The sequence below is a fragment of the Pseudomonas sp. MWU13-2105 genome (assembly GCF_023242315.1).
Taxonomy (GTDB): Bacteria; Pseudomonadota; Gammaproteobacteria; order Pseudomonadales; family Pseudomonadaceae; genus Aquipseudomonas.
Map to the genome: position 1 here is coordinate 173,015 of NZ_JALLIY010000009.1, position 55,924 is coordinate 228,938.

At 63.2% G+C, this 55,924-nt stretch carries 57 protein-coding genes and 1 tRNA gene (2 of these 58 cut by a window edge); 32 read left to right on the top strand and 26 right to left on the bottom strand.

The annotated features are described in order from the left end of the window. Window positions 1-480, top strand: partial view of an aldehyde dehydrogenase family protein gene (locus M5B96_RS15135; protein ID WP_248797474.1) — the 3' end only. 912 nt of this gene lie to the left of the window's left edge; 480 of the gene's 1,392 nt are visible here — the last part of the coding sequence; the start codon falls outside the window, past its left edge; the stop codon is at window positions 478-480. A gap of 105 nt (window positions 481-585) precedes the next feature. Here the strand turns inward: M5B96_RS15135 and M5B96_RS15140 are convergent. The 7 genes from M5B96_RS15140 to M5B96_RS15170 all read right to left on the bottom strand — a co-directional run bounded on the left by M5B96_RS15140 (window position 586) and on the right by M5B96_RS15170 (window position 4,454). Then, window positions 586-661: transfer RNA gene (locus M5B96_RS15140), tRNA-Asn, on the bottom strand. A 63-nt stretch (window positions 662-724) separates the two neighbouring features. Continuing rightward, window positions 725-1,471, bottom strand: a complete 747-nt coding sequence (locus M5B96_RS15145) for a DNA-binding domain-containing protein (protein ID WP_248797476.1) — start codon at window positions 1,469-1,471, stop codon at window positions 725-727. Further along, window positions 1,468-2,313, bottom strand: a complete 846-nt coding sequence (locus tag M5B96_RS15150) for a DUF692 domain-containing protein (RefSeq protein WP_248797477.1) — start codon at window positions 2,311-2,313, stop codon at window positions 1,468-1,470. Before M5B96_RS15150 ends, M5B96_RS15145 begins: the two co-directional genes overlap by 4 nt. A 287-nt stretch (window positions 2,314-2,600) precedes the next feature. After that, window positions 2,601-2,867, bottom strand: a complete 267-nt coding sequence (locus tag M5B96_RS15155) for a hypothetical protein (RefSeq protein WP_248797478.1) — start codon at window positions 2,865-2,867, stop codon at window positions 2,601-2,603. Window positions 2,868-2,926: 59 nt separating this feature from the next. After that, the gene (locus tag M5B96_RS15160; RefSeq protein ID WP_248797479.1) at window positions 2,927-3,691 is read right to left on the bottom strand and encodes an alpha/beta fold hydrolase; all 765 of its coding nucleotides are present in this window, start codon (window positions 3,689-3,691) and stop codon (window positions 2,927-2,929) included. 56 nt (window positions 3,692-3,747) lie between these two features. Next, a complete protein-coding gene (locus M5B96_RS15165) occupies window positions 3,748-4,185 on the bottom strand; it encodes a DoxX family protein (RefSeq protein WP_248797480.1) in 438 nt (145 codons plus the stop codon). Beyond that, window positions 4,182-4,454: a DUF2282 domain-containing protein gene (locus tag M5B96_RS15170; RefSeq protein ID WP_248797482.1), complete on the bottom strand. Its 273-nt coding sequence runs from the start codon at window positions 4,452-4,454 to the stop codon at window positions 4,182-4,184. Before M5B96_RS15170 ends, M5B96_RS15165 begins: the two co-directional genes overlap by 4 nt. Window positions 4,455-4,766: 312 nt before the next feature. On the opposite strand from M5B96_RS15170, the gene M5B96_RS15175 reads away from it, so the two are divergent. Genes M5B96_RS15175 through M5B96_RS15190 form a run of 4 tightly spaced genes read left to right on the top strand, consistent with a single transcriptional unit; the run spans window position 4,767 to window position 7,799 of the window. Continuing rightward, a complete protein-coding gene (locus tag M5B96_RS15175; RefSeq protein ID WP_248797631.1) occupies window positions 4,767-5,990 on the top strand; it encodes a SpoIIE family protein phosphatase in 1,224 nt (407 codons plus the stop codon). Then, window positions 5,983-6,552 carry a SiaB family protein kinase gene (locus M5B96_RS15180; protein ID WP_248797483.1) on the top strand — a complete coding sequence of 190 codons (570 nt, stop codon included), beginning with the start codon at window positions 5,983-5,985 and terminating at the stop codon, window positions 6,550-6,552. The genes M5B96_RS15175 and M5B96_RS15180 overlap by 8 nt, the downstream gene beginning before the upstream one ends. A 19-nt stretch (window positions 6,553-6,571) precedes the next feature. Then, window positions 6,572-6,961 carry a DUF1987 domain-containing protein gene (locus M5B96_RS15185; protein WP_248797485.1) on the top strand — a complete coding sequence of 130 codons (390 nt, stop codon included), beginning with the start codon at window positions 6,572-6,574 and terminating at the stop codon, window positions 6,959-6,961. A 22-nt stretch (window positions 6,962-6,983) separates the two neighbouring features. After that, the gene (locus M5B96_RS15190) at window positions 6,984-7,799 is read left to right on the top strand and encodes a GGDEF domain-containing protein (protein WP_248797486.1); all 816 of its coding nucleotides are present in this window, start codon (window positions 6,984-6,986) and stop codon (window positions 7,797-7,799) included. On the opposite strand, the gene M5B96_RS15195 is transcribed toward M5B96_RS15190, so the two are convergent. Next, window positions 7,800-9,128, bottom strand: coding sequence for an OprD family porin (locus tag M5B96_RS15195; RefSeq protein ID WP_248797487.1), 1,329 nt, complete (start codon window positions 9,126-9,128; stop codon window positions 7,800-7,802). 474 nt (window positions 9,129-9,602) lie between these two features. Further along, window positions 9,603-10,799, bottom strand: coding sequence for an amino acid aminotransferase (locus tag M5B96_RS15200; protein WP_248797489.1), 1,197 nt, complete (start codon window positions 10,797-10,799; stop codon window positions 9,603-9,605). A gap of 324 nt (window positions 10,800-11,123) precedes the next feature. Here M5B96_RS15200 and uvrB point away from each other — a divergent pair, with 324 nt between their 5' ends. Then, a complete protein-coding gene (gene uvrB, locus M5B96_RS15205; protein ID WP_248797491.1) occupies window positions 11,124-13,139 on the top strand; it encodes an excinuclease ABC subunit UvrB in 2,016 nt (671 codons plus the stop codon). A gap of 72 nt (window positions 13,140-13,211) precedes the next feature. On the opposite strand, the gene M5B96_RS15210 is transcribed toward uvrB, so the two are convergent. Further along, window positions 13,212-14,021: a sulfite exporter TauE/SafE family protein gene (locus M5B96_RS15210; protein ID WP_248797493.1), complete on the bottom strand. Its 810-nt coding sequence runs from the start codon at window positions 14,019-14,021 to the stop codon at window positions 13,212-13,214. Window positions 14,022-14,131: 110 nt separating this feature from the next. On the opposite strand from M5B96_RS15210, the gene M5B96_RS15215 reads away from it, so the two are divergent. Genes M5B96_RS15215 through M5B96_RS15225 form a run of 3 tightly spaced genes read left to right on the top strand, consistent with a single transcriptional unit; the run spans window position 14,132 to window position 17,147 of the window. Further along, complete coding sequence (locus tag M5B96_RS15215) at window positions 14,132-14,908, top strand: AraC family transcriptional regulator (RefSeq protein ID WP_248797494.1); 777 nt, start codon at window positions 14,132-14,134, stop codon at window positions 14,906-14,908. 26 nt (window positions 14,909-14,934) lie between these two features. Beyond that, window positions 14,935-16,179: a cytosine deaminase gene (codA, locus tag M5B96_RS15220; RefSeq protein WP_248797496.1), complete on the top strand. Its 1,245-nt coding sequence runs from the start codon at window positions 14,935-14,937 to the stop codon at window positions 16,177-16,179. Then, window positions 16,176-17,147 (top strand): hypothetical protein, encoded by a 972-nt coding sequence (locus M5B96_RS15225; RefSeq protein ID WP_248797497.1) that lies wholly within the window; start codon window positions 16,176-16,178, stop codon window positions 17,145-17,147. Before codA ends, M5B96_RS15225 begins: the two co-directional genes overlap by 4 nt. 6 nt (window positions 17,148-17,153) lie before the next feature. On the opposite strand, the gene M5B96_RS15230 is transcribed toward M5B96_RS15225, so the two are convergent. The 4 genes from M5B96_RS15230 to M5B96_RS15245 form a co-directional block, all read right to left on the bottom strand. Beyond that, on the bottom strand, window positions 17,154-17,744 hold the full coding sequence (locus M5B96_RS15230) for a hypothetical protein (RefSeq protein WP_248797499.1): 591 nt from the start codon (window positions 17,742-17,744) through the stop codon (window positions 17,154-17,156). Between the two features lie 186 nt (window positions 17,745-17,930). Then, window positions 17,931-18,923, bottom strand: a complete 993-nt coding sequence (locus tag M5B96_RS15235) for a diaminopimelate epimerase (RefSeq protein WP_248797501.1) — start codon at window positions 18,921-18,923, stop codon at window positions 17,931-17,933. A 94-nt stretch (window positions 18,924-19,017) separates the two neighbouring features. Then, window positions 19,018-20,370 carry a glucarate dehydratase gene (gene gudD, locus M5B96_RS15240; protein WP_248797503.1) on the bottom strand — a complete coding sequence of 451 codons (1,353 nt, stop codon included), beginning with the start codon at window positions 20,368-20,370 and terminating at the stop codon, window positions 19,018-19,020. A gap of 28 nt (window positions 20,371-20,398) precedes the next feature. Then, window positions 20,399-21,754: an MFS transporter gene (locus M5B96_RS15245; protein ID WP_248797505.1), complete on the bottom strand. Its 1,356-nt coding sequence runs from the start codon at window positions 21,752-21,754 to the stop codon at window positions 20,399-20,401. A gap of 329 nt (window positions 21,755-22,083) precedes the next feature. On the opposite strand from M5B96_RS15245, the gene M5B96_RS15250 reads away from it, so the two are divergent. After that, complete coding sequence (locus tag M5B96_RS15250) at window positions 22,084-22,800, top strand: FadR/GntR family transcriptional regulator (RefSeq protein WP_248797507.1); 717 nt, start codon at window positions 22,084-22,086, stop codon at window positions 22,798-22,800. A 160-nt stretch (window positions 22,801-22,960) separates the two neighbouring features. Here M5B96_RS15250 and M5B96_RS15255 read toward each other — a convergent pair whose 3' ends face one another. Beyond that, on the bottom strand, window positions 22,961-23,413 hold the full coding sequence (locus M5B96_RS15255) for a winged helix-turn-helix transcriptional regulator (protein ID WP_248797508.1): 453 nt from the start codon (window positions 23,411-23,413) through the stop codon (window positions 22,961-22,963). Between the two features lie 99 nt (window positions 23,414-23,512). On the opposite strand from M5B96_RS15255, the gene M5B96_RS15260 reads away from it, so the two are divergent. Then, entirely contained in the window at window positions 23,513-24,727 is a 1,215-nt protein-coding gene (locus tag M5B96_RS15260; RefSeq protein WP_248797509.1) for an MFS transporter, read from the top strand. 54 nt (window positions 24,728-24,781) lie between these two features. On the opposite strand, the gene M5B96_RS15265 is transcribed toward M5B96_RS15260, so the two are convergent. After that, a complete protein-coding gene (locus M5B96_RS15265) occupies window positions 24,782-25,321 on the bottom strand; it encodes a cytochrome b (protein WP_248797511.1) in 540 nt (179 codons plus the stop codon). Beyond that, window positions 25,318-26,397, bottom strand: coding sequence for a catalase family peroxidase (locus tag M5B96_RS15270; RefSeq protein ID WP_248797513.1), 1,080 nt, complete (start codon window positions 26,395-26,397; stop codon window positions 25,318-25,320). The genes M5B96_RS15265 and M5B96_RS15270 overlap by 4 nt, the downstream gene beginning before the upstream one ends. Window positions 26,398-26,576: 179 nt before the next feature. Here M5B96_RS15270 and M5B96_RS15275 point away from each other — a divergent pair, with 179 nt between their 5' ends. Further along, window positions 26,577-27,083 (top strand): sigma-70 family RNA polymerase sigma factor, encoded by a 507-nt coding sequence (locus M5B96_RS15275; RefSeq protein WP_248797514.1) that lies wholly within the window; start codon window positions 26,577-26,579, stop codon window positions 27,081-27,083. Continuing rightward, on the top strand, window positions 27,080-27,829 hold the full coding sequence (locus M5B96_RS15280; RefSeq protein WP_248797515.1) for an anti-sigma factor family protein: 750 nt from the start codon (window positions 27,080-27,082) through the stop codon (window positions 27,827-27,829). Before M5B96_RS15275 ends, M5B96_RS15280 begins: the two co-directional genes overlap by 4 nt. Window positions 27,830-27,915: 86 nt before the next feature. Here M5B96_RS15280 and M5B96_RS15285 read toward each other — a convergent pair whose 3' ends face one another. Then, window positions 27,916-28,749, bottom strand: a complete 834-nt coding sequence (locus M5B96_RS15285; protein WP_248797516.1) for an IclR family transcriptional regulator — start codon at window positions 28,747-28,749, stop codon at window positions 27,916-27,918. A 245-nt stretch (window positions 28,750-28,994) separates the two neighbouring features. On the opposite strand from M5B96_RS15285, the gene M5B96_RS15290 reads away from it, so the two are divergent. From M5B96_RS15290 to M5B96_RS15330, 9 genes are all read left to right on the top strand, one after another. Beyond that, window positions 28,995-30,023, top strand: a complete 1,029-nt coding sequence (locus M5B96_RS15290; protein ID WP_248797517.1) for an ABC transporter ATP-binding protein — start codon at window positions 28,995-28,997, stop codon at window positions 30,021-30,023. After that, entirely contained in the window at window positions 30,020-30,895 is an 876-nt protein-coding gene (locus M5B96_RS15295; RefSeq protein ID WP_248797518.1) for an ABC transporter permease, read from the top strand. The genes M5B96_RS15290 and M5B96_RS15295 overlap by 4 nt, the downstream gene beginning before the upstream one ends. Next, the gene (locus M5B96_RS15300) at window positions 30,896-31,690 is read left to right on the top strand and encodes an ABC transporter permease (protein WP_248797520.1); all 795 of its coding nucleotides are present in this window, start codon (window positions 30,896-30,898) and stop codon (window positions 31,688-31,690) included. 7 nt (window positions 31,691-31,697) lie between these two features. Further along, window positions 31,698-31,988, top strand: coding sequence for a (2Fe-2S)-binding protein (locus M5B96_RS15305; protein WP_248797521.1), 291 nt, complete (start codon window positions 31,698-31,700; stop codon window positions 31,986-31,988). Window positions 31,989-32,123: 135 nt separating this feature from the next. Further along, on the top strand, window positions 32,124-33,479 hold the full coding sequence (locus M5B96_RS15310) for an NAD(P)/FAD-dependent oxidoreductase (protein ID WP_248797523.1): 1,356 nt from the start codon (window positions 32,124-32,126) through the stop codon (window positions 33,477-33,479). Next, entirely contained in the window at window positions 33,476-34,591 is a 1,116-nt protein-coding gene (locus tag M5B96_RS15315; RefSeq protein ID WP_248797524.1) for an NAD(P)/FAD-dependent oxidoreductase, read from the top strand. Before M5B96_RS15310 ends, M5B96_RS15315 begins: the two co-directional genes overlap by 4 nt. Window positions 34,592-34,624: 33 nt before the next feature. Beyond that, window positions 34,625-35,677 (top strand): ABC transporter substrate-binding protein, encoded by a 1,053-nt coding sequence (locus M5B96_RS15320; protein WP_248797526.1) that lies wholly within the window; start codon window positions 34,625-34,627, stop codon window positions 35,675-35,677. A 235-nt stretch (window positions 35,678-35,912) separates the two neighbouring features. After that, complete coding sequence (zapE, locus tag M5B96_RS15325) at window positions 35,913-37,058, top strand: cell division protein ZapE (protein ID WP_248797527.1); 1,146 nt, start codon at window positions 35,913-35,915, stop codon at window positions 37,056-37,058. Between the two features lie 99 nt (window positions 37,059-37,157). Beyond that, on the top strand, window positions 37,158-38,468 hold the full coding sequence (locus M5B96_RS15330) for a leucine-rich repeat-containing protein kinase family protein (RefSeq protein WP_248797529.1): 1,311 nt from the start codon (window positions 37,158-37,160) through the stop codon (window positions 38,466-38,468). A gap of 144 nt (window positions 38,469-38,612) precedes the next feature. Here the strand turns inward: M5B96_RS15330 and M5B96_RS15335 are convergent, their stop codons facing one another. Then, the gene (locus M5B96_RS15335) at window positions 38,613-39,317 is read right to left on the bottom strand and encodes a YebC/PmpR family DNA-binding transcriptional regulator (RefSeq protein WP_248797530.1); all 705 of its coding nucleotides are present in this window, start codon (window positions 39,315-39,317) and stop codon (window positions 38,613-38,615) included. Between the two features lie 215 nt (window positions 39,318-39,532). Here M5B96_RS15335 and M5B96_RS15340 point away from each other — a divergent pair, with 215 nt between their 5' ends. Further along, window positions 39,533-41,368, top strand: a complete 1,836-nt coding sequence (locus M5B96_RS15340; protein ID WP_248797531.1) for a type VI secretion system Vgr family protein — start codon at window positions 39,533-39,535, stop codon at window positions 41,366-41,368. Here the strand turns inward: M5B96_RS15340 and M5B96_RS15345 are convergent. Continuing rightward, the gene (locus M5B96_RS15345; RefSeq protein ID WP_248797632.1) at window positions 41,314-42,198 is read right to left on the bottom strand and encodes a LysR substrate-binding domain-containing protein; all 885 of its coding nucleotides are present in this window, start codon (window positions 42,196-42,198) and stop codon (window positions 41,314-41,316) included. The genes M5B96_RS15340 and M5B96_RS15345 overlap by 55 nt on opposite strands. A 113-nt stretch (window positions 42,199-42,311) precedes the next feature. Here M5B96_RS15345 and M5B96_RS15350 point away from each other — a divergent pair, with 113 nt between their 5' ends. Next, complete coding sequence (locus M5B96_RS15350) at window positions 42,312-43,421, top strand: 2-aminoethylphosphonate--pyruvate transaminase (protein WP_248797532.1); 1,110 nt, start codon at window positions 42,312-42,314, stop codon at window positions 43,419-43,421. Window positions 43,422-43,552: 131 nt separating this feature from the next. Further along, entirely contained in the window at window positions 43,553-44,380 is an 828-nt protein-coding gene (gene phnX / locus M5B96_RS15355; RefSeq protein WP_248797533.1) for a phosphonoacetaldehyde hydrolase, read from the top strand. A gap of 110 nt (window positions 44,381-44,490) precedes the next feature. Here the strand turns inward: phnX and M5B96_RS15360 are convergent, their stop codons facing one another. Then, on the bottom strand, window positions 44,491-45,594 hold the full coding sequence (locus M5B96_RS15360) for a DUF2855 family protein (RefSeq protein WP_248797534.1): 1,104 nt from the start codon (window positions 45,592-45,594) through the stop codon (window positions 44,491-44,493). Window positions 45,595-45,647: 53 nt separating this feature from the next. Between M5B96_RS15360 and M5B96_RS15365 the strand changes: the two genes are divergently transcribed. Next, entirely contained in the window at window positions 45,648-46,310 is a 663-nt protein-coding gene (locus M5B96_RS15365) for a TetR/AcrR family transcriptional regulator (protein WP_248797535.1), read from the top strand. Here the strand turns inward: M5B96_RS15365 and M5B96_RS15370 are convergent. After that, window positions 46,307-46,867, bottom strand: a complete 561-nt coding sequence (locus M5B96_RS15370) for an NADPH-dependent FMN reductase (RefSeq protein WP_248797537.1) — start codon at window positions 46,865-46,867, stop codon at window positions 46,307-46,309. The genes M5B96_RS15365 and M5B96_RS15370 overlap by 4 nt on opposite strands. A 218-nt stretch (window positions 46,868-47,085) precedes the next feature. Here M5B96_RS15370 and M5B96_RS15375 point away from each other — a divergent pair, with 218 nt between their 5' ends. Further along, the gene (locus tag M5B96_RS15375; protein ID WP_248797538.1) at window positions 47,086-47,325 is read left to right on the top strand and encodes a hypothetical protein; all 240 of its coding nucleotides are present in this window, start codon (window positions 47,086-47,088) and stop codon (window positions 47,323-47,325) included. A 100-nt stretch (window positions 47,326-47,425) separates the two neighbouring features. Further along, a complete protein-coding gene (locus M5B96_RS15380) occupies window positions 47,426-48,316 on the top strand; it encodes a LysR family transcriptional regulator (protein WP_248797540.1) in 891 nt (296 codons plus the stop codon). Window positions 48,317-48,329: 13 nt separating this feature from the next. Here M5B96_RS15380 and M5B96_RS15385 read toward each other — a convergent pair whose 3' ends face one another. The 4 genes from M5B96_RS15385 to M5B96_RS15400 form a co-directional block, all read right to left on the bottom strand. After that, complete coding sequence (locus M5B96_RS15385) at window positions 48,330-48,902, bottom strand: GNAT family N-acetyltransferase (protein ID WP_100942751.1); 573 nt, start codon at window positions 48,900-48,902, stop codon at window positions 48,330-48,332. Window positions 48,903-49,068: 166 nt separating this feature from the next. Then, window positions 49,069-49,824, bottom strand: a complete 756-nt coding sequence (gene dnaQ, locus M5B96_RS15390; RefSeq protein WP_248797542.1) for a DNA polymerase III subunit epsilon — start codon at window positions 49,822-49,824, stop codon at window positions 49,069-49,071. After that, the gene (rnhA, locus tag M5B96_RS15395) at window positions 49,817-50,269 is read right to left on the bottom strand and encodes a ribonuclease HI (RefSeq protein WP_248797543.1); all 453 of its coding nucleotides are present in this window, start codon (window positions 50,267-50,269) and stop codon (window positions 49,817-49,819) included. The genes dnaQ and rnhA overlap by 8 nt, the downstream gene beginning before the upstream one ends. A gap of 93 nt (window positions 50,270-50,362) precedes the next feature. Then, complete coding sequence (locus M5B96_RS15400; protein ID WP_248797544.1) at window positions 50,363-51,121, bottom strand: class I SAM-dependent methyltransferase; 759 nt, start codon at window positions 51,119-51,121, stop codon at window positions 50,363-50,365. A gap of 74 nt (window positions 51,122-51,195) precedes the next feature. Here M5B96_RS15400 and gloB point away from each other — a divergent pair, with 74 nt between their 5' ends. The 4 genes from gloB to M5B96_RS15420 all read left to right on the top strand — a co-directional run. After that, a complete protein-coding gene (gloB, locus tag M5B96_RS15405) occupies window positions 51,196-51,975 on the top strand; it encodes a hydroxyacylglutathione hydrolase (protein ID WP_248797545.1) in 780 nt (259 codons plus the stop codon). A gap of 98 nt (window positions 51,976-52,073) precedes the next feature. Next, window positions 52,074-53,480 carry a transglycosylase SLT domain-containing protein gene (locus tag M5B96_RS15410; RefSeq protein WP_248797547.1) on the top strand — a complete coding sequence of 469 codons (1,407 nt, stop codon included), beginning with the start codon at window positions 52,074-52,076 and terminating at the stop codon, window positions 53,478-53,480. A 210-nt stretch (window positions 53,481-53,690) separates the two neighbouring features. Then, window positions 53,691-55,523 carry an extracellular solute-binding protein gene (locus tag M5B96_RS15415; RefSeq protein WP_248797548.1) on the top strand — a complete coding sequence of 611 codons (1,833 nt, stop codon included), beginning with the start codon at window positions 53,691-53,693 and terminating at the stop codon, window positions 55,521-55,523. Then, window positions 55,520-55,924 carry the start of an extracellular solute-binding protein gene (locus M5B96_RS15420; protein WP_248797550.1) on the top strand. 1,437 nt of this gene lie beyond the right edge of the window, so 405 of the gene's 1,842 nt are visible here — the first part of the coding sequence; the start codon lies at window positions 55,520-55,522; its stop codon lies beyond the right edge, outside the window. Before M5B96_RS15415 ends, M5B96_RS15420 begins: the two co-directional genes overlap by 4 nt.

The window sequence follows — 55,924 nt, forward strand, 5'->3', positions numbered from 1 at the left end:
GACACCTATATCGGCCCCATGGCCCGCTTCGATCTGCGTGACGAACTGGACCAACAGGTCCGGGACACCCTGGCGCAGGGCGCGACCTTGCTGCTCGGCGGTAAAAAAACCGAAGGGCCTGGCAACTTCTACGAACCCACCGTATTGGCGAATGTCACTGACCAGATGACCTCGTTCAAACAGGAACTGTTCGGCCCGGTTGCGTCGATCATCACCGCACGCGATGCCGCCCATGCGCTGGCACTGGCCAATGACAGCGAGTTCGGACTCACGGCAACCGTGTACACCGCGGATCTGGAGCTGGCCGACAAGTTCGCCGACGAGCTGGAAACCGGCGGCGTGTTCATCAACGGCTATAGTGCCAGCGACCCACGGGTCAGCTTCGGCGGCGTGAAAAAAAGCGGTTTTGGTCGCGAACTGTCGCACTTCGGGATACGCGAATTCTGCAATGCGCAGACGGTGTGGCTGGATCGCCGCTAAGACCAGCGCGTGGACCGGGAGCCTAGTGCTCCCGGTTCCGCTGCTGGCAGCGCCGAAAAATGCGCAAAAAAAAAGCCTGCATCGCTGCAGGCTTTTTCTTCTATCTGGCTCCACAACCTGGACTCGAACCAGGGACCCAGTGATTAACAGTCACTTGCTCTACCAACTGAGCTATTGCGGAATGACGTGTATGTTACTGATATAAAAAGAGAAGTCAAGCAGTTGTCGAATGGTGTCGACGAAATCAGTCGACGCCGACAATCATCTCGGCGGCCAGCCAACTGGCAAGCAGCGCCCCGGCCTTGGCAATACCGGCGGTTTCGCCAAGGCGTTCGACGAGCCATTCGCAGAGTCCGGCAAACCGGCCGTCTTCCCGCAGGTGCAGCAGCGCCTGGTGTTCCAGTGCATCCACTGGTCGCAGCCGCACAATCAACTGCCGGCGCCAGACCAGCAGGCCCGCGGCCTCGGCCAAGCGCTCAGGCGCGGGTGGCGACAGCCCGTCGCTAAGGGCCGACCAGATCGGCTCGGCGTTGCTGGTCAGGACGTGGCTCCTGAGGGACGGCGTAAATCTCAGGCACGCCGTTTCCCAATCGACCTTCTCCAGCGCCGCCATGGGCAGCGGCCCGGCATCGGCGGCCACGAACGAGTCGTCGAGTGCCCACTCGATCCAGGCCAGTTCGTGCACTTCGGGGTTGTCGGGAAACAACGTCGCCAGGGTGGCGCCGAACCCTTGCGGATAGGCGTCCAGGGTCCAGGCCCGGGGCGGATACTGATCGATATGACTGACCGCGGCGGTGAAAAAGGTCTCTTCGCCGATCCATGCGCGGACCAGGGGAAAGGCCTCTTCAAGGCATCCCAGCAACTGCTCGCGATAGTTGTTCTGGTAGACGGACAACCCGGATCTCGCCGCCGCGCCCAGATTGGTCGCGGCCTCCTGCGAGGCGTTGACCAGCCAGTCGCGCAGCTGCCGCTGCCATTGCGCCAGGTTCATGCGCCACTCCGTGAGCAGGCTCGTCCATCGAGGGCGCCAAGGGTCCGGGCAATCGCCAGCTCCTTGAGCAGATCGGCCAACGGCGGGATCCGGTCGTCGCGCTCGATCATCGTCGCCAGCGGGCCGAAGCGGGCCATCGCCAAGGTGTATAACGCCCAGACCTCGGCACAGACCGGGCTGTCATGGGTATCGATCAGCAGTTCCTTGCCCTGGCTGTGGCCGGCCAGGTGGATCTGGCGCACCCGGTCAGCCGGCAGACCATCGAGAAACGCCAGGGCATCGAAGCGGTGATTGCTCGCACTGACAAAGAGGTTGTTGACGTCGAGCAGCAGCTCACAGCCGGTGCGCCTGGACATGGCCGTGATAAATTCCCACTCGCTCATCGAGGCCCCATCGAAGGCCAGGTAGCTGGAGGGATTTTCAAAGAGCATCGTGCGGCCCAGGACATCCTGGGCGCGGGAAATATTCTCACAGACCAGATCCAGTGCCTCGTCGGTGTAGGGTACGGGTAGCAGGTCATGGGAATTGAAGTGATCGATGCGCGACCAGCTCAGGTGGTCGGACACGAACAGCGGTTCGATCTCATCGACCAGTGCCTTCAAGCGCTTCAGGTAAGCGCAGTCGAGCCCGTCCGCCGAACCGATGGACATCGATACACCGTGCAAAGCGACTGGATAACGCTCGCGGATCTGGCGCAGGATATGCCGCGGCTGACCACCGTCGACCATGAAGTTCTCCGAGATCACCTCGACGAAATCAACCGGGACCCGGGTCTCCAGGAAGTCCCGGTAGTGCTCCTTGCGCAGGCCCAGGCCGTAGCCCGAGAAGGGAGAAGTGGACATCGCATGTACTCGGTTTGAGAGAGGAATACCGTCTTGAAGACACCGTCTGAGCTGTAGAAGCCTGGCTTGCCTGCCAGTTGAGGAGATCTGAAACCGGGTGCGTCCCTGTGGCGAGCGGGCTTGCCCGCGCTCGGCTGCGTAGCAGTCGTGATACCTGTGACTGCGTTCTGCCTGACACAATGAAGTCGCTGATTTCAGGGCCGCTTCGCGGCCCAGCGCGGGCAAGCCCGCTCGCCACAAAACCGTGCCTGGCTTCAGATCTCCTTAATTACCAGCAAGCCCTGGCCTTACTTCGCCTCGGTCAGGGTGCCGCCGGCCTTGAGGCACTCGCTCGGGGTCTTGACGATAACGCCCTGCCCCTTGCAACTGTTCAGCCCCTTGCAGTCGCTCTTGGCAGTGGCGCAGAGGCTTTCGCCCTTGCAACTGTTGACGCCGTAGCAACGGCCCGGCTGCTCTTTCTCGGCGGCGCTGGCCGATACGGCAAAGGACGCGGACGCCAGTGCGATCAACGCGGCGGCGGTGGCGAGGCTCAAACGGGATGCGGTGGTAGCCATGATGTTTCTCCAGGTTTCAGTCAGGGGGACAGCAGTGATGATTCAGAGGTCGGAGGGCGTCACTTGACGTTCAGCGCGGCCTGTTGGATGACTTTCGCCACCGCTTCGGGCTGCGAGATGTACAGCGTGTGGCTGCCCTTGATCTCGGTGACCGCGGAACCGGCGCGCTTGTACATCCAGCGCTGCAGATCCGGGTTGAGGGCCTTGTCCTCGCTGGCGACGATCCCGTAGCTCGGTTTCTGGTGCCAGGCGGCGGCCCAGGTCCGTGCGCCGAAGGTCGAAGTGGTCGCGGGGACTTGCGAGGCCGCGAGGAAGTCGGTGCGATTAATGGTCTGGTCGGCGGCGAAGTCTTCAGCGAACTTGGCGCGGTCGACGAACAGGTAGCCGTCACGGGTGGCGTGGATGTCGTTGCTCGGCGCCGGCATGGAGCCCAGCAACTGGGTCAGGCTCTCGCCCACCTCCGGTTGCAGCGCGGCGACATACACCAGCGCCTTGACCTTGTCGCGCTCACCGGCCATACCGATGACCGCACCACCGGAGCTGTGGCCGACCAACACCACCGGACCGACCTGCTGGTCGAGGACCAGACGGGTGGCGGCGATATCCGCATCCATGCTGGTCGCCGGCAGGTGCACGACGGTGACCTTGTAGCCCTTGTGGATCAGGATGTCGTGAACGACCCGCCAGCCCGATCCGTCGACGAAAGAACCGTGGACAATAACGATGTTTTTCGCCCCCGCGGGCGGCGTCGCATCGGCGGCGCCGGCCCACATCGGTGTCGCCAGGGCCAGTGCGGCCAGGGCCAGGGTTGGAAGCTTGCGCATGATGTTTCCCCACAGGCCGCCAGGGCCTGATGTGATGGTGGATGATGGGTGGTGCGTTACCGATATTGGCGCTGCAGCAGCGCATCGACGGACCAGCGACCGCCGCCATAAGCGATCAGCGGCAACAGCAGGCCAGCCCAGGTCAGGTGCGTCGGCCAGGCAGCGGGATAAACGAAGATCTCGATGACCAGGGTCATCCCCAGCAGTGCGGCGGCGGCCGGTCGTGTCAGCAGGCCCAGCAGCAGCAGGATGGGCAACAGGTGTTCGGCATAGGTCGCCAGGTGCGCCGCCAGGTCGGACGGGATCAACGGCAACACGTACTCCGAACGGAACAGCACGTAAGTCGACGGCTTGATCGTCAACAGGCCTTGTACCTTGGTGCGCCCTGAAAGGAAGAACACCGAGGCGATCCCCAGGCGCGCCACCAGCAGCAACAGCGGCTCGGGCAGCACGCGTCTCAAGCCGGCGCTCGCGCTGCTGTTGCCGCCGCTCACGGTTGTTCCGTCAGCGAGCCGACACCCTTGGGTGTCTTGATCTGGGTGCAGGTGCCCTTGTCCACCAGGACCCAGGCATTACCTTGGTAGTCGGCCTCGGCAGTACCGGCGCAGGACGTACCTTTGCCTGCGGCACAGTCGTTCTGGCCGGCCTTGGACACGCCGTAGCATTTTTCCTTGGGGCTCTCATCGGCGGCATGGGCGCCGCTGGCGAGGACAGTCAGCGAGAATGCAAGGCTGGCGGCAAGGGCCGCGTAGGGGCGTTTCATGGACATCTCCCGGTCAACAGTGGATGACGCGAATCAGCAGCGTCGTGGGCTGCGTGGTTCGACCGGGTAAAGTTAATCGCGAGCGTGTATCCCTTCTGTGTCGCGGAACCGGGCGGGAAGTCGCGGGATGTATCAGCCGCCGGTTCCTACACACTGTGATACATGACCCGGTGTGCAGCGCCAGCCATCGCGCCATGGCCGCGGCTCGACGGCCCGGCGAGAGACCGTCATATAAGCTTCATATTGCGCAGATAGCATTGTGCCTTCACCTCGCCCGGCGACCTCAGCATGCGCGCAGAAAACTTTCCCTTTATGCGTCCACAGCGGCCTAGAGATCATCGCTGCGCCGGTGACTTGTGCATTGAAGTGCCAGTGATCGACTCCAGCAGCAGCAACGCCCTGGTGATGGAGACCTTCAACGCGCATAAGGAGATCGTCTGCCTGGCGGTGCTCGAAGACGAGCGCCCGATCGGCCTGATCAATCGCAACATTTTCCTGTCGATGATGAGCAAGCCGTTTCACCGCGAGCTGTACGACAAGAAAAGCTGCATTGCCTTCATGGACAAGGAGCCGTTGATCGTCGATGCCGGGATGAGCATTGAAGAGTTGACGTTCAAGACCGTGGAATTTGGCGAAAAGACCCTGGCGGACGGTTTTATCATTACCCGCAATGGCCAGTTCGCCGGACTGGGTAGTGGTCTGCAATTGATGGAAGTGGTCGCGGCCATGCAGGCCGAAAAAAATCGCCAGATCATGCAGAGCATCGAGTATGCCAGCGTTATCCAGCGCGCCATGCTGCGCGCTTCACGGGATGCCCTGAAGTCGACCCTGGACGATGCCACCCTGCTGTGGGAACCACGGGATGTGGTCGGGGGCGACTTCTATCATTTCTGCGCCTACCCCGATGGCTGGTTCGGAGCGATTGCCGACTGTACCGGTCACGGCGTTCCTGGCGCCTTCATGACCCTGATCGCCTCCTCCTCGCTGACCCAGGCGCTGGTCCAGCTCGGACCGCGCGATCCTGGCGCACTGTTATCGGCGGTGAATAAAAGCGTCAAGGAATTGCTCGGACAGGTCCAGGGCGTCGATGAAACCCCCGAGTCCGACGACGGCCTGGATGCCGCCTTCTTCTGGTTCGACAGCGCCAGCCAGACCCTGAGCTTTGCCGGCGCGCGCATGTCGCTCTACCTCTTGGCGCCGGATGCCCAACAGTTGGAAACCCTCGCCGGCCAACGGGTAGGTGTCGGCTACGTGGACAGCGACATCGACTACCAATGGCCGGTGAGCCGCGTGACAGTGGCGCCGGCCAGCCTGGTGTTCATTGCCACCGATGGCTTGACCGACCAGATTGGCGGCCCACGCAATATTGCCTTCGGCAAGAGCAAGACCTTCGACACCATACTGGAACACCGCAATCAGCCAGCGACCGTCATCTGCGAAGCCTTGCAACGCACGCTGGCCAATTGGCAGGGAGAGCAAACCCGGCGTGACGACCTCACCCTCTTCTGCGCGCGTCTTGGAAACAATCATGATTAATTCGAATACGGCTCACGCCGATTGCCACTTCTTCGACCTGGCCCAGCAGCGCAATGTGATTTTTTATCACATGGGGTATTTCTCGCACACCATCATTACCGCCATGGCCGAGGTCGTCCGCCTGCAGCTGGAAATCTCGGGGGTGAACGGACCGACGCGACGCAAGCTGTTTTCCTCCTTCGTCGAACTGTCGCAAAACATCATTCACTATTCCTCCGACTCGTTGCCCACCGAGCCGTGTGAAGAGTCCTCGCTGCGCCAGGGCGCGGTGTGCATCAGTGCGGAGGGTGATCGGCACCTGATGCTCTGTGCCAACCCGATCGCCACCAGCGACGTCGATCGCCTGCGGGAAAAGCTCGAGCCCCTGCGCAACATGTCGCTTGAAGAGATCAAGCAAGCTTACAAAGTGACTTTGCGTGCGGAAACCCCGGTGGACAGCAAGGGGGCCGGCCTGGGCTTCCTGACAATGGCGCGCGATGCCTGCGCCCCGTTGGAATTCGATTTCTACCCAAGAGCGGACGAGCCGGGAACCACGCTGTTCTGCCTTAAAGCCACCATCTAAGTAGAGTAACCCGATCGCCATGGATAATTTCTACATTGAAGCAACCGCCACATCACCGGAAGTCGACTTTCGTTTCGATCAGAATCTGCTGACGATAAAAGGCGAGTCCTACCCGGAAAATGCCGCCGCCTTCTATGCCCCCGTCCTCCAGCAACTGCGCAGCTACCTCGCCGCCCGCGAGGACACCACCATCACCATTCATATTGCCCTGGCTTACTTCAACAGCTCCAGCACCAAGATGCTGTTCAGCATTTTCGATGCACTGGACAAGGCCGCTCAATCGGGTAACGAGATGCAGGTGAACTGGTACCACGACGAAGAAGATGAAACGATCTTCGAATTCGGCGAAGAGCTGAAGGCCGACTTTACCGCCATCATCTTCAACGACCACGCAACGACTCTCCAGTGATTCCTGGAGAAGGATGGTGAGCATGACCGCTTCAGTCACTTCCGCCGGCGCACAGGATGACGCGGCACACGACCTGTTCAGGAGCGAAACCGACGCCCTGGAACACGCCCGTTCGATTCTGGCCCTGACTGAAGCTGACGCCCCGGTGTACCAGCAAGCCCTTGGCGAACTGACCGTGCACTTCGAGCGGCTTATGCGCGAGACGCGCCGACTGATACGCCGCAGCGACCGGGCCGAGCGCGAAATGAACACGCTCAACGCGCAGTTGCAGACCCTCGCCCGCCAGCTCGAGTACCGTGCCACCCACGACGCGCTGACCGACGTGCTGAACCGTGGCGCGGTGATTGACCTGACCGTGCAAGCACTGCGTAAAACCGGCGCGGCGATGGTGGTGCTGGACATCGACCACTTTAAACAGATCAATGACGAATACGGCCATCCGGCGGGCGACGCGGTGATTCAAGGCATCGTCGGTTGCTTGCGCCGGGCCGTGGGCAATGCGGGGTTTATCGGTCGGGTGGGCGGGGAGGAATTTACCGTACTGATTCCCGCCGGCACGCTCGAGGAAGGCCTCGATCTTGCCGAGACCCTGCGTGACTGCATTGCCTCGCATGTCTTCGGACAGCCGGTGAACCGACAGATCACCGCGAGTTTCGGGGTCAGTGCCAGCCCCATGGGCACCAGCTTCGACACCGCCTATGGCTTGGCGGATGCCGCCCTGTACCAGGCAAAACGCTCGGGCAGGAATCGGGTCGAGGCGGCGCGGGCCGAAGCTGACGCTTGCCCGCTGAAACAACAGGAAGAAGAGCGCCTGAGCCCTCCTCTTCCGACCCCGTGATCAGAAGATCGAGATAGGGTAATCGGCGATCAGGCGCAACTCGTTGTTGCTACCTTCAGGCTGATCGGCGTTGGCCCGGTGGAACGACTGGCGCAGGCGTAGCGACAGATCCTTCACCGGACCACTTTGCACCACGTACTTGGCTTCGAAGTCGGTCTCGTGGTGGGTACCGTTGGCACCGTAGTGCAGTTGGTTGTACGCGCTGTCCGCCGCCATCCTGGTGCCGTTGATATCGTCACCGTAGATATAACGGGTCATGAAGCTCAAGCCCGGCACCCCATAACTCAGCATGTTCAGGTCATAGCGCGCCTGCCAGGATTGCTCGCCCGGGCCGTTGAAGTCCGAGTACTGCACGGAGTTGGCCAGCATGATCGAGTCGCCACCGTCACCGGGGCCGTTGGTGCCGAAGCCGACATAGTCGAATGGCGTGTCACCGTGGATCTTCTGGAACGCCAGGGTCACGGTATGCGCGGTCAGGAAGGTGTAGGCCGTGGCGAAGGAGAACGCGGTGTTGTTGATCGGGCCGGCCTTGGCCGCACCGATATCATTGGTCTTGTACAGGTTGAAGTCGAAGTTCAGCGACTGGCCCGGCGAGAGTCCCAAGGTATAGTTGCCGTTGGTGTAGTACTGGCGCCAGACGTCTTCGAACTCGGAACCGTAGAGGGTGAAGTTCAGGTTGTCGTTGACCTTGTACTTGCCGCCGAGATAGTTGACAGCGCTCGCGGTAACGTTGGCGTAGGTGGCATACAGCGAGTGATCGTTGCTGGTGGAAACCACCCCGGTACCGCTGGTGAAATGCCCGGCTTCCAGGTCCAGGTCCTTGATCTCGCTGCTCAGCAGGTTGAAGCCGGTGGCGGTTTCCGGAATCAGGCGAGTACCGCCGGCGGCGAAGACCGGCGCGGTCGGTTGCATATCGCCGTAGAGCAATTCGGTCTTGGAAATCCGCATCTTCACCGCGCCGCCGGCCTTGGCGTAATCATCCTCGGGTTCACCGTTGCGGCCCACCGGCAGGTTACCGGTACCGGCCGTGCCCGCGCCGCCATCGAGCTTGATCCCCCAGTAACCGAAAGCATCCACACCGAAACCGACGGTGCCCTGGGTGAAGCCGGAGCTGTAGTTGCCGAAGACGCCCTGGGTCCAGTCCTTCTTGTCCGCCGGACCGTTTTTCACGTCACGGTCGAAATACTGGTTCTTCAGGTGCAGGTTGAGGCTGCTGTCCTCGACGAAACCCTTGGCGTCGTCTTGATCCGTCACGCTGGTCGCCATGGCGACCTGGGCCATGCCCAGCGAGACCGCCAGCGTCAGGAAGTTGAGTTTGGTCGACATCATTGTAATTCCCCTGGTTGATAATGTTTCAGCCTCTTGTTAGTGCGGAGGACGGGTACACTCCGTCCTCCGCGCGAAGGGCTGGAAACGTAAAGCGGTAAAGGGCAGAAAGTGCCCGAAGGCAAGGACAATCTTCGTGTCAGCGAAGGAGGTGGAGGGTGCAACATTGGCGATTTCCCGGGTGTATCGACGACCCCCCGCAGCCCTTTGAAGCGGGCTTTCAGTGCTGTTTTCCCTGGAGTTTCCCAATAAGATCCAACGCACTTTTAACCGTCAACCCATGGCCTCTTTTGTTATTGTGATTGCCACCACCTATATATAATTTTTTGCCCGCCGCCTTGATGAACACTGATTTAAATAGCGGTGAAGATTTCTTCACCGAGTTTTAAGTTGCGATTCATGTTTCTCACAGACGAAAAAAAGGCCTGCATCGCTGCAGGCCTTTTTCCAGGTGACATTCAGGTACTACGGGGAGGCTCAGATCACCTGGACGATCGCCTTCACCACCGCTTCGATATTGCGCTGGTTCAACGATGCCACGCAGATACGACCGGTATCCAGCGCATAGATGCCGAATTCGCTTTTCAAGCGCGCTACTTGCTCGACGGTCAGACCGGAGTAGGAGAACATCCCACGCTGGCGACCGACGAAACTGAAGTCACGCTTGGCGCCGTACTGGGCCAGCAGGTCGACCATCTGCATGCGCATGCCACGGATGCGCAGGCGCATTTCCGCCAGTTCCGCTTCCCACTGGGCGCGCAGCCCCGGGTTGTTCAGCACCGCCGCGACAATGGTCGCACCGTGGGTCGGCGGGTTGGAGTAGTTGGTGCGGATCACGCGCTTGACCTGGGACAGGACACGGGCGGTCTCTTCCTTCGACTCGCTGACGATCGACAGCGCACCGACACGCTCGCCGTACAGCGAGAACGATTTGGAGAACGAGCTGGAGACGAAGAAGGTCAGGCCCGACTCGGCGAACAGACGCACGGCGGCGGCGTCTTCGTCGATACCATCGCCAAAGCCCTGGTACGCCATATCGAGGAACGGCACCAGGTCCTTGGTTTTGACGACGTTCAACACGTCCTGCCAGTCGGCCGGGGTCAGGTCGACGCCGGTCGGGTTGTGGCAGCAGGCGTGCAGCACGACAATGGACTTGGCCGGCAGCGCGTTGAGGTCTTCCAGCAGGCCGGCACGGTTCACACCGTTGCTCGCGGCATCGTAGTAGCGATAGTTCCGCACCGGGAAACCGGCGGCTTCGAACAGCGCGCGGTGGTTTTCCCAGCTCGGGTCACTGATGGCAACGGTGACGTCCGGCAACAGTTGCTTGAGGAAGTCGGCACCGATCTTCAGCGCACCGGTGCCCCCGACCGCTTGGGTGGTGAGAACGCGACCGGTGGCGATCAGCGGCGAATCCTGGCCGAACAACAGGGTTTGCACGGCCTTGTCATAGGCGGCAATACCGTCGATCGGCAAGTAGCCACGGGAGGCATGCTGAGCCGCGCGCTGGGTCTCGGCTTCGACAACGGCCCGCAACAGTGGAATCTTCCCACTTTCGTCACAGTAAACACCTACACCCAGATTGACTTTGTCGGTACGGGTATCGGCATTGAATGCTTCGTTGAGGCCCAGGATAGGATCGCGTGGTGCCATTTCGACAGCGGAGAACAGGCTCATTATTGCGGCGGCTCTGAATGGGGGGTGGAGGGGGTGACAACGCTCCGGCCGATTGCACTAGAGCGGTGCACAAACGGGGAGCTAGTATAGAGGCCATCACCGGTCAGGGCGACCGACTATTGTCGGAATCTGACAAGTTTTTTGATTTATTTGCAGGACGCCCGTCCAATTGCAACAAGCCGTCCGGGTAACGCCTGCCTTGAAAGCTGTCCTCCCGGGCACCATATCCAGCATTATCATGTTTTTTCCCTACGACATCAGTCGTAAGAGGTCTTTCTCATTTTCGCCGTGACCGTCAGGCGGGAATGAACCCAGAGGTAGGTTATGTCCGAATTCCAGCTCGTCACCCGCTTCCAGCCCGCTGGCGACCAGCCCGAAGCCATCCGTCAGATGGTCGAGGGCATCGAGGCCGGCCTGGCTCACCAGACCCTGCTCGGGGTGACCGGCTCGGGCAAGACCTTCAGCATCGCCAACGTGATCGCCCAGGTGCAGCGCCCGACCCTGGTGCTGGCACCGAACAAGACCCTGGCCGCGCAGTTGTACGGCGAGTTCAAGGCGTTTTTCCCGAACAACGCCGTGGAGTATTTCGTTTCCTACTACGACTACTATCAGCCGGAAGCCTATGTACCCTCCTCCGATACCTTTATCGAGAAGGATGCATCGATCAACGACCATATCGAACAGATGCGCCTGTCGGCGACCAAGGCGCTGCTGGAACGCAAGGACGCCATCATCGTCACCACGGTGTCCTGCATCTATGGCCTGGGCAGCCCGGAAACCTACCTGAAGATGGTCCTGCACGTGGACCGCGGCGACAAGCTCGACCAACGCGCCCTGCTGCGCCGCCTGGCCGACCTGCAATACACCCGCAACGACATGGACTTCGCCCGCGCCACCTTCCGCGTGCGCGGCGACGTGATCGACGTCTACCCGGCCGAATCCGACCTGGAAGCGATCCGCATCGAACTGTTCGACGACGAAGTGGAAAGCCTCTCGGCCTTCGACCCGCTGACCGGCGAAGTGATCCGCAAGCTGCCGCGCTTTACCTTCTATCCGAAAAGCCACTATGTGACACCGCGAGAGACCCTCCTCGGCGCCATCGACGGGATCAAGGCGGAGCTCAAGTTGCGCCTGGACTACCTGCGCGACAACAATAAGCTGGTGGAAGCCCAGCGCCTGGAACAGCGCACCCGCTTCGACCTGGAAATGATCCTTGAGCTGGGCTACTGCAACGGCATCGAAAACTACTCGCGCTACCTCTCCGGCCGTGCTTCCGGAGAGGCGCCGCCGACCCTCTACGACTACCTGCCGGCGGACGCATTGCTGGTGATCGACGAGTCCCACGTCAGCGTTCCGCAAGTCGGCGCCATGTACAAGGGCGACCGTTCGCGCAAGGAAACCCTGGTGGAATACGGCTTCCGCCTGCCCTCGGCACTGGACAACCGACCGATGCGCTTCGACGAGTGGGAAGCAGTAAGCCCACAGACCATTTTCGTTTCCGCCACCCCCGGCAACTACGAGGCCGAACACGCCGGCCGGGTCATCGAGCAAGTGGTTCGCCCCACGGGCCTGGTGGACCCCCAGGTGGAGATCCGTCCGGCGCTGACCCAGGTCGACGACCTGCTCTCGGAAATCAGCAAACGCGTGGCCGTGGAAGAACGCGTGCTGGTCACCACCCTGACCAAGCGCATGGCCGAGGACCTCACCGACTACCTCGCCGACCACGGCGTGCGGGTGCGTTACCTGCACTCGGACATCGACACCGTGGAACGGGTGGAAATCATCCGCGACCTGCGCCTGGGCACCTTCGATGTGCTGGTGGGGATCAACCTGCTGCGTGAGGGCCTGGACATGCCCGAGGTGTCGCTGGTGGCGATCCTCGATGCCGACAAGGAAGGTTTCCTGCGTTCCGAGCGCTCGCTGATCCAGACTATCGGGCGGGCGGCGCGTAACCTCAACGGTCGGGCGATCCTCTATGCGGACCGCATCACCGGTTCCATGGAACGGGCGATCGGCGAGACCGAGCGCCGGCGCGACAAGCAGATTGCCCACAACCTGGCCAACGGCATCACGCCCAAGGGCGTGTTCAAGGATGTCGCCGATATCATGGAAGGCGCCACCGTGCCCGGTTCGCGCAGCAAGAAGCGCAAAGGCATGGCCAAGGCCGCCGAGGAAAACGCCCGCTACGAAAACGAACTGCGTTCGCCGAGCGAGATCGCCAAGCGTATCCGCCAGTTGGAAGAGAAGATGTACCAGTTGGCCCGCGACCTGGAGTTCGAGGCGGCGGCGCAGATGCGCGACGAGGTCGCCAAGCTGCGCGAGCGTTTATTGACCGTGTAGATCAGGAGCACACCAAAAACCCTGTGGGAGCGGAGCTCCCACAAAGGCTGGGTCTACACCCCGGGAATCGGGTCAGTTCAGTAACATCGCCAACAGCACCAACGCCAGTAAGCCGATGTAGATCCTGGCATGCGAGCGATCCGGAATGCGCCCGATCAACGGCGTCGCCAGGCGCATCCCAGCCAGCGATCCAAGCATCAGCAGCGCGAACGCCAGCAGATCCACATACCCGGCAAACCAGGGCCCCAGCCCCCGCGGACGAAACCCGGCCAGCGCGACATAGGTCAGGGTCCCCACCACCGCCACCGGCACGCTCAGCGGATTGGCCATGGCCGTCGCCAGGCTCATGCTCAGGCCGCTGCGTCGCAACAGCGGTACCGTCATGACGCTGCCACCGACACCGAGAAAGGTCGCCACGGCACCGATCAGCAGGCCACCGCCCACCGTGACCGAGGGCTTGAGCGGCTGCGCCGACAGCGTCGCGCCAGGCTGCATGAACCCGCGACGCGCCAGGCAATCGACAATGGTCAACGCCAGGTAGACGACAAAGGCCCAGCGCACCGCTTCACTGCTGACCAGGCTCGCCAGCACCGCCCCCACCACTGAACCGAGGCCGATAAACCCTGCCAGTGGCCAGATATAGGCACGCCGCAGATTACCGGCACGCCGGTGCTTGCCCGTGGCGATCAGGGCATTGACGATCATCACGCAGGTCGAGGTCGCCACGGCGATCTGCATCGCCACGGTGCTGATTGCCGGGTCCTGGCTACCGCTCAGGGTCCAGTACAACAACGGCACCACCACGAAACCGCCACCAAAACCGAACAGCACGCTGGTCATCCCAGCCAGCCCGCCAAACACTGCCAGCAGCCCATAAAGCATCACGTCGGGTCCTTTCAGGAAAAGAGAAGCCCAACCTTAAGTAGCTGACACTTGGCGTGCTTGCGCAAGTCCGTCAATACTGTTTGCGTTTCGGCCAGATAAATACCGTCATGCGCAACACTTCCCTCGCCCTGTTCGATCACCTGCCCCGGGCCGTAATCGCCATCGGCACCGATTACCCTCACGGGCACCTGCTGGCCCGCCATCAGCACCGCCGGGCGCAATTACTCTATGGCGCCACGGGAGTGATGCATGTACTCACCGATGGCGGCAACTGGATCGTTCCGCCGCAGCGCGCGGTGTGGATTCCCCCGGCTGTGCCCCATCAGGTGCTGATGCTCGGTGTCAGCACCCGCAGCCTGTACATCGACCCCGACGCCGCCGGCCAGATGAGCCAGGCCTGCCAGGTACTGGCAGTCTCGGCCCTGCTACGGCAGCTACTGATCGCCGCCGTCGACATGCCGGCGGACTACGACGAACAGGGCCGCGACGGTGCGCTGATCACCCTGTTGCTACATGAACTGGCCACTGCCAACAGCTTGCCGTTGCATATCCCGCTGCCCCAGGACCGGCGCCTGCTGCCGCTGTGCCAGGCCTTCGTCGAGCAGCCGGATATCCGCCAGTCGCCCCTGGCCTGGGCGGACCGCCTGTACCTGAGCCTGCGCAGCTTCGGGCGATTGTTCCAGGAACAGACGGCCCTGAGCTTTTCCCAATGGCGGCAACGGGTCTGCGTGGTCCTGGCCCTGGCCCGGCTGAGCCAGGGCGAATCGGTCACGCGGATTGCCCTGGACTTCGGCTACCAGAGCCCGGCGGCATTTTCGACCATGTTCCGTCGAGTTCTCGGGCGATCTCCAAGCAGTTTCCTGCAGACTTCGGATACCTTATGACGACACGTACGACAAGGAACCCGCCCATGCATATCCTCAACGCCAAGCTGCGTCACCGCGAAGGCCTGTATGACCTGCACCTGGAACACGCACGGATCGCGAGCATCACTCCGCAAAACGGCCCGTTGAGCGTCGACCCGAACGATCTCGACGCCCGGGGCAACCTGGTGGTCCCGCCTTTCGTCGAGCCGCATATCCACCTCGACGCCACCCTCACCGCCGGCGAACCGCGCTGGAACATGAGCGGCACCCTGTTCGAAGGCATCGAGTGCTGGGGGGAACGCAAGGCGACCATCACCCATGACGACACCAAGGCCCGCGCCAAAAAAACCATCCGCAGCCTCGCCGCCCATGGCATCCAGCATGTGCGCACCCATGTCGATGTCACCGATCCAGAGCTGACCGCGCTCAAGGCCATGCTTGAGGTGCGCGAGGAAAGCCGGCACCTGATCGACCTGCAGATCGTCGCGTTTCCCCAGGAGGGCATCGAGTCCTATCGCAATGGCCGGGAGCTGATGGTCGAGGCGATCAATCTCGGCGCCGACGTGGTCGGCGGTATCCCGCATTTCGAATACACCCGCGACCAGGGCGTGTCCTCGGTGAAATTCCTGATGGACCTGGCGGAAAAAACCGGCTGCCTGGTGGATGTGCACTGTGACGAAACCGACGACCCGCACTCGCGCTTCCTCGAAGTGCTGGCCGAAGAAGCCCGCAGCCGCGATATGGGTTCGCGGGTGACCGCCAGCCACACCACGGCCATGGGTTCCTACGACAATGCCTACTGCGCCAAGCTGTTCCGCTTGCTGAAGGCCTCGGGGATCAGCTTTGTGTCCTGCCCCACCGAAAGCATTCATTTGCAGGGGCGCTTCGATAACTTTCCGAAACGCCGGGGCGTGACGCGGGTCAACGAGCTGCTCGATGCCGGGATGAACGTCTGCTTCGGCCAGGACTCGATCGTCGACCCCTGGTATCCGCTGGGCAACGGCAACATCCTGCGGGTGCTCGAGGCCGGGCTGCATATCTGCCATATGCTCGGTTATCGCAACCTGCAAAGTGCGCTGGACCTGGTCACGGACAACAGTGCCAGGGCCATGGCCCTGGGCGAACGCTACGGACTGGAAACCGGGCGCCCGGCCAACCTGCTGATCCTCTCGGCGGACAGCGACTACGAGATGATCCGCAGCCAAGGCTTGCCGCTGTACTCGATCCGTGGCGGCAAGGTCCTGGTGAAACGCGATCCGGCGCAGTTGCAGTGGCAGGACCCGCTATGAAATTCGACAAGGCCTATAGCATCAGTCTCGACGAAAAACTGACGATCTACGACGTCCGCGATCTGAATTTCGACGAGACGGTGGAGTTCGATTCAAGCCGGGAAAGCTTCCAGTGCCCGAACGATGCCTGCCGCGCCGCGTTCGACAGCAACAACCGGCTGACCACCTACAACGCCAGCAACCCACGCTTCAAACGGACTCCGCACTTCAAGAACATGCCCAGTACCCGGCACCTGGCGGACTGCCCGTACCTGAGCGCGGAAACCGCACCGGGCGTACTAGATCCGGAGCACCCGCTGGACAATATCGAAGGCGAACAGAACTTCCCCGTCGAGCTGCTGCTGACCCGCCGGACTTACACGCGCAAGCCAGCGACCGCCAGCGACGCCCGTCCGCCGCGGCCGGCAGCGGACCCGGCGCCAGCTCTCAGCAGTATCCACGCCGCCGAGGAAGCCAAGGCGCCACCCAATCGCACCAGCGTGTTCGCCCATCCGGTGGAGTGCTTCGTCTCCAACCACGCCAACAAGGACCTGCTCAAACGCATGCCCCTGACCATTGGCGAACTGACCCTGAACTACAACGCCTTCTTCAAGAAGGTCGAATACTGCCAGGACCGCGAGGGCCTGATCTACTGGGGCAAGATCAAGGAAATCAAGGACTACAAGACCAGCTTCAGCGTGGTCTTCGACAAACCGCTATGGGCCGACAAGAAGCGCTATTCGATCAATGTCTACCTGAGCAAAAGCCTGATCGAAAACTACCGCCAGCGCACGGTGTTCCTCGAAGAGATCAATAGCGTCATCGACCAGGCTGAAGACCTGTATTGCTTCTTCTACGGTGTCACACCGCAATTGAAACAAGTGCCGAGCAAGAAAAACCCCGACCAGACCTTCAGTGTGTTCAGTTGTGAGATCGACAACCTGGATCACTTCCTGATTCGCCAAGCGCCAGGACTCGATGCTTCTTGAGTCGGCTCAGTCGACCGCGCCGGCGCGCGCGGTCGAGGCACCGGCCCATTGGTAGGTCTTGTGCGCGGCACAACGGGTATCGCCGGCCACTGAGCGATCAAACACGAACTCGAAGGTCACCGCGCCCTGATAGTCCGTGCGCACGATCCGATTGACGTCGAGCAGATGCCAGCTGCCATCCTGGCGCATGGCGTCCGGCGAGCGGTATTGGTCACTGGCCCGGACCACGCCCTGCTTATTCAAGGTGTCCAGGTGAAAGTTCACATTGGCCTTGTTACCGCCGCCCTGGCCGCTGCTGCGAACAATCCGGTACCTCACCGCACTGACATCGAAGTACGCCGTATTGCCGGCAGAGGCGAACACCACCCGGGCCTCAAGCTCTCCGCGGAAACGGCCGACCGAGCAGGAGAAATAATCGGTGCGACTGCCCTCCAGCAGTTCCGCCGGACTGGACTCGACCGCGTCGGTACTGCTGGAGGAAGCCGGTTTCTTATCGCTGGCGGCCGGTTCGGGCACCAGTTGGGCGCAAGCGGGGCCGACGCCGCAAACCATCCCGACACACACCAGCGCGCTGAATAACCCTTTAACTGCTCTCATCGTAAATTCCCTTTAAACGAGTCGGAAATTCGGCGCCGTGGTCACGGGCCGAACAGGGCAAGGCGCTCGCCAGCCTTCAACCCCGCCAACTCATCAAGCCAAAACCGCCAGGGCCGGACAAGGGCAAAACGGGCCTGTCGAGGAGGGGCTTTTTCTGCTGATGATGTCGGTATCCTGCCCCGCCCTTCAGGATTGACGCCGGGCCGCGCCAAACAGATGGACACTCTGCAACTCGTCCTCCAGCACCACCAGGCGGATCGGCGCCGTACCGCCCGGCATGCCGACCCGGACTTCGCCGGCCTCGACCCAACCGACCCGCCAGGCGGCACAGGCCACCGCGCTGGCGCTGGTGCCGGAAGACGCCGTCGGTCCTTCGCCGCGCTCGAACACCCGGGCCTGCAACTGCCCCGGCGCCCGCCGAGTCGCCCATTGCAGATTCACCCCCGCCGCACAGGGCTCGCCAGTACCGACCGGTGGAGCGAAAGCAATGCGCGTCAAGCCAGGCGCGAGTGCCGGCTCGTTCATCTGCGCGTTGCTCGGCAGCGACGCCACCTCGTCGACCAGGGTCACACAGTGCGGATTGCCGATGCGCACGAACTGGCTGTGCCGCCAAGCCGCATTCAGGCTCGACAAGGCCGCGACATGGCTCAACGGACAGCCATTCAATTCAGCCTCTCCCACACCCCGGGCCGCCACCGCCGCCGGACCGAACGCCGGCTTTCCCAGGTCCAGCCAGAACCCCGGCTGCCCCTCGACCCGCGCCGGCTCGACCGAGGTCGCGAGCGGAGACAGGCCTCCCGGCTGATCGTGATGGACCCGCAACAGACAAGCGCCCTGAACCGGCATCAGGCCCTGCTCGGTCAGTGCCTGGGCGAAAATCGTCAAGCCGTTGCCACTGCGCTCGGCCAGGGTGCCATCGGTATTGATGATCAACAGATCGAACGGCGCCTCGCTCTGGAACGGCCCGACCAGCAGGCCATCGGAACGATGCTGTTTGCCCGCGCGCGCAGGCGCCTGCCCTGCCCAGCCACAGAGTGCCTCCACCGCATCGAGCGCCCAGGCCTGACGCAGCAGCGCTGCCTGCGCCGCATCGGCCGGCACCTCCAGGCCCAGCCCGCGCACTTCAGCGGGGCTGGCCACGGCATAGATATTCCCACGTGCGTCGTAAAACGTCGGCATACAGCCTCTCTGCAAGCATTCTCTCCAGCCCGCTACTCTACGCGTCAACGGCGAGCAGATCATCGCCGTGGCGCGCTGCTGCGCCGAACAGGCTTCAGCGCAACAGACAGGGGCGCTTGTTGTTGAACGACCAGCCGGGAATCAGGAACTGCATCGCCACGCTGTCGTCCCGGGCGCCGAGCCCCATGTTCTTGTAGCACTCATGGGCCTTGGCCAGCGCGTCCATATCCAATTCGATGCCCAACCCCGGCTTTTGCGGGACCTGGATAAAACCGTCGACAATCTGCAACGGGTCCTTGGTCAGGCCCTGGCCGTCCTGCCAGATCCAGTGGGTATCGATGGCGGTGATCTCACCCGGCGCGGCGGCGGCCACATGGGTGAACATCGCCAGGGAAATATCGAAGTGATTGTTGGAATGCGAGCCCCAGGTCAGGCCCCATTCATGGCACATCTGCGCGACCCGGACCGAGCCCTGCATGGTCCAGAAATGCGGGTCGGCCAGGGGGATATCGACGGCATGCAATTGAATCGCATGGCCCATTTCCCGCCAGTCGGTGGCGATCATATTGGTCGCTGTCGGCAGGCCCGTGGCCCGGCGGAACTCGGCCATGACTTCACGGCCCGAGTAACCGTTCTCGGCACCGCAAGGGTCCTCGGCGTAGGCCAGCACATGATGCTGATCACGGCACAGGGCGATGGCTTCCTTGAGCGACCAGGCGCCGTTGGGGTCGAGGGTGATCCGCGCCAGGGGGAAACGCTCGGCCAGCGCCGTGACCGCCTCGATTTCCGCGGCACCGCTGAGCACGCCGCCCTTGAGCTTGAAGTCATTGAAGCCGTAACGCGCCTGGGCGGCTTCGGCCAGCCGGACGATGGCCTCGGGGCTCATCGCCTCTTCATGGCGCAGGCGGAACCAGGCGTCATCCGCCTCGGCTTCGTGGCGGTAGGCCAGGTCGGTCTTGCCGCGATCACCGATATAGAACAGATACCCCAACACCTTCACCGCATTGCGCTGCTGCCCTTCCCCCAGCAGGGCCGCTACCGGCACGCCGAGGAACTGGCCGAGCAGGTCCAGCAACGCGGCCTCAAGGGCCGTCACCGCATGAATGGTGATCCGCAGGTCGAAGGTCTGCTGGCCGCGTCCGCCGGCATCGCGCTCGGCGAAGGTACGACGCACCTCGTTGAGCAGCTTCTGGTAGTTACCAATGGACTGCCCCAGCAACAATGCACGGGCATCTTCCAGGGTCGCGCGGATACGCTCGCCGCCTGGCACTTCACCGACGCCGGTGCGGCCGCTGCTGTCGGTGATGATCACGATATTGCGGGTGAAAAACGGACCATGGGCACCGCTCAGGTTCAGCAGCATGCTGTCGTGGCCGGCTACCGGGATGACCTGCAAACTGGTGATGACGGGGGCCTGGCCGGCTGCGTGCAAAGTATTTGTCGTCATGATTCGTACCTGTGTTCAACCGCAGTATTCAATGGGATTTGTTCAGGGCCGGGCTGACCGCTCCCGGCAATGCGTGGCTCGGCTTGGGCTGGGTACGGGCAAAGAACACCAGGATCGCGGCGATCACCGAGGCCGCCGCCAGGCCGTACAAGCCGCCCTGGATCGAACCGGTGCGCTCCTCCAGCAAGCCGAATGTGGCCGGCGCGACGAAACCGCCGAGGTTGCCCGTGGAGTTGATCAGGGCAATCACTGCCGCGGCGATGCGCGCATCCAGGTAAGCCTGGGGAATCGGCCAGAACAGCGACGAGGCGGACTTGAAGCCGATGGCCGCGAAGCACACCGCGACAAAGGCGAAGATCGGCCCGCCGGTGGTGGACATGAACATCCCCAGCGCCGCGATCAGCAATGCCGAGGCGACCCAGGCCTGCTGGTGTTTCCACTTGCCCGAGGCCGCCGCGAAGGCATACATGGCGATGATCGAGATCAGCCAGGGAATCGAGTTGAAGAAGCCCACCTGCAGGTCGCTCATCTGGCCCATCTTCTTGATGATGCTCGGCAACCAGAAGGTCGCGGCGTAGATGGTCAGCTGGATGCAGAAATACAGCACGCAGAACAACAGGATCTGACGGTCCTTGAGCAGGCTCCAGATCGACGGCTTGACCGGCATCGAGGCATCGCGCTCGCGCTGCTCGTCTTCGATGACCTGCACCAGCAACTGCTGCTCGGCGACGCTGAGCCACTTGGCATCCTTGGGCGTGGAGTCGAGCCAGAACCAGGTGAACCCGCAGAGCACCACCGAGGCCAGGCCCTCGATGATGAACATCCACTGCCAGCCGTGCCAGCCAAAGCCTTCGATCTGCAACAGGGCCCCGGACAGCGGGCCGGAGATCAGCGAGGCCACGGCCGAACCGCTGAGGAAGATGGCGATCGCCTTGCCGCGCTCAATCCCTGGCAGCCAGCGGGTGAAGTAGTAGATCACCCCGGGGAAGAAGCCGGCCTCGGCCACCCCCAGGAGGAAACGCAGGATATAGAAGTGGGTTTCGTTCTGGACAAAGGCCATGGCCGTGGCCACCAGCCCCCAGGTGAACATGATACGGGTCAGCCAGAGCCGTGCGCCGACCTTCTGCAAGAGGATGTTGGACGGGACTTCGAACAGTGCATAACCGATAAAGAACAACCCGGCACCGAAACCGTAGGCAGCGGCACCGATTCCCAGGTCATGTTCCAGGTGCGTGCGCACGAAGCCGATGTTCACCCGGTCGATGTAGTTGACGATAAACATGATGACGAACAGCGGCAGCACATGGCGCTTGACCTTCGCCACGGCGACGGCCAGCAGGGAATCGCGCTCCGCTGTTGCGGACGGATCTAGGGTGTTGTTCACGACAGGTCTCCCACGGGTTATTTTTGTGTGCGGGGTGCTGGATCAGACGAGCCAGTCGACAGTCATCATACGAGTAGAAAAATAACGCAACAAGTGCCCCGGCCACGATTTATGCTTAGAAACCGCCAATAGCGAACAAAAAAATCGCCTAAATATTATTAAGTAATTGATTTATAATAATTTTATTTAAATAATAAATATTTTTCGGCATCACACAGGAACGCCTGGCCAATCCCATTGGCCGGAAAGAGCCGCATCTGGCTTCAAGTTGTCATACATGCTGATGGTCATTGCTACGCCTCTTGTCATACGAGTGTTAAGCTTTGCCCATGAACACTGAAACCGCTCCCCCTGCGCCACGGCGCAAACGCAGCCCGAACCTGGCCCACGACCTGGTCGATCACCTGACCCAGCAGATTCGCCTGGGGCATTTGAAACCGGGCGACAAGCTGCCGTCGGAAAGCGCCATCGTCGGCGAGCACAAAGTCAGCCGCACGGTGGTGCGCGAGGCGATTTCCAAATTGCAGGCGGCGGGCTGGGTGGAAACCCATCATGGTATCGGCAGTTTCGTGCTGGAGCGCCAGGAGCCCCACGGCCTGCGCCTGAATGTGGAAACCGCGCTGAGCGTGCGCGATCTGCTGGAACTGCGCCTGGGCCTGGAGACCCAGGCGGCGGCACTGGCGGCACGCCGACGCAGCGATGAACATCTCCAGCAGATGCGCGCGGCACTGGACGAGTATCGGAGCCTGTTGGCCAACAACGACAGTTGCGTCGCGGCCGACCAGCGTTTTCACCTGCTGATCGCCGAAGCCACCGGCAATGCCTACTTTTCCGAAATCCTGCTGCATCTGGGCAGTTCGATGATTCCGCGCACCCGGGTACCGGGCGCGGAGCGCGGCGATGCCGACCTGGCGCAACTGGGCCAGCTCGCCAGCCTGGAGCACGAAGCGATCCTGAACGCCATCCGCCGCCAGGACCCGGATGCGGCGCGAGCAGCGATGTGGACGCACCTGAGCAACAGCCGCGAACGCTTTTCCCGCGAATAACCCGCCCTCAAGCATCACCGAGGGATCTGTAGGAGCAGCCGGTCGACGCTCGATTGCTCGCGATCAGCCGGCAGGCTGAGCTTTTAGCGGTGCTACGTGAATAGCCATCGCCAGCAAGCCGATACCTACAGTTCGACGACGGGGTCAGGAGTGGCGGCGGTCACGCACCCGCCACCGGAATCCGCCGGCAATCCTCCGGCCCCAGCAAGCGTCCATCCTCGGCACGTAGCTCCAGCGGTCGCAGCGCCGCACCTTGCTGCCGATCCACCATCACTGAATGGCGCTCCCCTGCCTCGTAGAGATACTCCTCGCCCCACTGGCGCAGACCTATGATCAGGTGGAACAGGCCCTTGCCCTTCTCCGTCAACACGTATTCCTGATACGCGCTGCCGTCAGACGCCGGGACGATTTCCAGTACGCCATGGGCCACCAGGTTTTTCAGGCGTACCGCGAGAATATTCTTGGCCATGCCCAGATTGCGCTGGAATTCGCCAAAGCGGTGGATGCCGTCGAACGCATCACGAATGATCAGCAACGACCAGCCATCACCAATGGCATCCAGTGCTCGTGCCACCGGGCATTCGCCCCCCTCCAGACTCGAACGCTTGACCATGGCCTGAAGCTCCGTTGGAAAATGTGGTTGCAATATAAAACCAGCATCTCTAAGGTACAAGTAGTTTCAAAAAGAAACCACTTGTACCCGGAGTCGATCATGGAATCTGAAGCATCGTCTACCTCCGCCGCCCTGGACACCGCCACACGTTTGCCCGGGGCGGTCGTGCTGCTGTTTGCTGTCGCCTGCGGGCTGTCGGTCGGCAATGTCTATTACGCCCAGCCACTGCTGGACACCATGGCCGAGACCTTCGCCATGGACCCTGCCAGGGTGGGCATCGTTATCAGCCTGAGCCAGATCGGCTATGGGCTGGGCCTGCTGTTGCTGGTCCCGCTCGGCGACCTGTTCAACCGGCGGCGTCTGATCGTCGGGCAGATGCTGCTTTCGGTGGCGGCGCTGCTGGTCACCGCCCTGGCCCCGACCAGTGCCTGGCTGCTGCTGGGATTGGCCGGCGTCGGCCTGCTGGCCGTGGTGACCCAGGTACTGGTGGCCTACGCCGCCCATCTGGCAGCGCCGGATGAGCGCGGCCAGGTGATCGGGACGGTCACCAGCGGTATCGTCGTCGGTCTGTTGCTGGCCCGCAGTGTTGCCGGCGGCATGGCCGACCTGGCCGGCTGGCGTTCGGTGTATGGGCTGTCCTGTGGCTTGACCTTGTTGATGGCGGGCCTGTTGTGGCGGGTACTGCCGCGGGTCGAGCCTCGGCGGCCCCAACAGGCCTATGCTGCGCTGATCGTTTCGCTCTTCACCTTGTTCAAGGAGGAAAAGGTCCTGCGGGATCGGGCCGTGCTGGCGATGCTGATCTTTGCCGCCGGCACAGTGCTGTGGACACCGCTGGTCTTGCCCCTGAGCGCCCCACCGCTGTCGCTTTCCCACACCGAGATCGGCCTGTTCGGCCTGGCCGGAGCCGCCAGCGCCCTGGGCGCCGCCCGGGCCGGGCAACTGGCGGATCGTGGCTGGGCGCAGTGGACCAGCGGCGGCGCATTGTTGCTGATGCTGTTGTCCTGGCTGCCGACTGCCTTTACCCAGTCGTCACTGTGGGCCTTGCTGCTGGGGGTGATTGCCCTGGACCTGGGATTGCAGGCGACGCATGTCACTAGCCAGACGCTGATCTATGGCGTCAGGCCCCAGGCCCGGAGTCGCCTGGCGGCAGGCTACATGCTGTTTTATTCGGTGGGCAGTGCGGCGGGGTCGATAGGGGCGACGGCGATGTATGCCTGGGCGGGTTGGGTGGGGGTTTGTCTGTTGGGGGCAGGTATCAATGCGGTGGCATTGGGGTTTTGGGGGTGGTCGCTGAGGGCGGTGAAAAACCCTTGAGTAGGCGTTGTCAGAGCCGGCCCGCGAAGAGGCCGGTCCGAACAACCGATTTCTTCAATCCTTACCGCGCACCATGCTCTCCAACACCCCATCCCGACGAATCCAGCCATGGAACAAGGCCGCCGCCAGGTGCATCAACACCGTCAGGAACAGCAGATACGCCAGGTACCCATGGGCCCTGCGCAAAAAGGCAAAAGTCGCCGCGTTGGCGGACACGATCGCCGGCAACTGCAGCGAACTGCCCAGCATCACCGGATCCCCCGCCGCCGAAATCATCGCCCACCCCAGCAGCGGCAATACCAGCATCAAGGCATACAGCAGCACATGGGACAGCTTCGCCGCCAGCACCTGCCAACCCGGCAAGTCACTCGGCAGTGGTGGCTGCCGAGAGCTGAAACGCACCAGCAGACGCACCACCACCAGCAACAGAATCGCAATTCCCAGCGGCTTGTGCAGGTGCAGCAGCCACTCATGCCGCTCGGACACCGAGGCCACCATGCCGGCACCGATAAACAACATCGCCAGGATCATCAGCGCCATCAACCAATGCAGCAGGCGCGCCAGGGGCGCGAAGTGATTCGAAGGGGCGCTCATGGGCGGGACTCCTGTGACGAATGGGCAGCGGGCAAGGCGCCGACTTCACTGGTGCGACGCAGATAGGAACTGGCATAGGCCGCCGAACGCGCCGCCAGCAAGGGATCGGCCGAGGCTTCGATGCCACTCGGCAGGATCAGCGGGTCGTAATTGATATCACGGCAATCGCCATCGTCCTGGGACTGGGTGCTTTCCAGCACCAGGGTGCCGGCGTTGAGCACCCTGTGTTCGCCGGTCCATTGCCGACTGGCATCCTCCGTCGGATCACCGGGATTGGCCAGGGTCAGGCGCAACTGCCATTTCAGCGGCCCTGCCGCCAGGCGCAGGGCCAGGTCCCTGGCGAGGAAGTCGGCGCCGTCCGGCGCAGTCGCCCCCGCGGCATCCTGGCTCAGCGGCACCAGCCCCCAGCGCACGGCCTGGCGCCGGCCGGCCGCGTCAACCAGGTAGAAGGCATTCAGGCCGTTGTAGCTTTCCGTGGCATAGCTGGCCGAAGGCTTGGCGGTCTTGACCCATTTCAGGAACGGCGCGGTTTCCGGGTGGCTGGCAAAGAACGCCGCCATGGCCGCCGGGTTCGGCTTGCCGGTGCTCGGGTCGGGCGAGGCCGCCTTGAGCTGCTGGAAAAACGCTTCGGGAGTGCCCACCGGAAACACCGGCATGCTGTTCATCCCGGTACGCCATTGCTGGCCGTTGGCCTGGGTGAAGCGCAAGCCCAGACTACGAATCGGCACGCTGCTGTCCGGCGCGTAGGGGTTGCCGCTGGGCAAGGCGAAGCGCCCTTCCACCGGCACGCTGCCTTCGCGAAAGACCTGGGCGGTGGAATAGGCACGGGCGGCATCAGTGCTTTCAAAGTACCCGGCGACACACACGCCCTTGGCATGATTACGCCTGAAGCCGGCATGCAGGCCGTTGTTTTTTTCGAACGTATTGACGATCCGCCCGGGCGTCAGGCGCACCGGATCGAGCCGCCCGTTGACATAGGCAAAGGCCCCGACCAGGGCCGCGAGCACGGCGGCGATACCGGCCAGGCGCAAGACCTTGCTCGATCCGCTGAGGGGCGGCGGTGTGTGATCTACCATGAAAAAACTCCAGGGCCTCAGGTGGCCACAGGGTGAAGGAGCTATAAGACGAAGGCCGGGCCGGTTTATTCCAGGTCCCGGTTCATTTTTTCGAATATTTATTTTCCGGCCGCTGGAATAACCTTCGAAGCCAGGCGTCTTGCTAGTCCAAGCGTAATGACAAGAACCCGCAGGATTCCATGAACGATCTCGATGAGCAGTTGCGTGAACTGATCCCCCGGATGCGGCGCTTCGCCGTGTCGCTGACGCGCAATCCCAGCAGCGCCGACGACCTGGTCCAATCCAGCCTGGAGCGAGCCCTCTCCAGTTGGGGCGCCAAGCGTGCGGAAGGCGACCTGCGGGCCTGGCTGTTCTCGATCCTGTATCGCCAATTCATCGACTCCCACCGTCGCGGCAAACGCTATGCGCGGATGCTCGAGTTCTTTACCGGCCGCGACGACGCCCAGCCCTCGGTGGAGCGCACGGTGGTGGCCCAGTCGACCCTGGAAGCCTTCGAACTGCTGCCCACCGAACAACGGGCGCTGTTGCTCTGGGTCTCGGTGGAAGGTTTGAGTTATAAGGAAGTCGCCGAGATTCTCGACGTCCCCACCGGCACCGTGATGTCGCGTCTGTCCCGCGCCCGCCAGGCCCTGCGCCAGCTCAGCGAAGGCGAAATCACCAGCCCCTCCCTGCGGATATTGAAATGATCACTATTCCTCCAAGCGAACGCGACCTGCACGCCTACGTCGACCATCAACTCAGCGAAGCCGACCGGCAGTTGCTGGAGACGTACCTGGCGAGCAACCCGGAACTGGCCGAACAGGTCCGCGACTGGCAGCGCGATGCCCAGCACTTGCGCGCGGCCCTGGGCGGTACCCTGCAGATGCCGGCGAACCCGGCGCTGGACCCGAGCGCGATTCGCCGGCGCCTGCGCGGCCAGTCCCGGCGGCACCTGGCCAGCGCCGCGGTGTTGTTGATTGCCGTGAGCCTCGGCGGGGTCAGCGGCTGGCAAGCGCGACAGATGACCTTCCCGCTGCCCGCGCCGATGGCCGATGCGGTGCAGGCCTATCGCATGTTCGCCACTCAGGACATCCTGCCGGCGGACTTCAAGGTCGAGCAGAGCGGCGACCTGCAAGGCTGGCTCGACCGTTATTTCACCCAGGCCAACCGCCTGCCGAACTTGCAGACTGCCGGGTTCAAGCCGGTCAGCGCGCGCTTGCTGAGTACCGAGCAGGGCGCGGCGGCGATGGTGTTGTATGAGAACCCGCAAGGCCAGCGGATCAGCTACTACGTGCGGCCACCGGGACCGCAGAATCATTTGCTGGAGCGCGGTGGGCGCCGTGATGGTGAACTGCAGGCCGAGTACTGGTCCGGCAGCGGCTACAACTACGCCATGGTGACCCCGGCGGACATCCCGGCGGCGCAGTTGCTGCGACAGACGACCAGGTTCTGAGGACTCCCAGGTAAAAGATGACACCTGTGGCGAGCGGGCTTGCCCGCTCGCCACAAGACCGCGCTCGACTTTTGATGGTCGAACTGTCATTTCTGCTCGAAGACTTGCGACGGCCGCCGCAACAACGGATCAAACGGATTGATCCGCGACCCGATCGCCGCGGCTTCGCGCTTGAGCAACTCCACCACCGTCGGCAGACGGTCCGGCCCCAGGCGGTCGCTGATGGTGGCCACGCTCAGCGCCGCCACCGCCCGCCCCTCGCGATCGAGGATCGGTACCGCGACCCCGGCCATGCCTTGCAGCACCCCGGTGTTGCGCCCGGCGTACCCGAGCTTGCGCACATTCTCCACCTCGGAACGCAGCAGCACTTCGTCATACAGATGAAAATCCCGCAGCCGCGGCAGGTTGTAGCGGATCACCGTTTCGCGCTCCTCTTCCGGCAGGAAGGCGAGGATCGCCAGGCTGCCCTGTCCCACGCCCAGGGCCACGCGTCCACCGATATCGCCGGTAAAGGTGCGGATCGGAAACGGCCCTTCGCTACGGTCCAGACAGATCGCATCGAAACCGCTGCGGGCCAGCAGGAACAACGAATCCCCCAGCGATGCCGACAAGCGCAATAACGCCGGGCGCACCAGTTCACGCAGGTTGCCGGTCTGCCCGGCCCGAGCCGCCAGGGCAAAGAAATCCAGGCTCAGGCGATAGCGTTTGCTGCGCCCGTCCTGCTCCACCATACCCTCGTCCACCAGGCTGCGCAGCAGCCGGTGGGTGGTCGGCTGGGACAAACCGACCCGTTCTGCCAACTGGGTCACCCGTTCGCCGCCCTCCGGCGTCTCCCCCAGGCTGCGCAACACGGCAAACAGCCGCGACACCGCACTGACACCCACTTCGTTCTTCTTTTCATTCCGCTCAGTGGAATTCATTGACGATCTTCCCGCCTGAAAATTTATTCAATGAATGAAAATGAAAATAATCATTCTTTCAGTGAAATTCACTCTTTCGCACATCCTAGGCTTCGTCCTACTCTGCGTCCACAAGGGGCGATTCGAACAACACCGGGAGCCGACACAAGTCGAGCACCACGCACCCCGGCAACACCCTTTCGTCTCTGCCCATGACAAAAAAATGCGCCCCGGCGTATACAACAACACACAGGTGGAACGCAGTTATGGCCTTTCTACGACTTGAAGGCGTGTGCAAGCGCTATGGCGAGATCGATGCCGTGGTCGCCACGCATCTCTCGGTGGACAAGGGCGAGTTCGTCTCGCTGCTCGGCCCCTCCGGTTGCGGCAAGACCACTACCCTGCAAATGATCGCCGGCTTCGTCGAAGTCAGCGCCGGCGCAATCATTCTCGACAACCGTGATATCACCCACGCCAAGCCCAGCAGTCGCGGCCTCGGTGTGGTGTTCCAGAGCTACGCGCTGTTTCCCCATATGAGTGTCGAGGACAACGTCGCCTTCGGCTTGCGCATGCGCAAGGTACCCGCCGCCGAGGTGCGCAAACGGGTGGCGACGGTGTTGCAACTGGTGCGGCTGAACCAGCATGCCGAGCGTTATCCACGCGAACTGTCCGGTGGCCAGCGCCAGCGGGTCGCCCTCGCCCGCGCCCTGGTGATCGAGCCGCCGGTATTGTTGCTCGACGAACCGTTGTCCAACCTCGATGCCAACCTGCGCGAAGAGATGCAGTTCGAGATTCGCCGCATCCAGCGCGAAGTCGGCATCACCACCCTGATGGTCACCCACGACCAGGCCGAAGCGCTGTCCATCAGCGACCGCGTGGTGGTGATGCAGGCCGGGCGCATCACCCAGATCGACGAACCCTACAAACTCTACGAACACCCGCGCACGCGCTTTATTTCCGGCTTCGTCGGCAAGGCCAACCTGTTGCCGGGTGACCGCGATGCCAGCGGTTGCCCGCAAGTCCGGCAACTGCCGGGCGAAGGCGAGTTGACCCTGAGCCTGCGCCCGGAAAAGATCGATCTGCTGGCTGCCGGCAGCGGGCGCTTGCCCGGCCAGATCCTCAGCCGCTTCTTTCTCGGCAGCCAGTGGCTGTACCGCATCGACACGACGATCGGCGAACTCACGGTGGTGCGCCGCAATGACGGCTCGGCGCCGCTGAACGAAGGCACGGCGGTGGGCCTGGATTGGCCGGCCGAGCTGCTGCGGGTGCTGGAGCACGGCGAGGTGCCGGCATGAACCTACTCACGCGGATGCGCCAGGGACGGCGCGGCTACCTGTTGTCGGCACCGGCCCTGCTGCTCTACCTCGGCCTGCTGATCCTGCCGCTGGGCCTGACCGCGGTGCTGTCGTTCAATGTTTTCGATTACCAGACCGGGGTCAAAAACGACGCCTACACCCTGGAACACTACGGTGTGCTGTTCAGCGATCCGTACTTCTATGAAATCTTCCTGCGGACTTTCTGGATCAGCGGCCTGACCACTCTGCTCTGCGTCCTGATCGGGGTCCCCGAAGCCTACATCCTCAGCCGCATGGGCACGCCCTGGCGCTCGATCTTCCTGATCCTGATCCTCACCCCGTTGCTGATTTCGGTGGTGGTCCGCGCGTTCGGCTGGAGCCTCCTGCTCGGTGCCGACGGCCTGGTCAACCAGAGCCTGCAAGCCGTTGGCCTGGCGCCGATGAAGCTGCTCTACACGCCATTCGCGGTGGTGATCGCCCTGGTCCACGTGATGTTGCCGTTCATGATCATCCCGGTCTGGACCTCCTTGCAAAAGCTCGATCCTGCCGCCGAACAAGCCGCGTTGTCCCTGGGCGCCAGCCACGCCAAGGTGATGCGCCTGGTGGTGTTGCCGCAGGTCATGCCCGGGGTGCTCTCCGGCACGCTGATCGTGTTCGGCCTGTCGGCCAGCTCCTTCGCGATTCCCGGACTGCTCGGCGGACGCCGCCTGAAAATGGTCGCGACCCTGGTCTACGACCAGTACCTCTCGGAGCTCAACTGGCCGATGGGCGCGGCGATTGCCGTGGTGCTGTTGCTGCTCAACCTGCTGATCATGCTGTCGTGGAACCGGATGATCGAGCGTCGCTACAAAAAATCCCTGGGGGCCGTGTAAATGTCCAGAAACGGCCCGTTGGCCCTACTGTTCCATAGCCTAATCGTGGTGTTCATGCTGGCGCCGCTGGTGGTGGTGTGCCTGGTGGCCTTCACCCCGGAAAACACCCTCAGCCTGCCGACCACGGACTTCTCGTTGCGCTGGTTCCGCGCGGTGTTCGAACGCGCGGACTTTGTCCAGGCGTTCTACAACAGCCTGATCCTGGCCTTCAGCGCCGCCAGCCTGGCGACCTTGATCGCGGTTCCGGCGGCCCTGGCGATGACCCGTCATCAGTTTCCCGGGAGGGACTTTCTCAATGGCCTGTTTCTCTCTCCGATCATCATCCCGCACCTGGTGCTCGGGGTCGCGCTGTTGCGCCTGTTCGCCCTGATGGGGGTCAACGGCAGCTTCGCCTGGCTGATCGGCGCCCATGTGCTGGTGATCACGCCCTATGTGTTGCGCCTGGTACTGGCCGCCGCCATCGGCATGGACCGCAGCGCCGAACAGGCCGCCGAATCCCTCGGCGCCGGACGCTTCACCCTGTTCCGCCAGATCACCCTGCCGATGATCCTGCCCGGCGTGGCCGGCGGCTGGCTGCTGGCCTTTATCAACAGCTTCGACGAAGTGACGCTGTCGATCTTCGTCACCTCCCCCGCAACCCAGACCCTGCCGGTGCGCATGTACGTCTACGCCACCGAATCCATCGACCCGATGATGGCGGCGGTCTCGGCCCTGGTGATCGCGCTGACCGCGCTGACGATGATTCTGCTCGACCGGGTCTACGGCCTGGACCGGGTACTGGTAGGCAAACAATGAGGCCGACATGGCACTGCTGACACGACTGGCCGAAGGCGACCGCCCGGCCCTGGACTTTACCCTCGACGGCGAACCAGCCAGCGGTTTGCAGGGCGATACCCTGCTGACCGCGCTGCTCACCGCCGGTGAATACCTGCGCCACAGCGACTTCAGCGGCGAGCCCCGCGCCGGGTTCTGCCTGATGGGCGCCTGCCAGGATTGCTGGGTCAGGCTGGCCGACGGACGCCGGGTGCGCGCCTGCTCGACGATGCTCGAAGCCGGGCAGCAGGTTCGTCGAGAAGGGAGAAACACGCCATGACGTACATAAAATCTCCCGCGGCAGGAGCGAGCTTGCTCGCGATGAACGCAAGGGCAGCGCGATTATCCAGGGACCCCATGTTTTCGTTGACGCCCATCACGAGCAAGCTCGCTCCCACAATGCGGCGGGCTGCCCATGTCTGAGATCGTTGTCGTCGGGGCCGGACCGGCCGGCATTCGTGCCGCGCAAACCTTGGTTGCCCATGGCCTGCGCCCCTGCCTACTGGATGAAGCCGCGCGTGGTGGCGGGCAGATCTATCGGCGTCAGCCGGAGAACTTTCGTCGTTCGCCGGTAAAACTCTATGGATTCGAAGCCCGCAAGGCGGCGGCGATCCACCAGACCCTGGAGCAGCTGCGCGAACAGCTCGACTACCGGCCCGACACCCTGGTGTGGAACGCCGAGGACGGCGCCCTCGATACCCTGCAACAAGGCCGGGCCGGACGCCTGGCCTACTCGAAGGTGATCGTCGCCACCGGCGCCACCGACCGGGTGCTGCCGATACCCGGCTGGACCTTGCCCGGGGTCTACAGTCTCGGTGCCGCGCAGATTGCCTTGAAATATCAGGGCTGTGCCATCGGCCAACGCGTGGTGTTCGCCGGCAGCGGACCGCTGCTGTATCTGGTGGCCTACCAATATGCCAAGGCCGGAGCGAAGGTGGCGGCGGTGCTCGACAGCACGCCGTTCAGCGCCCAGTGCCGCGCCCTGCCCGGTTTGCTCGGGCAACCGCTGACCCTCGCCAAGGGCCTGTATTACCGCAGTTGGCTGACAGCCCACGGCATCCCGGTACACCAGGACGCCCATCCGCGGCAGGTCGACGGCGAACGCCGCGTGCAATCGCTGCGCTGGCGCCAGGGCGGCTACCTGCGCTCCATCGACTGCGACGCGCTGGCCTTCGCCCACGGGCTACGCAGCGAAACCCAATTGGCCGATCTGCTGGGCTGCCGTTTCAGTTGGAACCCCTTGAATCGCGCCTGGCTGCCGGAGCGGGACAATGCCGGACGCAGCAGCATGGCGGGTGTCTACCTGGCCGGCGATGGCGCCGGAATCATGGGCGCCGATGCCGCGGAAATGGCTGGCGAGCGAGCCGCCCTGGCCCTGCTGGAAGATCTGGGGCGCATTGTCGATCCACAGCGCACAGCATTTCTGGAGACTCGCCTGCAACGCATCAGTGCCTTCCGCCATGGGCTGGAACAGGCATTCCTCTTCCCCGAGCACTGGGCCACGGAAGCACCGGACACGCTGATGCTGTGCCGCTGCGAAGAAGTCAGCGTCGGCGAGGTGCGCGCGGTGGTCCGCGAAGGCCATTGGGAAATCAATCGGGTCAAGGCCCATTGCCGGGTCGGCATGGGCCGCTGCCAGGGCCGGATCTGCGGCGCGGCGGCAGCGGAAATCATCGCCTGCGAAAGCGGCCTGGGCCTGGACAGCATCGGCCGGCTGCGTGCCCAGGCGCCGATCAAACCGCTGCCCTTTGGCGTGGAGGTCGCGCCATGATCGAAGTCGACGCGGTGATTCTCGGCGGTGGCATCGTCGGCGCTTCGGCGGCCCTGGCCTTGAGCCGCCAAGGTCGTAGCGTGGTGCTGCTTGAGCGGGACTTCTGCGGCTCGCACTCCAGCGGCGTGAACTACGGTGGCGTGCGCCGCCAGGGTCGACCGCTGTCGCAGTTGCCACTGTCCCAACGCGCCCACGGAATCTGGGCCCGCCTGCCAGAACTGATCGGCATCGACGGCGAATACCAGCGCTCGGGGCATCTCAAGCTGGCCCGCAGCCTCGACGATCTGGCCGCCCTGCAAGCCTATGCCGACAGCAGCCAGGGCTTCGGGCTCGCTCTGCAAGTGCTTGACCGCGAGCAGCTACGCCAACGTTTTCCATGGGTCGGCCAGGTCGCCGAGGGCGCCTCCTTCTGCCCCGACGATGGCCACGCCAATCCCCGGTTGGTGTCCCCGGCGTTTGCCCGCGCCGCCCGTCAGCTCGGTGCAACGGTGCTGGAACAGAGCGAGGTGACCCAGGTCGAGCACGACGGTCGACGCTTTATCCTGCGCACCCGCACAGGCCTCGAGGTCCGCGCGCCCTGGCTGCTCAATTGCGCCGGCGCCTGGGCCGGCAGCCTTGCCGCGCAGTTCGGTGAAGCGGTGCCGATGTATTCCGGTCATCCGGCGATGCTGGTGACCGAACCCTTGCCCCTGGTGATGGACGCCAGTACCGGCGTCGAGGGCGGCGGCATCTATGCCCGCCAGGTCTGTCGCGGCAATTGCGTATTGGGTGGCGGTCAGGGCTTTGCCCTCGACCACGCCCGCGCCCGACCAGGGCAGAGCGCCGTGCTGGAGATTCTCCGCCAGGCCGTCGAGCTCTATCCGTTCCTGCAAGGGGCCCAGGCAATTCGTACCTGGAGCGGCACCGAAGGCTACCTGCCCGACCGCCAGCCGGTGATCGGCCCGAGCGATACCCAACCCGGCCTGCTGCACGCCTTCGGTTTCGCCGGAGCGGGCTTCCAGATCGGCCCGGCGGTGGGTGAGGTCCTCGCCGAGCTGGTGTGCCAGGGCCAGTCGTCGACGCCGATCGAAGCTTTTTCCATTACCCGTTTCCAATCCACTCCCGCCGTTTGAGCGGGCCGTCAGAACCCAGAGGAAGATCGCGCCATGAAGAAGACTCAACGCAATGCCCTGATCGGTTTGTCCTGCCTGCCTCTCATGGCCCTGCTCGGCGCCGCGCCGGCCCAGGCCGAGCCCACGCTGTACCTGGGCATGAACGGCGGGACCATGGAACGTTTGTACAGCGACAAGGTGCTACCACCCTTCGAAAAGGCCAATCACGTCAAGGTGGTCATTGTACCGGGCACGTCCGCCGACATCCTCGCCAAGGTCCAGGCGAGCAAGGACAACCCGCAGTTGCACGTAATCTTCCTCGATGACGGGATCATGTACCGGGCGATCTCCATGGGCCTGTGCGGCAAACTCGAAGACAGCCCGACCCTGGCGCAGATCCCGGTCAAGGGGCGGATCAAGGACCAGGCGGTGGCGGTCAGCCTGGGAGTGACCGGGCTGGCCTACAACACGCGGTTGTTCAAGGCAAAAGGCTGGGCCGCGCCAACCTCGTGGATGGACATGGCGGACAGCAAGTACAAGGACAAACTGGTGTTCCAGTCGATGTCGTCCTCGACCTTCGGCCTGCACGGTTTCCTGATGTTCAATCGGATCCAGGGCGGCAGCGAGAGCAATGTCGAGCCGGGCTTCAAGGCCTGGCCGGGCAGCGTGGGGCGCAATGTGCTGGAGTACATCCCGAGTTCGGCCAAGCTTTCGGAGATGGTCCAGACCGACGAGGCGGCGCTGTTTCCGCTGACCCCGACCCAGGTCACCGCGCTCAAGCTCAAGGGCATCCCGGTGGAGTACGCGCAACCCAAGGAAGGCGCGGTGGTGCTGAACGTCGCCGAGTGTGCGATTGCCAACAACACCGAGCCGGCGCTGGCGCAGAAACTCGCCGAGTTCCTCCTGACTCCCGAGGCCCAGGCGGCGGCGCTGGAGGATGGCGACCAGATTCCGTCCAACCCCAACACCCCGACCACCGACAAGACCCGCGGCCAGGTCGAGGCCATGAAGCAATACCTGGACACAGCGGTGGCCATCGACTGGGACCAGGTCAACCTGCTGCGGCCTGAGTGGAACGCGCGCTGGAACCGCAGTATCGAGCGCTAGAAGCCACGGTCACTCATCTGAGAGGGCCATCACGGTGTGGCCAGCTCACGCACTCCAATCCAGTATCAGCTTGTCAGTAGAGGACCGGCTGGCGGCGTGGCCTGGCCGACACACCGGGGATTGGTTACATTAGCGCGACCATCGGCAAGATGGCGCTGACCTTCGCCGGGTGCGATGCTTGTCACACCACCATGACCCAGCCGCTCTGGTTTTTTACGCAAAGGGATCCTCTCCGTTGGCCGCTCCGCCCCCCGATCGCCCTGGCATGAAACCCCGTTGGCCAGCCTTGCGCCGTTTCTTCGGCAAGGCTTTCGCCGGCAAGGCCAGCGTCGTAGCGCCGTCCCACGACGTGCACGAGTATTTCCGACGCAAGGCCAACCACCAGGGTTACACCCTGAGCCTGAGCCAGCAGCGGGTTATCGAACGCCTGGCGCAGCAGGCCAGCGCGCTGCTGGACGGCGTGCCCCAGGGCCGCCAACGCAGCCTGTACCTGTACGGTGCGGTCGGACGCGGCAAGAGCTGGTTGCTGGACGGCTTTTTCCAGGCCGTGCCGATTGCCGAGAAACAGCGGGTGCATTTCCACGATTTCTTTACCCACCTGCACCAGGGCATGTTCCGTCATCGGCAAACGCCGGATGCCCTGGGCCGGACCCTGGACGAACTGCTCAAGGATTGCCGGCTGCTGTGCTTCGACGAGTTCCATGTGCATGACATCGGCGATGCCATGCTCATCAGCCGACTGTTCAAGGCCCTGTTCCAGCGCGGCGTGCTGGTGTTGCTCACCTCCAATTACCCACCCGAAGGCTTGCTGCCCAATCCGCTCTACCACGCCCGCTTCAAGCCGGTGATCGACCTGATCAACGCCCGCATGGAGGTCATGGAGATCGGTGGCCCGCATGACTACCGCAGCCAGCCACGCAGCCATACCCAGCAGCAATTCACCCAGGGCCAGTACGTCTGGCCGGGCTGCCCGGCACAACGCCAGGCGCTGCAGCTACCGCAACGCCAGGCCCCGGCCTTCGGCCTGCGGGTGGGGGCCCGGCAACTTAACGTGCGCCTGTGTGCCGAGCGCACCGTGCGTTTCGAATTCACCGACCTGTGCGACCAACCCACCGCCGTGATGGACTACCTGGAGCTGTGCCGACGCTTCGACACCTGGATCATCGATGAGCTGCCCAACCTTGAAGACTGTTCGATCGCGGCCCAGCAGCGGTTCATCAACCTGATCGACGTGCTGTACGACCAGGACAAGCGCCTGCTGTTGATCGGCGAGCGGCCGCTACGTGACAGCCTCGGCGGCAACGCCATCGACCTGGCGCGGACCCGCAGCCGCCTGGGGCAGTTGCTCGAAGTCGGGCCGGCGGCCAGCAGCCTGGGCTGATCCACGCCCCGCGCCCGCTCATCAGCGCGCCTCGGCTCAACAACATTGCTATCATGACGATCTTTTTTCGATGATCGCGACGAGTACTCACGCCCGCTTATGGATACCCTTGCCCAACTGCGCGCCGGCCAACTGACCGGTATCAAGCGACTCGACCTGTCCTGCGGGCTGAGCGAGTTCCCCCGGGAAATCTTCCAGTTGGCCGACTCCCTGGAAATCCTCAATCTGAGCGGTAACGCGCTGAGCAGCCTGCCGGACGACCTGCACCGGCTGACACACCTGCGTATCCTGTTCTGCTCGGACAACCTGTTCACCGAATTGCCGGCCTGCCTGGGCCAGTGCGCCAAACTGAGCATGGTCGCGTTCAAGGCCAACCGCATCGAGCAGGTGTCGGCTGCCGGCCTGCCTCCCCTGTTGCGCTGGCTGATCCTGACCGACAACCGCATCAGCGAACTGCCGGAAGAACTGGGCCGCCGACCGTTGCTGCAGAAGCTCATGCTGGCGGGCAATCGCCTGCGCGCCCTGCCCGCCACCCTGGCGGACTGTCATAGGCTGGAATTGATCCGCATCGCCGCCAACCAGTTGGACGAATTGCCGCAATGGCTGTTGACCCTGCCGAGCCTGGCCTGGATCGCCTATGCCGGTAACCCGAAGCTTGATCACACCGGCGAAGTGCTGGTCGGCGACCGCACGCCGACCATCGACTGGGATCAACTGCAACTTGAACAGCGCCTGGGCGAAGGTGCCTCGGGCGTGATCAGCCAGGCGCGCTGGAGCCGCCCGGCGGCATCGGCCTTGTCGGTGGCGGTCAAGCTGTACAAGGGCAGCATGACCAGCGACGGTTCGCCGCAGAATGAAATGAATGCCTGCATCGCGGCGGGCCGGCATCCGAACCTGATCAAGGTCGAAGGACGCATCGCCGGCCATCCCGATGGCCAGGCCGGGCTGGTGATGGAACTGATCGATCCGCGCTTCGCCAACCTTGCGGCATTGCCGAGTCTCGATTCGTGCAGCCGCGACGTGTACCGGGGCGAGACCCGCTTCAGTGCCGGGCAGGCCTTGCACATGGCACGCGGGATCGCCTCGGTGGGTGCGCATCTGCATCGTCTGGGGCTCTGCCATGGCGACCTGTACGCACACAATATTCTCTACAACGAAGCCGGCGATTGCCTGCTCGGGGATTTTGGCGCCGCGTCGTTCCATGCACCGACCGACAGCCTGGAAACCCGCGCACTGCAACGGATCGAGGTGCGTGCGTTCGGGATTTTCCTGGGGGAATTGCTGGAACGGATCGACGGGGAGATCGAGGCGCGCGAGCTTGAATTGCTCAAGGACCTGCAGGTGCGCTGCATCCAGCCGGACGTACTGGCGCGGCCGGGGTTCGAGGCGATCTGCGCAACCCTGGCGTAATCGATCAGGTAGCGGGCAGGCTTGCCCCATAGCCGTCAGATAAGGGCGTGGGATATTGAAAGCGCCCCCTGACTCATGTGGGAGCGCGTCAGACCTCAACCGAATGGCACCAGGGCTTTCCCGCTCACCACAAGGGGGCCAGGATCAGCCGGCCAGGCCGACAAACATGTCTTGCACGTCGTCGTGGTTGTCCAGGCCTTCGAGGAAGGCTTCGACTTCGGCCATCTGCTCGTCGCTCAGGCCGCTGACCGGGTTCTTCGCCTGGTAACCGAGCTTGGCTGACAATACGGTGAAGCCTTGCTCCGGCAGGGCTTTCTGGACCGCATCGAGGTCGGTCGGTTCAGTGAGGAACAGGGTCGCCCCCTCTTCGCCCGGCTCGAAATCCTGGGCGCCCGCTTCAATCGCCGCCATTTCCGGGTCGGCATCCGGGCTGTCCGGTGCCGCTTCGATCAGGCCGACATGGTTGAAGTCCCAGGACACCGAACCCGATGCACCCAACTGGCCCTTGCGGAACGCCACGCGGATTTCCGCGACGGTGCGGTTGATGTTGTCGGTGACACATTCAACGATCAGCGGCACCTGGTGCGGGGCGAAGCCTTCGTAGGTCACGCGGTGATACTGCACGGTTTCGCCCAACTGGCCCGAGCCTTTCTTGATGGCACGTTCCAGGGTCTCGCGGGGCATCGAGGCCTTTTTCGCCTGCTCGACCACCAGGCGCAGGTGTGCGTTGGTGGCGACGTCGGCACCGTTGCGCGCGGCGATGGTGATTTCCTTGACCAGCTTGCCAAAGATCTTGCCCTTGGCGTTGGCCGCCGCTTCTTTGTGTTTAACCTTCCACTGTGCGCCCATTACTCACTCTCTCGATCAGAGGCGTCGTGACATTTATTGGCCGACGCTTTGCCGCCCAGTTTATACGGCCACAACCGACCAATCGACCAAAACCTGACGAAGATTACGACTCTACCCTGATGATCGTAGGCAATTTCCCAAACATCGTTTTGCAGTGTCCGGGGGGCCACGGCTTTTCGTACCCTCTGCCGCAAAATTCATGGAGAACAGACGAAATGCCCCAGGACAAGGAACGACAGATCTCACTGACCATCGGTCTGCTCCCTGAGCCCTTGCCGGTCATCCGCTTCAAGGGCCGTGAAGCCTTGAACGAGCCCTTTCGCTTCGAGATGGAGTTGCTCGGCGACACCGCCCTGGACCTGGAGCCCCTGCTACATCGCCCGGCCCTGCTGAGTATGGGCCGCGGGCAGGCCAGTTGGCATGGGATCATCGAGCAAATCAGCAGCCGCTACCTGGAGCCATGCCTGTATCATTATCAGGTGCTGTTGGTGCCGCGCCTGCAGGCCCTGGCGCGTTGCCCGCGGCGGCGGGCGTTCTGCGACCTGAGCGTGCCGGCGATTCTCCTGCGGCTGCTGCAGGCCCACGACCTCGAGGCCGCCGATTACCGCTTCGAACTCGAGCGCGGCCTGTACCCACGCCGCGCCCTGTGCCTGCAGCAGGATGAAAACGACCTGCAGTTGCTGAATCGGCTCTGCGAGGAAGAAGGCATCCACTATCACTTCGAACAGACACCGCAACGGCATGTCCTGGTGTTCGCCGAAGACCCGCAGAGTTTTCCCGAACGGGCCGGCGTGGTGCCCTGTCACGACAGCGCCCCGACACCTGAACGGGCGTTTATCAGCCAACTCTACGAGCGTCACCAGATGCTCGCCAGCCATGACAGCCGACTGTCCGGGCATACGCCCGCCTGGCCGCAACGGGCACCCGACGACGGCGCCGCCAACCAGGCGCGCGCCTATGGCCTGCACGCCGCCAGCCCCACGCCAGGCCAGCGACACGAACAGCAACGCAGCCAGCGCATCCTCGAACGACTGCGCTGCGAACAACGCCAGATCCAGGGCTACAGCAACCTCGATAGCCTGCGCAGCGGCGAAGTGCGGCGGATCGGCGGGCATCCGCGGCAAGCGCTCAACGATCAATGGCTGATCACCGAAGTACAGCATCGGGGCGAACAGGGCTGGGACAAATGCCCTATCGACGCGTTCAGTGTCGAGGACAACGATGGCCTGCATGACGAGTATTTCAGCGCCCATGGCTACAGCAACCACTTTCGGGCCATCCCCTGGGCAACGCCATTTCGTCCTTCCTTGCGGCAGAAACCCGCGGCCGCGCAGGGTTATCAGATCGCTACCGTGCTGGGCGAACATGCCGGCAGCGCCCGGCCGGATGCCCATGGACGCCTGCGTGTACAGTTGCCGAACAGCGTCCAGGCCGAGGATAGCGCGCCGGGCTGCTGGGTATCGCCGGGAGCCGCGCAAAGCCAGGCCCCCCGGGTCGGCAGCCAGGTGCTGATCGACTTTGTCGAGAACCAGCCCGACCAGCCGGTGATCTGTGGTTTCCTTTCCGAGCGAGACCTGTACGCCGCCGTTGACCCGCCGCCCCTGGCCGATCTGCCAGGCGCCGGCACCGCGCCGTGGCAGGTACAGGACAACATCGGCGCGGCGGACGACGATCCCGGGGAGTTCTACCTCTATGAACTCCCCTACGAACCACCGCCCGCCGCCGCACTCTGCCTGTGCGAAAACATCTGGTACATCGTGCGAATGCCCCGCCCCGGACTCAAGGAACTGGCGCGCCTGAGTCGCGATGACATCCTCCTGGAAGGCCGCAGTGACAGCCGTGGCGCCGCCCTGCTGGGGCCCGCCAGCAGGCGGCGACTGGCCCAGGAGCTGGCCGCCACGCCGGAACAGCTCTGGCTCCTCTACCCCGGACAATGCGTGGCCGTGCACGAGTACATCCAACAGCACTGGAACCTGCGCCAGCGCCAGGCTTTTCTTCAGGCCGGGCTGGGCACCGCGACGGTTTCCGGTACCAGCCCGAGAAACGCCTGAATCAGCCGCAGTTCCTTGCGCCGCTCCAGGCAGCCGATCTGGTGTCGGTTGCCCAGGCCGTCAGCGCTGATCGGCAGCGCCCGCACCCGGGGGTCAGGACTGACTTCCAGCGACGAGACGATGCCCACCCCCAACTCCGCGGCCACCGCTTCGGTCACCGCCTCGCGGCTGTCCAGTTCCAACAGTACCCGGGGACTCACGGCGGCCTGTATACAGGCCCGGTCGAAGGTGCGCCGGGTGATCGAACCCGGTTCGCGCAGCACCATGATTACCTGGTCCAGTTGCGCCAGGGCAATGCCCCGCGGCTCGGCCAGCCATGGATGCCCGCATGGCACCAGCGCACAGATCCGTGATTCGCTCAGGGCTTGCAGGTACAGGCCCTTGCGCGGCTCGACCTCGGTCAGCAGCGCCACGTCGGCATGCTCGGACAACAGTGCCGCCAGGGTTTCCTGGGCATTGCCCAGCCTCAGGTTGACGGTGATCCCCGGATACCGCGCGCGCAGCCGGGCAAGCATCGGCATGACCATATGCGGCCCGTCCGCGGCAATTTCCAGGCGCCCGGTCAACAATTGTCGATTGGCTTCGAGCATGGCCTCGGCTTCCTCGGCCAGACCGAACATGGCCCGGGTAATCGCCGCCAGCCGGGTACCCTCGGCAGTCAGTTCGACGCGCCGCGCCGTGCGCCTGAGCAAGGTGATCTGGTAATGCTCTTCCAGGGCCTTGATATGCCCGGTTACGGCCGGCTGGCTGATAAACAGGCGGGCCGCGGCGCGGGTAAAGCTACCCTCGCGTGCCACGGCATCGAATGCACGCAACTGGAACAGGTTCATAGTTATCAGCCTCACTTATAGCTCGCATAACAACAAACAATTTGATTGATAACAAGTCAAACGGCAACTTATGCCCTGTATCCCGTCAACGATCCCCGCCGCGAGAAACCCGCATGCGTACTGCCGCTCCCATCCTGCTCACCCCGGGTCCGTTGACCACTTCGGCCCGCACTCGCCAGGCGATGAACCTGGACTGGGGCTCCTGGGACGAGGGCTTCAACCAACTGACGGCCAGTCTATGCGAGCAACTGCTGGCGATCGTCAACGCTGCCGACAGCCATCATTGCGTGCCCTTGCAAGGCAGCGGCACCTTTGCCGTGGAGGCCGCCATCGGCACCCTGGTGCCACGGCACGGCAAAGTCCTGGTGCTGATCAACGGCGCCTACGGCCAGCGCCTGGGGAAAATCTGCGAGGTACTGGGTCGTTCGTTCAGCACCTTCGAAACCGCTGAGGACCAACCCACCACCGCCGCCGATGTCGAACGCCTGCTGCAGGCCGATCCGGCCATCAGCCATGTCGCGCTGATCCACTGCGAAACCAGCACCGGCATCCTCAATCCGTTAGCGGAAATCGCCGACGTGGTGGCCCGCCATGGCAAGCGGTTGATCATCGACGCCATGAGCACGTTCGGGGCCTTGCCCATCGACGCCCGCCAGATGCCGTTCGATGCCCTGATCGCTGCGTCCGGCAAATGCCTGGAAGGCGTACCCGGGATGGGCTTGGTCTTCGCCCGCAAGGACGCCCTGGCCGCGGCCGCCGGCAACTCGCATTCGCTGGCGATGGATCTGCACGATCAGCACGCCTATATGGCCCGGACCGGCCAATGGCGTTTCACCCCGCCGACCCATGTGGTCGCGGCGCTGCACGAGGCGCTGTTGCAATACAACGAGGAAGGTGGCCTGCCCGCCCGCCTCGGCCGTTATGCCGACAACTGCCAGGTGTTGCTGGAAGAAATGAGCAAACTCGGCCTGCGCAGCTTCCTCCCGGCGGCGATCCAGGCGCCGATCATCGTCACCTTCCATGCCCCGAAAGATCCGCGTTACCAGTTCAAGGCGTTCTACGAACGGGTCAAGGCCAAGGGTTTCATTCTTTATCCGGGCAAGCTGACCCGGGTCGAGACGTTTCGCGTGGGTTGTATCGGCCAGGTCGGGCGCCGCGATATGCAGGCGGCGGTCGCCGCTATCGCCGAGGTCATGCGGGACATGGAAGTGCTGGATATCTAGAAACTCGACAGGTCCCTTGCTGGCGATGAGGTCCGCAAGTTTTGCAGCGACTATCCGGCTGCCATCGTCGGCAAGCCGGCTCCTAAAGGTCCGTATTTCCACCCTTATTATCGTATTCAAGGCTGACCGACATGAACTACCGCAACCCCACCCAGCTGCAAGCCGCCATTCTCGACTGGGCCGGCACCGTCGTCGATTTCGGTTCGTTCGCACCGACCCAGATCTTCGTCGAGGCCTTCGCCGAATTCGACGTCTCGGTCTCCATCGCGGAAGCCCGCGGTCCCATGGGCATGGGCAAGTGGGACCATATCCGTACTTTGTGCGACCAACCGGCGATCACCGAACGCTACCGCAAGGTGTTCGGTCGCGCCCCGAGCGATGACGACGTCACGGCCATCTACGAGCGCTTCATGCCCCTGCAGATCGAGAAGATCGCCGAACACTCGGCGCTGATTCCCGGGGCCCTGGAGACTATCGCCACACTGCGCGGGCAGGGCCTGAAGATCGGCTCGTGCTCGGGTTATCCGGCCCGGGTCATGGAAAAAGTCGTGGCCCTCGCGGCCGGCAACGGCTATGTCGCCGACCACGTGGTGGCCACCGACGAGGTGCCGAACGGTCGCCCCTGGCCGGCCCAGGCCCTGGCCAACGTGATAGCCCTGGGCATCGACGATGTCGCCGCCTGCGTCAAGGTCGACGACACCGTCCCAGGGATCCTTGAAGGCCGCCGGGCTGGCATGTGGACCGTTGCCCTGGTGTGTTCGGGAAATGCCTTGGGGCTGACCTACGCACAGTACCGCGACCTCGACCGGGCGAGCCTGGATACCGAGCGCCAGCGTATCCACGAACTGTTCGCCGGCTCCCGGCCACACTACCTGATCGACACCCTCAACGATCTGCCGCAGGTGATCGTCGACATCAACAAGCGCCTGGCGAAGGGTGAAATGCCGCAAGGCAACTGATGTGGGAGCGGAGCTTGCCCGCGAAAGGGCCCTTGAGATCGCCAAAGGTTGCGCGGGAAGCTCCGATCCCACAGGGTATGTGTTCACAGCATTGCACCGGCATCGGGATTTCAGAGCTTGATGATATTGCCCTGGGCCGGCGGCACCTGCCCGTGATAGAGCCGTGAGATCAGTTGCTGGGCGGCGGCGAAGCCAGTATCGACAACCACCTCCAGCAACGGCGTCGGCCCTTCACTCACCGTCCGGTAGAAACGTTGCAGGCCCTCGCCGATATAGCCGCTCACCCGTTCCGGCCCCCATTCGGCGTTACGTTTACGGATCTGGATCGGCGCGAAGAAGAACACTGGCTGCGGCCCTTCGATCGCCGTGAGTCGCGCCTCGCCCGTGGTTTGCGCGGAACCGGCGAAGCAACTGTAGAGCAACTGCCGGCCCAGGCGCTGATGCACCCGGTCACGCAGTGCCAGGTCACCGGAAAAATCCACATACAGCGTCGGCTGGTCGGTTTCCAACAGCTCCAGTTCTGCATAGGCCAGGGTCTGTTCATAACACCCCAGGCCGGCGACAAACGCCCGGTTGGCCGGGGACGTCAGGGCGACACGGGTCAACTCGGGCCGGCCCTCCAGGCACACCGCCGTACCAAAGGCGGTCTTGCTCGATGCACTGGAAAACACCAGGCGCGTGGCACCGAAGAAGCGGTTGTCCTCGAGGAAGTCGGCGAGCATCGCCGAGGTCAGGAACAACGGTTTGAGCAGGATCTGCAGATCCTCGGTGCCCGTGCCGTAGTAAGGGTCCCAGCCGCAGCGCGTGTACTGGTTATAGGCCGAGGTCAGGTCCTTGCGGTGCTCGGCGGCGTCATAAAAGCCCCGTTCGGTCACCCGCTCCGGCTTCATCCACAGATGGCTGGCAATCGGAAAGTAACCGTAGAAGCGTTCCCCCACCGTCACCCCATCGACATTCGACACCAACACATCGGCAAAACCCCATACCGGTATCTGGCCCCACTCCGACTGCCCGGTAGGGAAAAAGCCCCAGTAACTCATCGAATCGCCATAAGCGGCGTAGGTTATGTTATTGGTGGTCAGGGCGCAGCGTTCAACCTTGAGGATCGCCTCGCCGGGAGCGGCCACCAGGCTTCGTTCCTGCACTTCGATGCGGCTCTGGTCAAGGCCGTTCTTGCGGGTGATCAGTCGTGTTACCGTGCTGGCACTGGGCATAATCAGACTCCTATCTGCGACGATTGCGGGTGGGACCAGCTTAATGGCAGACCATGAAGAACGGGTTCGGAAACGCCGGCAAGCCGGCTGTGCACAGCCTCAAGCCCCGCGCCAAGCCGCTCAAGCGACCCAGCCAGGCGCGAGCGATATTCACCGTCGAGGCCATTTACGAGGCCTTTGTTCGGATTTGGCAACGCGGCGGCTGGTCCGCCCTGACCACCCGTGCGGTGGCCCTGGAAGCCGGTGTTGCCATCGGTACGTTGTACGATTATTTCCCGAGCAAGGCTGCGCTGCTGTCCGGTTATGTGCGCCATAGCGTCGAGCGCCTGCTACGCCAGCTCGATGACCAGGTGATCCGTGCCGAGGGCCTGGGCTGGCAGGCCCGCGTCGAACGACTGGTGCATCTCAGTGCTCATCCGGCCAGTCCGAATCAGCCGTTGTTCGATTACCCGCTGCTGATGCTCGAACACCAGATCGCCGAGCCCAAGCACCATCAGCGGGTCTTCCAGGAGCTGTCGCAGAAATGGCGGGAAGCCTTCGATGCCTGTACCGACCTGGCCTCCCGCCCCTCGCGGGAAGCGATCGATGCCTGGCTGGTGCTGATCTGGGGTGGGCGGCGCTACTGCATCACCGCGCAATTATCGGCGGAGCAGATTGATACCTGGTTACAGGAAACCCAGGGGCTGATCCGTCAGCGCCTGGAAAACCCGCTCTAGGCCTTCTTGTTGCGCTCAACCCATTGCCCATAGGCATTGATAAAGCTCTGCAGGAAGGGTTTGACCGACTCCGACGGTTGCCCGGCCTCGTCGAATGCACTGCCCGCACCGCTCAGATAAGCTTCCGGCTGTTGCATGCACGGCACATCGAGGAACACCAGGGACTGGCGCAGATGGTGATTGGCGCCGAACCCGCCAATCGCACCCGGCGAGGCACTGATCACCGCGCCCGGCTTGCCGCTCCAGGCACTTTTGCCATAGGGCCGGGAACCGACGTCAATAGCATTCTTCAAGACCCCGGGCACCGAACGGTTGTATTCCGGGGTGACGAACAGCACGGCGTCGGCGGACCGGACCCGTTCGCGAAAAACCTGGTAGGCCGCCGGCGGCGCGTCGGCATCGATATCCTCGCTGTAAAGCGGCAGATCGCCGATCTCGACGATCGCAAGCTTCAGGTTCGCCGGTGCCAGCCCGGCCAAGGCCAGCGCGACCTTGCGGTTGATCGATTGTTTTCTCAAGCTGCCGACCAGGACAGCGACCGTGTAGACGTTGCTCATAAGAACTCCCGACTATCTGGGCGAAGGAACAGTAGTTATAGATGATCACGCGCCACCGGCCCGACGATTTTTCCCCCGTCAGTCCACTGCTTTCCCCATCAATGCCCCGGAGCCTGTAGAGTGGAGCGACTATTTTTTCCCCAGCGCAAAACTTCCCCCGCCAAACCACGGTCTACTGAGCCGCAAATCGGGTGTTCATTTCCAGAGGTTCTAAACAGATGGCCGCAGTACTCGTTGGACAATTTCATGCCAGAGATGCGGAAGGTCGCGTCTATTCCGTGCATGAATTCCAGGAATCCACGCCTTCGACCGAAGGCCTGGCCGGCACGGAGCCTGTCACCACCTACAAACTGGCCATTGGCGATCGCGTTAACAAAATCGACGACAATTCCTTCCAACTGGTTCAATCCGGGGTCACGCTGATCCGCGAACCCGAGTCCTCGACTGCTGCTTCCTGATCCGGGACAACAGGCGCAGGCAGCCACCTGAAGTCATGTGAGCAGACTTGAGTTAGGATCAGTCCACTGACCCCCTCCCGGCTGGACACGGACTTCAAGCATGCGTTTACGCCATATCGAAGTAATCCAGGCCCTCCTGCAGACCGGCAACCTCGGCGCCGCCGCCGAGTTGCTGCAACTGCCAACGGCCACCGTCAGCGCGACCCTGCAAGACGCCGAGCAACAGCTGGGTTTCCTGCTGTTCGCCAGCGTGCGTGGACGGATGCAGGCCACCCGGGAAACCCGCGAGCTGCAACCCCTGCTACACCGCCTGTACGCGGAAATGGAACCGCTACGGCGACTGGCCAGCAGCCTGCGCCAACATCAGGACCCCGCATTGCGCGTGGTCTGTACCCCGACCCTGGCCCAGCAACTACTGCCCCAGAGCCTCGCGGCCCTGCGCCGACGCTTTCGTGAAACCCCCTGCACCCTCGCCAGCCAGCACACCCGCGAGATTGTCCGCGGCTTGTTGCTCCGTGAGGTCGAGTTGGGCCTGAGCCTGCACAACCCCGATCATCCACAGATCCACGCGCAGTCCCTGGCCGAGGGCAAGTTGCAATTGCTGGCGCCCCATGGCTGGTTGCAACCCAGGCAGAAGTACATCGCCCTGCAGGAGTTGGCTGGGCAATCCATGGTCGGCCTGGAAGAGCAGGATACCCTGAGCCTGATGCTCGACGGCAAGCTGCAAGCCTTGCGGCCGGCCCCCCAGGTGCAGACCCGGGTGCAGACCTACCAGATGATGCGCAGCATGGTCGAGGCCGGTGAGGGGCTGGCGATCGTCGATCCGTTCACGGCCGTCGGGGCCAGGGCCGGCGGGCTGGATGTCTGCCCGTTGTCACCGGCCATCGGCGTCACGCTTTATGCCCTGACCCTGAAAGACCGCGAGCCGAGCGCCGCCTTGAAGGCGCTGTTGGAAATCGTCGGCGAAAAAGCCACGGCGATGCTGCTCTAGAGCCGGCCGCCCTTCAGGGCTGCCCGGCAAACAGCAAATACCAGAAGACCGCCACCTCGGCGGTCTGCGCATCGATCCCGCGATAACGCAGATGATCGATCCCGCCCAGCACGTAGCCACAGCGCTCGTACAGGCGACAGGCACCCAGGTTGTTGTTCTGGGTTTCCAGCATGATCCCCGGCAGGTTCTTCTTGTGGCTCCAGAAACGCACCACATCCAGCAGCGCCCGGGCCACGCCATGGCGCCGCGCCGAGGCATCGACCGCCAGTTCGTCGACATGGGCAAAGCCGTTCCAGTTGGTGCTGACCACCACATGGCCGACCGCGCGACCGTCCAGGTAAGCCATGAAGATTTCGCTGTCCACCGCCGCGCGATAGCTGGCGAACTCCTCGGGGTCGATACCGTAGCACTTGCGATAGGGAGCCACCGGGACCAGCGGCCATTGATCGACCCGCTTGCCGATTTCGGCCAGGCCATGGGCCTTGACCTGAAAGCTGAAATCGCTGCCCCAGATGTACTCGGAGAAACCAGCGTCAGCTACACGGACCGATACTTCGGGATACTTCGGGTTCGTGACTAAATGCATTGGGCCAACCATCCTCAAGCCTTGATGTCACGGTGCACGATCGGGAGGGGAAACGTCGAATTCCTGCCCATGGGACATCCGGTCCCCGGACGGTCGACTCCGCTGCACCGGCCCCTTCAGCTTAGAAGGTCAATCGCCGGTACACAAAGGATCATTCGCGAGCCGCTCAGTGGCGCTGCGCGTCGGCCTCGGCCAGTTGGGTCCAGAGCGCCGGGGCGCCGGCGGACTTGGCAATGGCCTCGAGGCGCACGAGGTGTTCGGCCAGGTCGCTTTCGCTGGCGCGAATGATCCGCGCCGGCTGGCGATCGGCCGGCAGGCGGCGGATTTCGCTGGCCTGGTTGCCCGAACCCTCACCGGAACCGTTGCCATCGCTGGCGTTGCCCGCCAGGGACAGGCTGGTCTGGCCACCGGTCATGGTCAGGTAGACGTCGGCGAGAATCTCCGAGTCGAGCAAGGCGCCGTGCAGTTCGCGGCCGGAGTTGTCGACGCCGTAGCGCTTGCACAGGGCATCGAGGCTGTTGCGCTGCCCCGGGTGCCGCTCCCGGGCCATCAGCAGGGTGTCGAGGATGCTGCAGTGCCGGGTGATATCGGCCCGGTCCTGCTGGCCCATCAAGGCAAATTCGTTGTTGATGAAGCCGACGTCGAACGCCGCGTTGTGGATGATCAGTTGGGCGCCCTTGATGAATTCGAAGAACTCATCGGCCACCTCGGCAAAACGCGGCTTGCCCACCAGGAATTCGTTGGTGATGCCGTGTACGCCGATGGCGCCTTCATCACTTTCGCGGTCCGGTTGCAGGTACACATGGAAATGCCGGCCGGTCAGGCGGCGCCCCATCAGTTCGACGCAACCGATCTCGATGATCCGGTGGCCATCGGTGACCGGCATGCCGGTGGTTTCGGTATCGAGTACCACGCTACGCATGCTTGATCCCCCGTATTTCATCCACGCCACGGTTGGCCAGTTGGTCGGCACGCTCGTTGCCGTGATGGCCGATATGCCCGCGGACCCACTTCCACTTCACCGTATGACGACTGACCTGCTCGTCGAGCAGTTGCCACAGGTCGGCGTTTTTCACCGGTTCCTTGGCCGCGGTCTTCCAACCGCGTTTCTTCCAGTTGACCATCCACTCGGTGATGCCTTTCATCACGTACTGCGAGTCGGTCACCAGCAGGACCTCGCAGGGACGCTTGAGTTCTTCGAGGCCGCGAATCGCCCCCATCAGTTCCATGCGATTGTTGGTGGTGTTGGTTTCACCGCCCCAGAGTTCTTTCTCGACGCCCTTGCAGACCAGCAAGGCGCCCCAGCCGCCCGGGCCGGGATTGCCCTTGCAGGCACCGTCGGTGAAGAGTTCAACAGTATCGCTCATTACAACCTTTCCATCGAAAATGACCCCGTGGCACGCCGGTAACTGACCGACGCATCCCGGGCCGAGCACGCTCGACCCGCAAGGAAAAAATGGTTACTGCTCGCTTTGCCGCCGATTGACCTTGGCCATCGGCAGCGGTACCAGCTTGCCGACCGGTTCACGACGCACCTGGCGCACGGGCCGCAGGCCGACCACGATCTTGCGCGCGACCAGCAGATAGAAACCGCCGCCCGCCAGTTGCCAGCCACCGGCAACCCGCTCCCAGCCCGCCAGCCGCGCTTGCCAGGTAGCCGAAGCCAGCGGCGGACGATAGCACCCGAAGCGGCGTTTCTCCAGCGCAAAGCCCAGCAGGTTGAGCCAGTCGGCGACCCGCGAGGGTGAAATACAGCGGGCCTTGCGCAGCGCGTCGTGGGCGAACACCCGGCGCAGCCCCCAGGCGCTCCAGGGATTGATGCCGAGGATCAGCAGGTGCCCACCGGGACGCACGGCCGCCGCCGCCTCGCGCAGCAAACCATGGGGCGACAAGCAGAAATCCAGGCCGTGCTGCAACACCACCACATCGGCGGCATGTTCGCTCAGCGGCCAGGCCTGCTCCTCGCAGACGATCTCCACCCCCGGCAGCGGCGCGCCGAGGCGCACGTTGCGGCGCACCTGCCCGGCCTGCGGCGGGGTCTCGGCCGACGGGCCGTAATGCACCAGGTAGCCGCCGAAATAACGCCCCAGCTCGTCCTCGAGCATGCGCCGCTCCTCGTCGAGCAGCAGCTGCCCCAGTGGGCCGGACAGCCAGTCGCGGGCCGCGCTGATCAGAGCCAGCCAGTCAGGATCAGCCTGAGCGAACGCTTTATCGGTCATTGCCTTCTCCAACTCGCCACAAGTGCTTTACAAGCACTAAGATGCGCCATTGTTTTGCGCTTGGGAATTGCACCATGATACAGATCGACGCGCTGCCCGCCTTCACCGACAACTACATCTGGTTGTTACAGGATACCGCCCGCCGCCGTTGCGCCGTGGTCGACCCCGGCGATGCCGGGCCGGTGCTGGCCTGGCTGGAAGCGCATCCGGGCTGGCAGCTCGAGGACATCCTGGTCACCCATCACCACCACGATCATGTCGGCGGTGTCGAACGCCTGAAACAGGCCAGCAGCGCCCGCGTAATCGGGCCGGCCAGCGAAAACATCCCGGCCCGTGACCTGGCGCTGAACGATAACGACAGCGTCACGGTACTCGGCCTCGAGTTCCGGGTGTTCGCCGTGCCCGGCCATACCCTCGGGCATATTGCCTTCTACCACGGCGACGCCATTCGACCGTTGCTGTTCTGCGGCGACACGCTGTTCGCCGCCGGTTGCGGCCGCCTGTTCGAGGGTACGCCGGAACAGATGCACCATTCGCTGAGCCGACTGGCGGCACTGCCGGCAGATACAGGCGTGTACTGCACCCACGAATACACCCTGAGCAACCTGCGCTTCGCCCAGGCGGTCGAGCCGAACAACCCGGACATTGCCGAACGGGTGGCGCAGGTCAGCCAATGGCGGGCCGAGGGACGCATCAGCCTGCCGTCGAACCTGGCCCTGGAGTTGAAGACCAACCCATTCCTGCGGGTCGGCGAAACATCTGTTAAAGAAAAAGCAGACGAACGGAGCGGCCTCGATAACACCTCTCCGAGTGAGGTTTTTGCGGCCTTGCGCCACTGGAAAGACAGCTTCTGACAGCGGCGCGGTCAAGGTTAAAAATCTGAATGGTTGACCGCACCCTGAGCGCTTTCTAGAATCGCCCGACATTTTCGCCCGGAACTCACTTCCAGCCAATGTCGTCATCCAACCGTAAACCCATCAGTTCAGACGCATTGACGCGATTGGCTCAAGCTATCGCCGTGGCTGTGTCCGCCACTCTGGCGGGTTGCTCAGGCTTTCATCACCCTTCGGACAGCAACAACGAACCGACCCCGAATCTCAGCGCCCGGATCAAGCAGAAACCGATCTGGCTCAACGAAAAATCCAGGCCCACCCCGCCCCAGGACGTCTGGGAGCGCATGCGCCAGGGCTTCCAGTTGCAGGACGGCCTCGGGGTGAACCCGCGCATCGAACAACAGCGCCTGTGGTTCGCCAGCAACCCGTCGTTCCTGGAAAACGCCAGCTCGCGCGGCAGCCTCTACATTCATTACATCGTCGAGCGCCTGGAAGAACGCAACATGCCGCTGGAGCTGGCCCTGCTGCCGGTGATCGAAAGCGCCTACAACCCGATGGCCTACTCACGGGCCGATGCCGTCGGCCTGTGGCAATTCATTCCGTCCACCGGACGCTCTTTCAACCTGCGCCAGGATCGTTTCTACGACGGGCGCAAGGACATCACCGCGTCCACCTTGGCGGCCATGAGCTACCTGACGCGCCTGCACGACATGTTCAACGGCGACTGGCTGCTGGCCCTGGCGGCCTACAATGCCGGCGAAGGCACGGTCAGCCGGGCCATCGAGCGCAATGAAAAGCTCGGCCTGCCCACCGACTACTGGAACCTGCCGCTGCCCCAGGAAACCCGCGACTACGTGCCCAAGCTGCTGGCCCTGTCCCAGGTGGTCATGGCTCCCGAAGCCTATGGCGTGAACCTGAACCCGATCGCCAACGAACCCTATTTCGCCACCGTCGAAGTCAACCAGCCCATGGACCTCAGCCGGGTCGCAGCCCTGGCCGAGATCGACGAAGACGAGATGATCCAGCTCAACCCGGCGTTCAAGCAGAAAGCCACGATGGACGGTCCGCAGCACCTGTTGGTACCCAGCTCCAAGGCGCAACTGCTGACAGCCAGCCTGTCACGGATGAAACCCGAAGAGCTGGTCAGCCTGCGACCGAAGAAACCGGTGTTCGAATCCCTCGCCGACAACCCGCCGGCACGCCTGACCCGCCGCTACAAGGTAAGGACCGGCGACAACCTGGTCTCGATCGCCAAGGCCAACCGGGTCGACGTCAAGGACCTGCAGCACTGGAACAAGCTTTCGGGGCGCCATCTCAAGGTCGGCCAGACCCTGGTCATGCAGGACAATACCCGGGCCGCCGCAGGCAAGAAGGCCGCCACCACCTACAAGGTGCAGAAAGGCGATTCGCTGTACATCGTCGCCAAGCGCTTCAATGTCGAGATGCAGCACCTCAAGCGCCTCAATCCGCGCACCGGCCAGGCCCTCAAGCCCGGGCAGATCCTCACGGTTTCCGCGCCACGCTGACAGCCGGCGCCCTCAAAATATCGCGCCCCCTGTGTAGCAGCCGACTTGCCGGCGATAGGGCCCATGAGCCTTGCATCGCCTGGTCGGCCGCCATCGCCGACAAGCCGGCTCCCACAAGGTTCGAGTCTGCTGAGCAACGCCTTTTTCCTCCCGATACAAGCTGTTAAGGTACTGGCCCATAGCCCAAGCCGCCCGGATCGGATCTCTGCCTTGACGCGTCCCCTCCTCCTGCTGTTCATCAGCCTGGCCTTGAGCTCTCCCGCAAGCGCGACGATCAGCGAAAGCCATGGTTATGCGCAGTTCGGCACGCTCAAGTACCCCGCCAGGTTCACCCACTTCGACTGGGTCAACCCCGACGCGCCCAAAGGCGGCACCTTGCGGGTGATGGCGTTCGGTACCTTCGACACCCTCAACCCCTACACTTTCAAGGGCACCAGCCCGGTCACCACGGCCAACTTCCTGCAGTATGGCGTCAACGAACTCAACGCCACCCTGATGGCCGGCACCGGCCAGTACGCGCCCTCGGGAGATGAGCCAAACGCCAGCTACGGCCTGATCGCCCAGTCGGTGGAGTACAGCGAGGACCGTAGCTGGGTGGTGTTCAACCTGCGTCCCGAGGCGCGCTTCCATGACGGCACGCCGATTAGCGCCTACGACGTGGCCTTTTCCTACCGCCTGCTGCTCAAGGAAGGTCATCCGCAATACCGCACCAGCCTGCAGGAGGTGGCCCGGGTCGACGTGCTCACGCCCCAGCGCATCCGCTTCGTGTTCAAGCGCTCGGGTAATCCGCTGCTGATCCTGCGCCTGGGTGAACTGCCGGTACTGGCGCAACACTATTGGCAAGGTCGCGACTTCACCGCCACCACCTTCGAGCCGCCACTGGGCAGCGGCCCTTATCGCATCAGCAAGGTGCAACCGGGGCGCCAGTTGGTGTTTGAGCGGGTAAGGAACTGGTGGGGCGAAAATCTCCCGGTCAATCGCGGTAAATACAATTTCGACCGCGTCGAAGTAGAGTTCTATCGCGACAGCGACGTCGCCTTCGAAGCCTTCAAGGCCGGTGAGTTCGATATCTATATCGAACACCAGGCCAAGAACTGGGCCAATGGCTACAGTTTCCCCGCCGTTGATCGGGGCGAGGTGATCAAGGCGCAGATTGCCCACCGGATCCCGACCCAGACCCAGGGCCTGTTCATGAACAGTCGCCGCGCCAGCTTTGCCCAGGACAAGGTGCGCGAAGCCCTGGGCCTGATGTTCGACTTCGAATGGACCAACCGTACGCTGTTCGGCGGGGCCTACCAGCGGGCCATGAGTTTTTATCCCAACAGCGAGTTTGCCGCCAACGGGGTCCCGGCCGGCCAGGAGTGGTTGCTGCTCGCGCCTTACCGCGAACAACTGCCCGCGCGGCTGTTCAGCGAACCGTTCAGCCTGCCGCGCACCGACGGCCGCGGCATTCCCCGCGAAACCCTGCGCCGCGCCCTCGTCCTGCTCGGCGAAGCCGGCTGGAAACTCGACGGCCAGCATCTGTTGAACAAGAACGGCCAACCCCTGCGCTTTGAAATACTGCTGGTCAATCCGAGCCTGGAACGGATCCTCCAACCCTACGTCGAAAACCTCGCGAGCATAGGTGTAGACGCCCGCTTGCGAACAGTGGATCGTGCCCAGTACAAACAACGTCTCGACCAGTTCGATTTCGACATGATCCTGATGACCCTGGACCAGACCCTCAGCCCGGGACTCGAACAGTGGCAGTACTTCCATTCCAGCCAGGCCGGTGTCAAGGGCAGCAAGAATTACGCGGGGGTCGCCAACCCGGTGGTAGACCATCTGCTCGAAGCCCTGCTGGCGGCGCATACCCGCGACGAACAACTGGCGGCTGGCCGCGCCCTGGACCGGGTCCTGCTGTGGCAACACATCATGATTCCCAACTGGTACCTTGACTATCATCGCCTGGCCTACCGTAATCGGTTCGCCTTTGTCACCACGCCGCCGTACACCCTGGGCCTGAGTGCCTGGTGGATGAAAGCTTCGGAGAAAGCCCCATGATGTTTTCGCGTGTCCTGTTCCTGCCCGTCAGCGGCCTGCTGTTCAGCGCCCTGGCCGGCCTCGCCGACGCTGCCCCGCAACATGCCCTGACGCTCTACAACGAACCGCCGAAATACCCGGCCGATTTCCAGCATGTCGACTTCGTCAATCCCGACGCGCCCAAGGGCGGGACCTTCCGCCAGTCGGCCATGGGCGGCTTCGACAGTCTCAACCCCTTTATCACCAAGGGCGTGCCGGCCGACGGTCTCGACCTGATCTACGACACGCTGATGCGCCAGGGCCTGGACGAACCCTTCACCGAGTACGGCCTGGTGGCGGAAAAAATCGAACGGGCCCCGGACAACAGCTGGGTGCGTTTTTACCTGCGTCCCGAGGCGCGTTTCCACGACGGCCAGCCGATG

Coding starts and splice junctions, on each gene's coding strand:
- M5B96_RS15375 (WP_248797538.1), top strand. CDS start 47,086: ATGGCCGCAGTACTCGTTGGACAATTTCATGCCAGAGATGCGGAAGGT.
- M5B96_RS15295 (WP_248797518.1), top strand. CDS start 30,020: ATGAACCTACTCACGCGGATGCGCCAGGGACGGCGCGGCTACCTGTTG.
- M5B96_RS15305 (WP_248797521.1), top strand. CDS start 31,698: ATGGCACTGCTGACACGACTGGCCGAAGGCGACCGCCCGGCCCTGGAC.
- M5B96_RS15235 (WP_248797501.1), bottom strand. CDS start 18,923: ATGCCGACGTTTTACGACGCACGTGGGAATATCTATGCCGTGGCCAGC.
- M5B96_RS15270 (WP_248797513.1), bottom strand. CDS start 26,397: ATGGTAGATCACACACCGCCGCCCCTCAGCGGATCGAGCAAGGTCTTG.
- codA (WP_248797496.1), top strand. CDS start 14,935: ATGCATATCCTCAACGCCAAGCTGCGTCACCGCGAAGGCCTGTATGAC.
- M5B96_RS15380 (WP_248797540.1), top strand. CDS start 47,426: ATGCGTTTACGCCATATCGAAGTAATCCAGGCCCTCCTGCAGACCGGC.
- dnaQ (WP_248797542.1), bottom strand. CDS start 49,824: ATGCGTAGCGTGGTACTCGATACCGAAACCACCGGCATGCCGGTCACC.
- M5B96_RS15260 (WP_248797509.1), top strand. CDS start 23,513: ATGGAATCTGAAGCATCGTCTACCTCCGCCGCCCTGGACACCGCCACA.
- M5B96_RS15150 (WP_248797477.1), bottom strand. CDS start 2,313: ATGTCCACTTCTCCCTTCTCGGGCTACGGCCTGGGCCTGCGCAAGGAG.
- M5B96_RS15280 (WP_248797515.1), top strand. CDS start 27,080: ATGATCACTATTCCTCCAAGCGAACGCGACCTGCACGCCTACGTCGAC.
- M5B96_RS15210 (WP_248797493.1), bottom strand. CDS start 14,021: ATGCTTTATGGGCTGCTGGCAGTGTTTGGCGGGCTGGCTGGGATGACC.
- M5B96_RS15265 (WP_248797511.1), bottom strand. CDS start 25,321: ATGAGCGCCCCTTCGAATCACTTCGCGCCCCTGGCGCGCCTGCTGCAT.
- M5B96_RS15360 (WP_248797534.1), bottom strand. CDS start 45,594: ATGCCCAGTGCCAGCACGGTAACACGACTGATCACCCGCAAGAACGGC.
- M5B96_RS15310 (WP_248797523.1), top strand. CDS start 32,124: ATGTCTGAGATCGTTGTCGTCGGGGCCGGACCGGCCGGCATTCGTGCC.
- M5B96_RS15315 (WP_248797524.1), top strand. CDS start 33,476: ATGATCGAAGTCGACGCGGTGATTCTCGGCGGTGGCATCGTCGGCGCT.
- M5B96_RS15180 (WP_248797483.1), top strand. CDS start 5,983: ATGATTAATTCGAATACGGCTCACGCCGATTGCCACTTCTTCGACCTG.
- M5B96_RS15335 (WP_248797530.1), bottom strand. CDS start 39,317: ATGGGCGCACAGTGGAAGGTTAAACACAAAGAAGCGGCGGCCAACGCC.
- M5B96_RS15300 (WP_248797520.1), top strand. CDS start 30,896: ATGTCCAGAAACGGCCCGTTGGCCCTACTGTTCCATAGCCTAATCGTG.
- M5B96_RS15290 (WP_248797517.1), top strand. CDS start 28,995: ATGGCCTTTCTACGACTTGAAGGCGTGTGCAAGCGCTATGGCGAGATC.
- M5B96_RS15340 (WP_248797531.1), top strand. CDS start 39,533: ATGCCCCAGGACAAGGAACGACAGATCTCACTGACCATCGGTCTGCTC.
- M5B96_RS15155 (WP_248797478.1), bottom strand. CDS start 2,867: ATGGCTACCACCGCATCCCGTTTGAGCCTCGCCACCGCCGCCGCGTTG.
- M5B96_RS15225 (WP_248797497.1), top strand. CDS start 16,176: ATGAAATTCGACAAGGCCTATAGCATCAGTCTCGACGAAAAACTGACG.
- M5B96_RS15350 (WP_248797532.1), top strand. CDS start 42,312: ATGCGTACTGCCGCTCCCATCCTGCTCACCCCGGGTCCGTTGACCACT.
- M5B96_RS15185 (WP_248797485.1), top strand. CDS start 6,572: ATGGATAATTTCTACATTGAAGCAACCGCCACATCACCGGAAGTCGAC.
- M5B96_RS15410 (WP_248797547.1), top strand. CDS start 52,074: ATGTCGTCATCCAACCGTAAACCCATCAGTTCAGACGCATTGACGCGA.
- M5B96_RS15230 (WP_248797499.1), bottom strand. CDS start 17,744: ATGAGAGCAGTTAAAGGGTTATTCAGCGCGCTGGTGTGTGTCGGGATG.
- M5B96_RS15400 (WP_248797544.1), bottom strand. CDS start 51,121: ATGACCGATAAAGCGTTCGCTCAGGCTGATCCTGACTGGCTGGCTCTG.
- M5B96_RS15215 (WP_248797494.1), top strand. CDS start 14,132: ATGCGCAACACTTCCCTCGCCCTGTTCGATCACCTGCCCCGGGCCGTA.
- M5B96_RS15250 (WP_248797507.1), top strand. CDS start 22,084: ATGAACACTGAAACCGCTCCCCCTGCGCCACGGCGCAAACGCAGCCCG.
- M5B96_RS15195 (WP_248797487.1), bottom strand. CDS start 9,128: ATGATGTCGACCAAACTCAACTTCCTGACGCTGGCGGTCTCGCTGGGC.
- uvrB (WP_248797491.1), top strand. CDS start 11,124: ATGTCCGAATTCCAGCTCGTCACCCGCTTCCAGCCCGCTGGCGACCAG.
- M5B96_RS15370 (WP_248797537.1), bottom strand. CDS start 46,867: ATGAGCAACGTCTACACGGTCGCTGTCCTGGTCGGCAGCTTGAGAAAA.
- M5B96_RS15385 (WP_100942751.1), bottom strand. CDS start 48,902: ATGCATTTAGTCACGAACCCGAAGTATCCCGAAGTATCGGTCCGTGTA.
- M5B96_RS15200 (WP_248797489.1), bottom strand. CDS start 10,799: ATGAGCCTGTTCTCCGCTGTCGAAATGGCACCACGCGATCCTATCCTG.
- M5B96_RS15330 (WP_248797529.1), top strand. CDS start 37,158: ATGGATACCCTTGCCCAACTGCGCGCCGGCCAACTGACCGGTATCAAG.
- M5B96_RS15320 (WP_248797526.1), top strand. CDS start 34,625: ATGAAGAAGACTCAACGCAATGCCCTGATCGGTTTGTCCTGCCTGCCT.
- M5B96_RS15145 (WP_248797476.1), bottom strand. CDS start 1,471: ATGAACCTGGCGCAATGGCAGCGGCAGCTGCGCGACTGGCTGGTCAAC.
- rnhA (WP_248797543.1), bottom strand. CDS start 50,269: ATGAGCGATACTGTTGAACTCTTCACCGACGGTGCCTGCAAGGGCAAT.
- M5B96_RS15345 (WP_248797632.1), bottom strand. CDS start 42,198: ATGAACCTGTTCCAGTTGCGTGCATTCGATGCCGTGGCACGCGAGGGT.
- phnX (WP_248797533.1), top strand. CDS start 43,553: ATGAACTACCGCAACCCCACCCAGCTGCAAGCCGCCATTCTCGACTGG.
- M5B96_RS15255 (WP_248797508.1), bottom strand. CDS start 23,413: ATGGTCAAGCGTTCGAGTCTGGAGGGGGGCGAATGCCCGGTGGCACGA.
- M5B96_RS15160 (WP_248797479.1), bottom strand. CDS start 3,691: ATGCGCAAGCTTCCAACCCTGGCCCTGGCCGCACTGGCCCTGGCGACA.
- gudD (WP_248797503.1), bottom strand. CDS start 20,370: ATGACGACAAATACTTTGCACGCAGCCGGCCAGGCCCCCGTCATCACC.
- M5B96_RS15275 (WP_248797514.1), top strand. CDS start 26,577: ATGAACGATCTCGATGAGCAGTTGCGTGAACTGATCCCCCGGATGCGG.
- gloB (WP_248797545.1), top strand. CDS start 51,196: ATGATACAGATCGACGCGCTGCCCGCCTTCACCGACAACTACATCTGG.
- M5B96_RS15175 (WP_248797631.1), top strand. CDS start 4,767: ATGCGTCCACAGCGGCCTAGAGATCATCGCTGCGCCGGTGACTTGTGC.
- M5B96_RS15170 (WP_248797482.1), bottom strand. CDS start 4,454: ATGAAACGCCCCTACGCGGCCCTTGCCGCCAGCCTTGCATTCTCGCTG.
- M5B96_RS15190 (WP_248797486.1), top strand. CDS start 6,984: ATGACCGCTTCAGTCACTTCCGCCGGCGCACAGGATGACGCGGCACAC.
- M5B96_RS15365 (WP_248797535.1), top strand. CDS start 45,648: ATGAAGAACGGGTTCGGAAACGCCGGCAAGCCGGCTGTGCACAGCCTC.
- M5B96_RS15285 (WP_248797516.1), bottom strand. CDS start 28,749: ATGAATTCCACTGAGCGGAATGAAAAGAAGAACGAAGTGGGTGTCAGT.